Here is a 57,671-nt window from a genome sequence, read left to right on the forward strand (position 1 = left end):
CTCATCTAATCCAACGACCGTGATTATTCATGATGGCCAATCCAAAGCGGGATCTCATACAAATAGCTCACGTCAACAGGCGATTGAAGTAGCACAACAACTCTACGGAACACCTAGTGAATCGACTTTCACCGAGGCAAGCATCCATGAGAGAAATAAAAGCCGTACTCTAAGTCTCGACGACAATAACCAGATCCCAACCAAACGTGTTCCTGGGCCTTCTGTCGTCCTAACATCTGACGCCTTACTTTCTCACAACAGTCAGCATTCTCAAACGACGTCTGATGACAATCAGTCCATGCTTGATCGTTTCCTCGACCAACTTAGTGATGTTTCCGAAAGTGACACTCTGAGTCAGTCTAGTGTGAAAAATGCTGAGCCTATCAAACTCAATCAGAACAAGGTCTCACACAAGCATGCGCTTCAAATCGCTCAACAGCTATTTGATGACAACAGTGATACTACAAGCCAATCAAGCAGCTCTACTAGCTTAGACTCATCTGATGTAACAAATGCTAAACCTATTAAGCCTGTAAATCATCAACACGCGCTTCAAATTGCTCAACAGCTATTTGACGACAGCAGTGATACGAGCAGTGAATCAAGTGATAATACTGAAATCGATGCTTTGATCACTTCAAGCCAAGCGTTAGTCACAGAATCTCAACAACAAAGCCAACGTGATAATGCTCTTCTGAATGAACCAACATCGCAATTCGAACATCAAAGATTAAGCACAATTTTTGAAGAGCAGCATGGTCAAACCTATGAGGACGACAACATGAGCGACAGCAGCATGTCTATGTTGTCGGAAGAAGCTCTACTTGCTCACAATAAAACTGATGACAGTAAATCAATACTTGACCGTTTTTTAGAAAACCTGAAGAGCATTTATAGTAGTGATGATACTTTGAGCGAAACGGATACGCAGTCTGACAATGACATAGACAATGCCGAGCCTATCATGCATATCACTAAGCTTGAGGAAATGTATGATTCAAGTACAGATACAGCTTCTGAGTACAATAATACGCTAATGAACGTAGATGAACTTGTGTCCTATCATGAGCTCTCTCAGGAAAATAGAGGCTCTTATCCATCGGATACAGCTACAGAGTCAGAATTCGATTATGATACGCATAAAGCTACTCGCAACTACCCATATTCGGTTAAGGTTACCGTGGGTGAATTAGGCAATCCAGATGAAGGTTATTTTGAAACTTTTGAAGGAGATGAGTACGAAGTGATCGCTCAAATAAACAAAGATTGGCTCAGCGTCATGAATATTGAAACCGGTCGCGTTGGCTATATTAGTACAAAGAACGTCGAAGATACTGAGAGAACACAACTACTTAAGAAAAAAACGGCATTTATAGAGCAAGCTCAAAATAATGATTTTGATCCAATGTTCGATGCAAAAGAGGAACTCCGTGAGTTCTACTTGAAAGCACGTTTATTTGACGCCTTGAAAACGCAACAAGCGGATCTTGAAGAAGGTGAAGTGGGTGTTTTGTGGGGAATCTACGAAGACATTGATTGGTCTGTTGACAAAGCACTCAGGAGCGACGCAATTACCACTGTTTATCCGATTAGCTTCACACTACCAAATGGGCAAGAGCTAGCTTCAATCGCCGTTAAAGTGATAGCTGGTGCTGATGTTAAAAATGACACTCTTGAACATGAAACCCGTGTTTTAGGACTCTCTCATTCAATTGACTACTATGGCTCATACACATCTCACCAAGGCGATGTCATTATCGGAGAAACGCTGATTCAAAATAATATGTCGTCAGAGCGCTACTCGATTAAAGTATTTCAAGATTTAGTCGACGGATTAGTTGAGCTGGAATCAAACAATATTGTTCATGGTAACATTACACCCAAAAATGTGTTGGTACACAATAAACAATACATATTTGGTGATCTGGTTAACCCAGAAAAAAATGATTTCAATCACTACAGAGTTCAAGAACTAAATAACACCAACACAACAGCCTCGAACATTTTTGCGGCTGGAATGACCTTGATTGAAATGAAGCACCCAGAGCTTACCGAAGCTATTTGGAAGAGGGTCTCACAAAAACAACACTCTAATATGTATTACTCAAGTATGGATTACCAATATGCTGTGATAGATTCTCTACCTCAACTCGATGAAGAAGACAAACTGCTGGCAAAAATGGTTGAATTCGATACCAACTATAGGATTAAAGCAGCAGAGCTTCATAAGGAATTGATAAACCTCAAGCTATAGAGAAAACAATAAGCCTAATCATTTAACCACGCTCAATTGGGACAAATAAAAAAGGCAATTGACTATCTAAAGGTAAAGGGAATGGATGCCCTTTGTTACTCCTTCATACCCCCTCACTTTTTAAGCATAAAAAAGCCCCTTTCCGCTCAAGAAAGAGGCACACCAACATAGCGTTACACAAGGGTCTATAATTGGGCTTCTAACCTAAAAGACTAATAGGCTATTTCCAATTCGAACATCGAAACCAAACCAACTTGCTCAGATATTCATTGTACGTTGCATTTCAAGTCATTAACGGCAGCATGACCCGTCATTGCTTGTATAACATCACACAGCACAACTCTGAATAATCCAATACTAAATCTTGAGATTTTCGACAAAAAGAGCTTAATATATGAATCATAATGTTGTCAAACGTGAAACTTTTTTCAACAAAAAATAATCTCATACTATGTAACAGTTCATAAAACACAATTCGGAGAAGTATATTGAAAGATGTCAGCACTATCGGCGGGCGACTAAAAGAAATTCTTTTTGTTAAAGGTGTTTCTGCAGCTGAGCTATGTAGAAAAGTGGGTATAGAGAGAGGCTATATGAGTAAGCTTCTTAATAACAAAATTAAAAACCCGCATAAGAATATGACCCAAATAGCGAAAGCACTTAATGTATCCTACGAATGGCTGATGACAGGTGTTGAACGTAATGGTACCTATGAGCGAGATTACGATGTAGAAGGTATAGTTAATTCTAAGCTTCAAAAGATTGGTTTTTTTGAAACTGGTATGCCAATATCCAAGTTCCACAAGCTTATATATAATGATGAGTCCATCAATATAATTAGCACTAAGAAACTTGGTGCCGGAAACTATTTATTTCAAAGCGGTGAAGACATTATCGAGTTATTTAGAGTTGATAATTTTATAAATTTAACTTGGTATCCTCACGAACCTGAAAAAGATTACATCCCAATTGGCAAGGTTATCACTAAAATCAGTAAGGAACATATCAATGACAAGAAGCTTAAACTTGTTGAAGGTTGAGAATGGCTTAATATATTATACAAATGAAGATAACGACTACGTATTAAGTTCGCCAGCTAGGGGGCTGATTAACAAAGGACTTGTCGTCTTCTTCAAAAAGGAACATCGAGACTTAATCCACGCCATGGACCCCATGACCAAATTTGATATTAAATGGTACGGATTCCTCACCGCACTTTACCTTGCGTCACTATTAGTTGCAGTTCCTATGTCACCTCACAGCGTCGAAATATTCGGCACTTGGCAACCAGCGGGTATTTTGATTTTTCCGCTAACCTTCTTGGTTCTCGATACTATTAATGCAACATTGAGATATGAGTATGCAAAATCTACCACTTACTTTGGTGCTGGCATGTGCGTATTGGCATCAGGATTAATAGCACTCACTTTTTCTACTTTTGATATTCAATCCCCTTATAAAGAAGTCTTTGAACCGCTTATTTATTTATATCTAATTAATAGTCTATGTATTCTATCAGCCGACCAAGCAAACAACTTTATTTTTAGAAAACTCAGTATAAAACTGCATAAAGCACCTATTTGGGCACGTTCTATTATTTCAAGCACAATTGGTCAGGCCCTGTACACGGTCATTTGGATAGGATTATTCTTTAATTCTGCTACATCGTTAAATTTACTACAGAAAATTGCTGACAATTATCTATTTAAAGTCGGTTACGCTGTCGCTCTTCTCCCTATTCTCTACGCTCTCGTGTTTACCTACAATACCCTAAAAGTAAAGAAACAGCATGACTTTGCTAAGTTAGATGAAGACTCAAAGTATGCATAACTAACACATATCGATATAAAAAAGCTCAGATAACCTATCCGAGCTTTTTGTTATGGTAGGTAGAACTGCTTATCTCTCTTCAGCCTTGCCAAAACTCGCAATCAACCTGAAAATACAAACATCAAAGCTCTCACGACTCTGCGAGAGCTCTTCAATATAACTTTCTAGATCACCAGCGAAGGACGAAGGTATCGGTAGTGTGTAACTTGAAGCTGAGGTATACACTTTGTACGCCCCTGACATGAAGAACTTTTTAAACTCTTCACCTGTGAAAACATACTCGAACTCTCTAGGTATGAATGAAAGGATACTGAACCCTCTCGACTCAAACATTTCTCTGTATTCCTCTGGGCTTTCCAAATGCATACAGGGCATACGAAAATTTTGGCCAAGTTGTGGATAGTAAGCACGGAAAAACTCGCCCATCAGAACCATGATCTGAGGACACCATTCCTGCTTATAGGGTGTTTGAAGAACGAATATACCATTCACATTGAGCGCATCCTTAATGGTAGAAAGCGCAGCATCATAGTCCTGATACCACTGGAACGAAGAATTCGATGTGATGACATCAAATTTGAGTTCCGTAGTGAACTGACGAACATCTGCGTGTTCGAACTGTACCGAACTGTCAGGGTATAACTTATGTGCCTGCTCAAGCATTTCCTTCGAAGCATCTATAGCCACCATTACCTGAGGATTCGAGTGTGCCTGTATAAGGTGAGAGACTTTCCCGGAACCGCAACCAATATCAAGCAAACGCCCTACTTGGGTTGGTACAAGCTGAATTAACTCTTTCGCTGCATCAAACTGAACAATGCCATTGCTGTGGTATTCTTTACTGTAATTCATAAGTGGTCGCTCTTGATTTCAAGCCAGTCATGATAGTCTAAAAGCGCCTACATCGCAGCGATAGGTACTTCAAGAATTACACGTGTTATATACCATTCTCTTAACAAACAACGAGGACAAAAGATAGGATTGATACTGGATTCGAAAGTCATTTTTGAAAACAGGTTACATCCAATAATGATATTGTCTTGTTGAGCAACATAACCTTTAAGCTCGGATGGCTGAGTTTTTGTCATCAGATCATACGCAAAACCTGACACGATTAAACCTTCCGTCTGACCTTCTTTGTCAACAAATGTATTCAAAAATAGACATCTAATTAACCTGATACTTTACTGTTGCGACATCCATGGCACCAAGCTGCTACAGCCTACTGTAGAAACTGACCATTCAAGGACCGTTAGAACAACGATAGCTTAAACATGCCACCTCTTAACTCATGTCAATGTACAATATTCTGTGCAAAGAGCATATCGACATGCAGCAATAGAATACCAGCCTATATCATAGACATATCACTGAGATATCTAGACCCGACCATAGCACTTCTTCAAATCGATTCTATGGCTGCAAATCAAGGCTTCAACAATTGAGGACATTCAACTAAAATAGTTATTAACAAAACTATTCATAAGAAGTTAATGAAGAAAAGTAACTTGACCACTAACACTGGTCATCGCTTTATATCTAAAGCTAAGACTGCGTTTAAAATTCATATTCATACACCTGATGATACGGTACTCCACCGCTCAGTCGGCTATGTGAGAATTGGTGATAAGAAGGGGTTAAAGAAAGCCATTAAACTTCGCAATGAACTGGGCAGTGCTATGTGGGGTAAGTTTTGGCGTAAGTTACTCAAAGACCCTTACTTAATGACCCGCCTTCCCCACTCGGTAGAACCGAAAATCATTTTCAAACCTCGTCCCACCAAAACTGATCCAAACGCCAAAGATGAGTGCTACATCGCCGCTTGGCGCAACTACGACGAAGAAGGCAAATTGATCTACAAAAGCGTGGTATGTTCAATAAAAAAACATGGACGACTTGCGGCTTATACTAAGACCAAAAAAGCACTGCTGGAGGCCAATAAAGACAATTTGGAAATCCTCGAGTTCATGGGTCGCCTCAACAGCATCGACCTGAAATAAAAAACACCCCTGACTCTCATCAGAGGTGTTCCAAAGTGCAATTCAAAAGTCGTTATTGGGCCTGATACTCAAAAGCTGGCACCATAATTTCTACACGTCGGTTTTGCTCACGACCTTCTCTCGTTTCGTTAGAAGCAATCGGATTATTTTCTCCTTCACCACGCGCCGTAATTCTTGAGGAATCAACCCCTTGTTCTTGTAGCACTTCAGCCACCGATTGAGCACGTTTTTCAGAAAGTTTCTGGTTATATGATGCTGAACCGCTAGAGTCAGTATAACCGACAACTTCAACAGTAGACTGAGGGAATTTCGTCATAAAGGTGACCAAATCGGCCAGCATTGTTTTGCTTTGTGGTTTCAACTCTGCACTGTTTAGTGCAAAACTGCTGGAATCCACAACTTTGGTTTCAAACGTCTGGATAATTGGCTCAACGACAACGACTTCCTCAACCATCAATTCTTCTTCCACTGGTTGCTCTACTTCTTCATCACTACCACCAAATTTTGCTATGAAGCCAAGCGTCAATGCGTTGCCTTTAAAGCGATGAGTATCAACGTTAATATCTGTTAAACGTTGGTATTCAAGTTGAAAATCAATGGTTGGCATAAAGGAGTACGTGATACCCAAAGCACCAAGTAACGAGCTGTCATCTTTGTCGCCGTACTCAACATACGCACCACCTAGTTTAGCAAAGGCATCCAATCTTTCCGCTATAGGCATGGTCAATCGAGGGGCAAAAGAATAAGAGCTCAAACCCGCGTCAGTGTACCCAAACCCAGTGGTTTCGCCCAAGGTATCTAGCCCTACTTCAAGGCTGATCATATCATTAAACTCATAACCAGCGAATGAACCCAAAGCCCAAGAGCTGTCATCACACGGGCCTGTAGAACAAGAATCATTGAGCCAAGATGCCCCGGCTTTTGCACCTAAGTAGAACTGAGCGTTCGCCGATGCGGATGCAAGAAGAAGTGTAGTAGAAATGACCGCTGCTAATTTTTTCATTATGTTGTCCTTATTACTCTCAACGCGTAAACGCCGCAACTAACATTCCACACTATAACAATCAATAAGTTACAGTATGGCCACACTAACAGTACACCTTGGTACATAAAATGTACAAATAGGTTTGTAGACTGATTTCACTTTTTGGGGGTTAACGAGTAACATTCTCATAAATATGACAAAGCCCTGTTGATTCAGGGCTTTGAATAACTCTTTTTGTGCGCCGTGCAGTTAAGGCTGAACTTGATACTCAAACTCATTCATTGTGACTTCCGCCCGGCGATTCTTGATACGTCCTTCACGAGTTTGATTGGATGCGACGGGATTCGCTTCACCTGCACCTTCTACATGAATGCGTGAGTGGTTTACACCATAGTTTTCAATGATATCCGCGACAGACTGAGCACGCTGCTCAGACAGTTTTTGATTGTATGCAGCGGGGCCACTGGTGTCCGTGTAACCAACCACATCAACGGTCGCTTGTGGATAATCACTCATGAATGAAGCAACTTCTTGCAATGCGATTTCACTTTCCGGTGTCAGTTCTGAGCTATCGAATTTAAAGCTAACCGAATATACCACTTCGGACTCATAGGTTTGGAGCAATGGCTTAACTATGACCATTTCTTCTACCACTTCTTCTACCAGCATTTCTTCTTGTGCTGGCGTCTCCGCACGCTGACCGCTACTGCCAAATTTTGTAGTGAAACCCAATGTAAACGCATTACCAGCAATACTATGCGTGTCAATATCAATATCCGTTAAGCGCTGATACTCTAACTGAATATCAATGTTGGGCAGCAAACTGTAACTCAGACCGACACTCGCAACAAAAGAACTGTCGCTCTTGTCACCATATGCCACATATGCACCACCAGCTTTGGCAAATGCATCAAGATTCTCAGTTAAAGGTAAGCTGAAACGAGGCGCCAAAGAATACGACACCAAGCCTGCGTCTTGATAGCCTGAACCTGTCGTTTCACCGAGCGTATCTAGGCCTGCTTCAAGTGCTAGGTAGTCGTTAAACTCATAGCCGAAAAATGAACCCAGAGCCCAAGAGTTATCATCACATTCACCTGTTGTGCACAAATCATCTACCCAGCTAACCCCTGCTTTGGCACCCAGATAAAACTGCGCATTAACCGACGCCGATGCGAGAAGAAGTGTGCCAGAAACTACCGCTGCTATTTTTTTCATTTTTGATACCTTATTGATAGATACTAGATTCGCCACGCTATAGGCAATCCGCTGACAAACAAATAGATACACGTATTACCGTACAGATGGTCGGACACTACACCCCAAAAAGATAAATAACAAATAACTTTGTTAATTTTTATTTAAATTCATATATTTAGATAATCACCTCTCGTATCAGAGTATTGTAGACGGGTAAATGGAACGGCAGTCACAACCTAGTTAAGGAGTTATATCGACGTTTAAAGTTTTTAAACAATATGAAGACATAAAAAAACCGTAGCCTTAAGCTACGGTTTATATTCTTGATTGTGTTTTTTATTATGCGTTAGCTTCACGCTCTGCAATAAACGCAATCGCCATCTTGATACGAGTAATAACGCGCTCTTTACCTACAAGCTCCATGACAGCATCAACAGAAGGAGACTGGCCACCACCTGTTACTGCAACACGCAGTGGCATACCAATTTTACCCATACCGATGTCTAGCTCTTCACAAACGGCTGCGATGACGCCATCTTTGATGTTCGCTGTTGTCCACTCTTCTAGCGCTTCAACTTTTGCTAAAGCCAACTCTAGCGGGCCTTTGGCGACACCACGCAGATGCTTCTTAGCGGCGCCAGCTTCAAACTCAGAGAAATCTTCGTAGAAGTAGCGGATTTGCTCTGCAAGCTCTACAAGTGTGTTACAACGCTCACCCACAAGCTTGATCACTTCTGTGATTGCAGGGCCGTTTTCAATGTTTAGATTCTGGTTATCTAGGTGCCATTGTAGGTGATCAGCCACGTACTCAGGAGCCGAAGTCTTGATGTAGTGATTATTCAACCAAAGTAGCTTTTCAGTGTTAAACGCTGACGCTGACTTAGAGATAGCATCTAGAGTGAATAGGTTGATCATCTCTTCTTGAGAGAAGATCTCTTGATCACCATGAGACCAGCCAAGACGCACTAGGTAGTTATTCAGAGCATTTGGTAGATAACCTTCGTCACGATATTGCATCACTGATACGGCACCGTGGCGCTTAGACAGTTTAGCGCCATCATCGCCTAGGATCATTGCACAGTGCGCGAATGTAGGGACAGGCGCACCCAACGCTTCATAAATGTTGATTTGACGAGGCGTATTGTTGATGTGGTCTTCACCGCGAACAACATGAGTGATCCCCATATCCCAGTCATCCACAACCACAACGAAGTTGTATGTTGGAGCGCCATCAGTACGGCGAATGATAAGATCATCTAGCTGGCTGTTTGCGATTTCAATGCGACCACGGATCTGATCATCGAATACCACACTACCTTCTTTCGGGTTACGGAAACGGATAACAAACGCATCGCCTTCTTTCGCTTCTGCATTGGCAGCCAAAACTTTCGGGTGTTCAGCATCGTAACGCGGCATCTCTTTTGCTGCTTCTTGTTCAGCACGGATTTCGTCTAGTAGCTCTTTTGAAGCATAACATTTGTAGGCTTTGTCTTCTTCGAGTAGTTTGTCAACCATCTCGTTGTAACGGTCGAAACGCTTAGATTGGAAGTAAGGGCCTTCATTCCACTCAAGCCCCATCCACTGCATCCCTTCAAGAATCGCATCGACTGCCTCCTGAGAGTTACGTTCTAAGTCAGTATCTTCAATACGCAGAACGAATTCGCCGCCTTGGTTTTTAGCAAAAAGCCAAGAGTAAAGTGCAGTACGCGCACCACCAACGTGAAGGTAGCCAGTAGGGCTAGGAGCAAAACGAGTTTTAACCGTCATGTAAAATACCTTGATTTGTCTAGATGACTACACCAATCATTAGAATCTATGAATAGTGCCAAAATTGCGCGTATTTTAGCACCGATGTACAAATCTACAATCCGTCTTATACAGAATTCACGGTTGATTGGGATGTTTTCTGTCCGTGAAATAAACCTTTGCCTTGATTGCCACTTCATGGATAGAAACACGCGTTGCACAAACTGGACTCTACGTCGTACCTGCGACCAGTAGTCGTCGATAGCAGGAAGGATAACGCCCGTTAAGAGCAATATAATTATAGATAAACAATGGTGATGACTTTATTGAAATACATCGTAAGCTAAACCATAGTGAACACGGCTATCTCGTCAATTTTGACATTTTGGTATTTCTTCAGCAACAGCGCTTGACCTTCCCCTTAAGGTAAGGTTTATTCTCAGCAACAGTTCATCGTTGAGGGTTATGTTATGCGTCAGTTCGATATTCCACTATCTGGTTTAAGCTGTATGGGTTGCGCTCGGAAAGTTGAGCGAGAACTTACCTCTCAGCATCAAGTCAGTATCCATGATTTAACGCCACAACACATAACTCTGGATAGCGACAGCCGCTTTGCGGATCTAGAAAAGTCAATTCAATCTCTAGGGTATCAGGCAGGTCATCAGTATCAGTTCGACCTATCAGGACTAAGCTGCGGTAAATGTGTGGCCAAACTTGAGTCCGCTTTAAAAGAAAGTAACGATATCGGCCAATTTGATGTATCGAAAACCACGCTTTCTCTTTCAACATTGCTGACGCAGCAACAAGTGAAAGATCTTGTCGCTTCTCTCGGTTATCAAGCCAGTGAGACTAAATCAGAAATAGATGAGACAGGCACTCAACCACAAACCAAGCAGTCAAACTCGCATCATCCCTCTTCCAACCACAAAGAAACCCTTCATTTTTTGATATCAGGAATGACTTGCGCCAGTTGTGTGGCGTCTGTTGAGCAGGCACTGACTCAGGTAGAGGGTATAGACAAAGCTCAAGTTAATCTCGCGGAACAAAGTGCCTTAGTTTTCAGTACCTATAAAGACAACAAAACCATTAGCGCTATAACCAATGCAGTAAAAGAAGCAGGCTATCAGGCTGAAATTGTTGACGATCCAGCAACACAACAAGAGAAGCAACAGGCCCAACAAATGGCCGTGCAAGCTCATCATAAGAAAAGTGCGTGGGCTGGTATTGTGATCGGCGTACCACTCATGCTTTGGGGTGTGTTGGGTGGCAATATGATGATCCGTACCAGTCAGGATCAGTTAATTTGGGGCATCGTTGGGATTATTTGTTTCTGGCTTCTTGCTACCGCGGGAAAAAGCTTCTTCTCCAACGCTTGGCAAGCTCTTACTCACAAGCGTGCAACCATGGACACTCTCGTTGCGTTGGGTACGGGTGCCGCTTGGCTGTTCTCAATGTTAGTTGTGACGTTTCCAGATTGGTTTCCATCAGCATCACGTCATGTTTACTTTGAAGCCAGCGCGATGATTGTCGGTCTGATTTCTTTAGGCCATTACATTGAGGCAAAAGCGAAGGCCAAAACCACTCGTTCCTTGCAGGCTTTGATTAAACTTCAGCCCAATGAAGCTGTGTTGATGACCGAATCTGGCGACCAAGTGATTGCCATTGACCAAATAATAGAAGGCATGCAACTTCGCATCAAGCCCGGTGAAAAAGCCCCTATCGATGGTCACGTCGTTTCAGGTGAGTCTTACCTCGATGAATCTATGCTTACTGGCGAACCTGTCCCTGTCTATAAACAATGTGGCGATATGGTTTCTGCAGGCACGTTAAATCAAGATGGCAGCTTGGTCATTGAAGCAACAGGAGTGGGTAGCAATACCATGCTGTCGCGCATTATTACCATGGTGCGGGAAGCGCAAAGCAGCAAACCCGCCATCGCCAAACTGGCGGATCAAATTTCGGCTGTCTTTGTCCCTGTCGTTGCCGCGATTGCTCTGTTCTCTGCCCTAATGTGGTTTATGGTAGGCCCTGATCCGAAAGCAAGCTACATGTTGGTCGTTACCACCACTGTATTGATTATTGCTTGTCCATGTGCGCTAGGCTTGGCGACCCCACTATCGGTAACTGTTGGTATTGGCAAGGCTGCCGAAATGGGGATATTAATCAAAGATGCGGATGTACTTCAGTCTGCAAGCAATATCGATACGGTGGTATTCGATAAGACAGGCACATTAACCCAGGGCAAGCCTGACGTTCAGCATATCTTCGCTCTTAATCAAGACGATAAACGACTGCTAACCGCAGCGGCTAGCGTGGAGCAATATTCAGAGCATCCTCTAGCAAAAGCCATCGTCACGCATGCTCAAGAACATCAGCTTAGTTTGGGCGAAGTTCGCGATTTCAATAACATGCGCGGCATGGGAGTGACTGGTGTTTTAGAAAATGAAAGTATCGCGGTGGTTTCTTTACCTTATGCTCAAAAACAAGAGCTCGAGCTTGAAGGACTTGAACAAGAACTGCAGCGCTGCGCAAATAATGCTTGGACCCCAGTGATTGTCGTTCAGCAAAATCAGGTATCAGGTTTAATCGCCATCGCCGACCCGATTAAACAAGATGCGAAGCAAGCGGTGGCTGCCCTACGCTCTATGCAAATTACTCCGGTCATGTTAACCGGTGACAACCAGCATGTTGCTAATGCGATAGCTCAACAACTTGGGATCGAACAAGTGATATCTCAAGTACTGCCAGATGAAAAAGCAGGCCATGTGGCTAAAATTCAGGCAAACGGCAAGCGGGTTGCAATGATTGGTGATGGAGTCAACGATGCGCCCGCTCTCGCGCTGGCTGATATTGGTATCGCCATGGGTAGCGGTAGCGACGTCGCAATTGAAAGCGCGCAAATGACCTTACTTAACTCATCACCGCTGGCCGTTGTTAAAGCCATCGAACTTTCCAAAGCAACGATTAAAAACATGAAACAGAATTTATTCGGTGCGTTCATTTATAACTCTTTAGGTATTCCAATCGCAGCTGGCGTACTGTACCCAGCATTCGGATTTTTGCTCAGCCCAGTCGTCGCTGGCGCAGCAATGGCACTCTCATCAATCACAGTCGTGAGCAATGCCAACCGATTAAGACTTTTTAAATCTTCGATTCGTTCATAGAGGTGTGTATGAAAACTCAAGTTATTTCCTTTGCGTCCCTTCTTTTACTGTCCGGTCACGCACTGGCGGCAGACGTACTCAACCACAAATCACCCTACTGTGGGTGCTGTACAGAATGGACTAAACACATGCAGGAAGCTGGATTCACGGTTGAAGAAAAATTGCACGATGATATGAATCCAATAAAACAAAAGCTGGGCGTAAAGCCACAATTGGCCTCATGCCACACTGCTGAGATTAACGGCTTTGTCTTTGAGGGGCACGTTCCGGCACAGGATATCAAAGCATTTTTAGAGAACCGGCCTAAAAATGCTAAAGGTTTAGCCGTTCCTGGCATGCCGATGGGCTCACCTGGTATGGAGTACGGCAATGAAAAAGACGCCTATTCTGTTTATGCGTTTAACGAACAAGGTCAGGTATTCGAATACCGCTCTTACCCCGGAAATTAGTAATAACCATTTCTGTTGATGCTTTTATATTTTTAAACGCCTGACTTTTTCAGGCGCCTCCACTTTGCACACCCCAAAACAAAAAATTAATTATCAAACAGTTAGATGAAAAATGTATTTCTATTTAACTATTTGTAAATTTATTTTTCGCCTCTTTCAACATCCTCAGTTAACTTCCCTCCGGCGAAAAAGCGAGCATACGTGACGCATTTCTAATATTGCGGCTAATTGATGGTAACCACTGTTCCTCATCAAATCGGCCCAAGCAATCACAACTCAATACAAACCATTATTTGAGCGTAAAACTATGAAAAAAACTCTACTTTTAGTAGCATCAGCTGCACTAATTTCAATGCCTTCACTTGCTAATGAAAACTATATTGCAGTTGAACTAGGCCTTGGTTCTTACTCCACATCGGGTGAAGACGCAAATGCACCATTTATAAATGAAAATACTGGATTCATTGGCCTAAAAGGTGGTCACTACTTTAGCAATAATCTTCGTGCGTACGGTTACCTCCAAGTAGGCGCCGAATCGAGTGTCGAATATCAGTGGATTGGAGGTCGATACGCAGAATTTATCATCTCCACACATGAGATTGGTGCTGGTGCAGACTATATTCACGACCTAACAGACAGCTTTTATGTCTTAGCAGGTGGTAACCTAGGTGTGTACAAGAGTGAACTAGAAGCAACTTATTTAGGCTACTCAAAAGATAGCTCTAACACTGGTCTATCAGCAGGCGTTAACTTGGGTGTTGGTTACCACTTTACTGACAACTTCAGCATGGAATTAGGTTTCCGCCATAGCCGCTATTTTGGTAACGATCATCAAATCAAGGATAGTGTCTTCGATATCGATGTAGGCTTCGATGCAGCAAACACTGGTTACCTAAACGCTAGCTACTCTTTCTAAGCTAACGCCATCAGGTGTGGTTGGACTCTCCACACCTGAATTTCCTGCCTCTATCACTCAAAATTAAACAATCTCGGTTCAGGTTCTCATTTTTAAGACACCTAATGTCACGTTCAGCACTTATAAGCAACCTTGATATTGCGGTAGAATTCGCGTCTTCTGTTCAATCACGACGTACTTCGATAGCACTGCATGAATCTACTTGAAAAAGCCAAATCAGAACAATGTAATATTGCTATCGCAGATCTTACCTATAATCCAGTGGATAAAACTCTCCATTCGAAACAAGGAGAAATATCACTTGAACCAAGAAACTTGGCGTTACTGGAAATTTTACTCACAAACGTTGGAAACCCAACGTCAATTGAAGAATTTATAGAGTCGGTCTGGGAAAGTCAGTACATTTCCAAAAATGTAGTCACCAACAGAATTAGCCTATTACGTAACCTCTTCCGTGAACACTCTGAAGAAGCCGATCCATCTAAGATCATCATCACTTACCCAAAACGGGGCTATTACATTCCAGAAAGCGGCGTTCAGCTTGTGGCAAAAACATCGGACTCGAACAAAGCACCTCAAAAAGCCAACAAGATCGTTGAAAAAAAACAAACAGCGCTACGCTATTTTTCTTGGAGTTTAAACTTGATATTGAGTGCTATCGCAGTAGTGTTCGCGATCCATACTTGGTCTCACTTTGAAGAAGACAAGAAAAGTAATACTTTGCATATCCCTCAGGTCAGGCTGCTTCTCGATAGTATCAATCATGAAGAGCAGAGCTTGAACCGAATAGTACTCAAATTAAAAGCGCTAATCTTGCATTCTCAAAGTTGCTCTCCGTATATTCACCTATCGAATATGAGTTCGCCAACCTACTACCTGCACAGTCTAAGTGAACATGACAATTTCCCCGGTTCAGAAGCCTTCTATGACTCAGACTACACGCTGAACTTTAACTTATGGGAAGAGGCCAATGGAGTACTGAATTTGGAGAGCCTTCTTCATCACTCTGCGTCAGGCCGTGTCGCATGGCGCAAAATATATCAACTGAATCCTCCCTATTTGGCTGCGACGATTAACCAGCTCAATGTGGATTTGAGTGAGTACTTCAAGCTCCCGCAGCCAATAAAGCCGTTAGCCTCAAAATTATCTAGCCAAATTGAGCCTGTATCAGAACTGCCCCTTGAACAACTGCTCTCACGCCAGCTCTCTGGGGTTGAAGTCCTGTTTTATACTCGAGAATTACTTTTTACTCACCAATCTAGCGATGGATTAAAGCGTTGGATAAAAAAGGTGAGGAAGCAAACTCCCACTCCCCCACCCGATCTGCATATGCTATTAGCACTCCTCACTTATCGTTCAGGTGACGTTGAACGCAGTTTGCGTATGCTTCAAAGAGAGTATGTGACCGAGATACCAGAAAATGCACTGGTTTTGCTATTGCAAGCCAACATCAACAGAAAGATAGGCAACAAACAAATGTATGTCGCCCACTATCTCAAAGCTATTTCTGCACTCACCAGTACCATTGAAGCCGATCATATACTTCAACATTACTCTAATTCCGACAGGCAACAGTCATGCCTTAACCTATGGGGTAAGGCGCTAAAGGGCGTCAAATATATTCAGGAACCACAATCTGTTTTATGGAAGGGGATTGAACGATTCTGCCAACCCTACGATTGATCATTGAAAAAATCCACCTCATAAGGTGGATTTTTTATCAATCTCGTCAGCTTAACGACCTATCAACTCACGCATCATCTGAATGTGAAGGTCATCATCGTTTAAGCAAGGTATAAAATTAAAGTTCTCTCCACCATGCTCAATAAAAATTTCCTGACATTGCTCAGAGATTTCTTCCAGAGTTTCAAGGCAATCGGCTGAAAATGCTGGCGTGAGAATATCCAGATTCTTAATGCCTTTTGCAGGTAGCTGTTCCAGCGTTTTATCAGTATATGGCTTCAGCCACTCTTCACGACCAAAACGGGATTGATAAGTCATGCCCATCTGGTCTTCGCTCAAACCTAATTCCAGTCGTAACAATTCTGTGGTCGCTTCACAGTGCTTGGGATAGATATCCCCGCTATCTGCGTATCGCAGAGGAATGCCATGGTACGAACACAGCAAGTATTCACCACGTCCTTTTTCTGCCCAAGAGCGCCTTACACTCTCTGCCAAGGCCTTAATGTAAGTTGGATGGTCATGATAGTCGCGGAGTAGTTTATACCCAGGCATCACTGGAATATTTTTAAATGCTTTAGTTAAACCATCTGATACGGCTGCAGTGGTTGTGCCCGAGTATTGTGGGTACAGTGGCAGTACAATGACCTCTTCCACGCCTTTTGCCATTAAGGACTCAATCCCTAACTGGAGGCTTGGACTGCCATAAGTCATGCCGAGTTCGACTGGAATATCGATAGATTTGGCCAGTTTCTCCGCTTGGCGTTTAGAGTAAACCATGAGAGGCGAGCCCTCATCCATCCAAACACTTTCGTACAACTTGGCAACTTTTGGTGAGCGAATAGGCAAAATGACGCCATGTAGAATCGGACACCATAACCAACGTGTCATATCTACAACACGTTGGTCATGCAAGAACTGACTGAGAAAACGCTTTACTTCGGAAGCTGTCGGTGCGTTTGGTGTACCTAGGTTAACCAGTAGCACACCTTGTTTTTTATTGTTTTGCATAGGACCCTATCGACACTTTAAAAGAGGCTGTACGTTGAAAACTTCTTGATCGATCAATATGTAGCGATAAAAAAAGCGACCCTTCAGGGTCGCTTCTACTATATCAAACTTTTAATTTCTGCCGTTAGCAAAATTAAGCCAGTGCTTTCTCAATATCAGCGCTTACTTCTGCTACTTGTTTAGTACCATCGAACTTAAGGTACTTGGTGTTACCTGATGCCGCTTCTTTGCCGTAGTAATCGATAAGCGGTGCAGTTTGCTCATGGTAAACACCCAAGCGTGCACGAACAGTTTCTTCTTTGTCATCATCACGAACAACAAGTTCTTCACCTGTCACGTCGTCTTTGCCTTCGGCTTTCGGTGGGTTGTACACTACGTGGTAAGTACGGCCCGAAGGTAGGTGAGCACGACGACCAGCCATGCGTTCAACGATAACGTCATCAGCAACGTCAAATTCAATAACGTAATCGACATCAACGCCCATTTCTTTCAGACCATCAGCCTGAGGAATCGTGCGCGGGAAACCATCTAGTAGGAAACCTTTTTCACAGTCATCTTGAGCAATTCGCTCTTTGATTAGACCTAGGATAATTTCATCAGAAACTAGCTGACCAGCATCGATAACAGCTTTAGCTTGTTTACCAAGCTCTGTACCTGCTTTGATAGCAGCACGTAGCATGTCACCAGTAGAGATTTGCGGAACACCGTATTTTTCCATGATGAAATTTGCTTGTGTGCCTTTACCTGCACCTGGAGCACCTAGAAGAATGATGCGCATGTTGAATCCTCTTAAGATAATGATGATTTATACCGAAGCTCACTATGGTGTTCATAACAAACAACAGCCTTAGTTCACGGTAAGTTTCGGTATAACTGTTCTTTCAATTGACAATAAAACAGGCGTGCACATTACACGCCTGCTCACTTTGTTTCAAGATTGCATTCTACCACACAATCTGTTCGCGTAGCGCAGCTTAAGACTAAAGAATGCTTAAACACTCACATTAAGCTGCAAACTTACGTTGTTTTATTCACGATAAGCGCAAATAAATCAAAAAGCCCGCATGATGCGAGCTTTTTGTTACCGTTTGACTATTAGCCCTTAGTCAAAAGCGAGTTGATGGCGCCTACAAATTGAGACGGGTCTTCCATCGAACCACGCTCAGCTAGCATTGCCTGACCAAGAAGAACTTCGACCCAACGACCAAACGCTTCTTCATCGGCCTCATCTGCCATGCGTTTAACAAGCTGGTGTTCTGGGTTGATTTCGAAGATGTACTTCACTTCGGGTGCAGCCTGACCAGCTGCTTCAAGCAACTTCGCCATTTGGGTGCCCATTTCAAAATCATCGGTCACAACAACCGCTGGTGTTGAAGCTAGCTTGAACGTAGTACGGACTTCTTTTACACGTTCGCCTAAGTAGTCCTTGGTACGTTCAACAACAGATTTAAACTCTTCTTCGGTCTCTTTCTGCTTTTCTTTTTCTTCTTCGTTCTCAAACTTGCTCAGGTCAAGGCCTGCTTTAGTGATAGACTGGAACTGCTTACCATCAAACTCTGTGAGGTAGTTCATCAACCACTCATCGATACGATCAAACATCAAAATGACTTCGATGCCTTTTGCTTTGAACTGCTCTAAGTGGGGGCTGTTCTTCGCAGCAGCGTAGCTATCTGCTGTCAGGTAGTAAATCTTATCCTGACCTTCTTTCATACGCTCAACGTAAGAGGCTAAACCTACCGTTTGCTCCGAGGAATCCACTTCTGTAGAAGCAAAGCGCAGCAAACCCGCAACTTTTTCTTTGTTGCTCATGTCCTCTGCTGGACCTTCTTTTAGCACCAGACCAAACTCTTTCCAGAATGACTGATACTTCTCTTCGTCATTTTTCGCCATGCGCTCAAGCATCGTAAGAACACGCTTAGTACAAGCGTTACGCAAAGATTGAGTCACTTTGTTGTCTTGTAGAATCTCACGTGACACGTTCAATGGCAGATCATTTGAATCAATTAAGCCACGAACGAAACGCAGGTAAGAAGGCATGAATTGCTCAGCGTCATCCATGATAAATACACGCTGAACGTACAGTTTGAGACCCGATTTGTGGTCACGATTCATCATGTCCCAAGGCGCTTTCGCTGGAATATACAGTAGGCTGGTGTAATCGTTCTTACCTTCAACACGGTTGTGGCTCCACACTAGTGGATCAGCGAAGTCGTGCGAAACGTGTTTATAGAACTCTTGATACTCTTCTTCAGAGATATCAGACTTGTTGCGTGTCCAAAGTGCTTGAGCTTTGTTGATTTGCTCCCACTTCTTCTCACCTGTTTCTTTACCTTCTTCGTCGCGTTCAGCAGTCTGAATAGCAACAGGAATACCAATGTGATCCGAGTACTTGCTGATCACTTCACGCAAGCGCCACTCGTTGAGGAACTCTTTACCTTCATCACGCATATGAAGAACGATATCAGTACCACGAGACTCTTTTGAAATGGTCTCGATAGTGTATTCACCCTCACCAGCAGAGTGCCACTGAACCGCTTCATCAGCAGATAGGCCAGCAGCACGCGTGCGCACTGTCACTGCATCGGCAACAATAAATGCGGAGTAGAAACCTACACCAAACTGACCAATCAGTTGAGAATCTTTAGACTGGTCTTCTGACAGCTTTGAGAAAAATTCGGCTGTCCCAGACTTTGCAATCGTACCCAGATGTTCAATGACATCATCACGGCTCATGCCAATACCGTTATCTGAAATAGTCAGCGTATTGGTCGCTTCATCAAATGACAGTTTCACACCTAATTCAGCGTCACCTTGATATAAATCAGGGTTGGATAGCGCCTGAAAACGCAGCTTATCTGAAGCATCAGAGGCGTTCGAAATCAGTTCGCGTAAAAAAATCTCTTTATTGGAATAAAGAGAATGAATCATTAAGTGAAGTAGCTGTTTTACTTCAGATTGAAAGCCACGAGTTTCTTTGTTTTGTGTTGCTGTTTCGCTCATGCTAACTCCATAACATCTATATTTATCAGCTTTCCGCGTTGTCAGCGGAGCCAATACTGAGATAATCTGCAAGTTAACATGAGGGTGACAATTGTAAATTCAAGGTCAAAAATTATAAAAACAATGTTTTTTTGATCTTATATTGACTATTCTTACACCTCAAAAAAATCAAAAAAACTAAACGTTAGCTCCCTGAATCAGGGTTTTTTGCGCATCTGATGAAATCTATACAACTATAATGGTCATATCCAATGAGTAACATAGGCACTAAGTTTAATCTTGCTAACAGATTCTCTTTTGACCCCAATACGAACTCCCTAGTGGACAAGTTAAACGACAGTGAAGTCATTCGTCTGGGAAGTAATGAAAGTCGCATTCTGCTTTTACTGTCAGAAAAGCCCAACGAAATCGTATCTCGCAACGAGTTGCACGATTTTGTTTGGCGTGAGCAAGGCTTCGAAGTTGATGATTCAAGTCTGACTCAAGCTATTTCAACTCTGCGCAAGCAACTTCAGGATTCAACTAAATCTCCTCAATATGTCAAAACCGTGCCAAAACGCGGCTATCAGCTCATCTGCAATGTTGAGCGCACAACGCCATTGATGAGTGGTGAGACACCTTCAAAAAAAGACGTTTCAGAAGAATCTGAAGAACAGCTAACAGAATTGACCACCGAATCACCGTCCGGCGAATTGACGCCAGATGAAAAGCCAGCTCAGAGCGCAACCGCCCCTACCACAGGTAAATCAAAATGGGTGACGCGTATCATGCTGCTTCTCACGATATTGATGCCTTTGTGCGTCATTCTATTTACCAATCCAGCTGAATCAAAATTTCGTCAAGTTGCTGTGTATGACGGGACTCCAGTGATGACACCAGTTAATCATCCTGATCTGAGCAAATGGTACCCATCCATTGAACAGTGTGTGAAGCGTTATAACGCTGCTCATTCAACGGTCGCTCCTGTAGAGGTGATTGCAACAGGAGGTCAAAACAACCAGCTCATTCTTAATTACATTCACTCTCTTGACAGTTCAGGCGAAAATATCACCGTTCGTATTTTTGCTGACCAAGAAGACCTCAGTAAAGTTTGTCAATAGGAATAAAGACATGAACCAAAAAATCGTAGCTGGATTACTTGTTCTGTCAGCGCTGTTCAGCAGTTGGCTTTACTGGGGTAGCGATCTAAAAGTGGAGCAAGTACTGACCGCGAAAGAATGGCAGTCAAAAATGGTAACTGTGATCACCGATAGCCTGCAAGAAGAGTCTGTTGGCCCGCTTCGCAAAGTGGAAGTCACTTCCAATGTAAAATACTTACCTAACGGTAGCTACATTCGAGTTGCTACGGTTCGTTTGTACGCTAACAATGCGAAAAATGAGAACATCATCAGCATATCTGAAATAGGCGAATGGGATATTAGCGACAACTACTTGCTGGTTTCACCTAGCGAGTTCAAAGATGTTTCTTCAGCACAAAGCAAAGACTTCACGGCTGATCAGCTTAAACTGATTACGCAGATCTTTAAGATGGACGCTCAGCAAAGTCGTCGCATTGACATTGTGAATGAAAAAACACTGCTTCTGACGAGTTTAAGCCACGGTTCTACCGTACTTTTCTCTAACTAGTTTTGAATCAAAGGGGGGCATGATGTTCCCCTACTTTACTTTTGCTAATCATGGATTGGATTTCCTCACTAGGGCTGCTGATTGGCTCGTTTTTCTCAAACACGCTTGCTTCTCTGTCGGGTGGTGGCGCCGGACTCTTACAATTCCCCTTGCTTATTTTCTTTGGCCTACCATTTTCCGTTGCCCTAGCAACTCATAAAATCGCTAGCGTTGCTCTCGGTCTAGGTGCAGCCTTTACTCACATCAAGCAAAAAACGATACCTTTCAAAGTCGCTCTCTATCTTATTGCTATCGGTAGTATAGGGGTCATCATTGGCGCCAATATCGTATTGAAGATTCCAGATCAACTCGCCGAAACACTGTTAGGTATGATGATTTTAGCGATAGGTGTCTACTCTCGACTAAAAAAACAATTGGGTCAAAAAGAACTTCCAACAAACCGTCATACGCTAGGTTGGACATTCGGCGGGCTGGGCCTGATTCTAATTGGGATAATTAATGGCTCCCTCACGGCGGGCTCTGGGCTATTAGTGACTATCTTCTTAGTTCGCTGGTTTGGTTATAGCTATAAGCAGGCTGTCGCGTTAACAATGATTTGCGTCGGGCTATTTTGGAACGGCATTGGCGGTGCTGCGGTGGCACAAGCAGGCGCCCCAATTTACTGGCCATGGCTACCTATCTTATTGCTTGGTTCCTTCCTTGGCGGAGGACTAGGCGCTTACCTGAGCACTCGTTATAGTAATCAGGTTATTAAGGTTTGTTTTGAATTACTGACCTTTGCGGTCGGCATCAAGTTATTACTGTGAGTGTATATGGACAAAGCAAAAATCGATATTTATTACTGTCGCCAATGCAATTGGATGTTGCGATCTGCATGGCTATCTCAGGAGCTGCTGCATACTTTCAGTGAAGAGATCGAAATCGTCTCCTTGCATCCCGATACAGGTGGTCGTTTTGAGATTTATTGCAATGGTCTTCTTATTTGGGAAAGAAAGCGTGATGGTGGCTTCCCAGAAGCGAAAGTACTGAAACAGAAAGTCCGAGACATCATAGATCCAGAAAGGGACCTTGGCCATTCTGATACTAAGTAAAAAATGCCCGTATTAGCGGGCATTTTTTATAGTCGAATCGAGGCTAACACCTGATTATCGAAGGTCACCACTTTTAGACCCCCTTCTTCATAGACACCGAAACTAGGTTCAAAACCATTTCGCGGAAACGTTACCGAACCAGGATTAAAGATGATTTGTTCTCCCTGCCACTGCGCTTCTGGAACATGAGTATGACCATGGGCAATAACGTCTCCGTGCTTTAACGGGGGACGCTTATCCTTGTTGTAAAGGTGACCGTGAGTGACAAACAAGCGGTGCCCATTCGCAACTAATACCCAAGCGTAATCCATCATCATAGGAAATGAGAGCAGCATCTGATCCACTTCACTGTCACAATTACCTCTTACCGCAATAATCTTGTCGGCGTATTGATTGAGTCGTTGCGCGACTACTGGCGGGTTGTAACCTTCAGGAACAGAGTTGCGAGGCCCATGGTTCAAAATATCGCCCAGTAACACCAGAGTATCGGTGCCAGAACGGTCAAACTGAGCAAGCATTTTCTCTGTCGCCGGCAAACTGCCGTGCAAGTCTGAGGCAAAAAACAATTTCATGACATTATATCCTCAATAACATTGAGGCTATTTTACGGACTCAGCAACGTTTAGTCATCTCTCGCCATGCCATTGATCACAATATTGTTGTAGCTTACCATTCCAATAATACGTCCACTTTCAATGACGGGCGCTCGACTAATACCAAAACGTTCAAACAAACGCGCACAATATTTCACATTCATATCAGGATCTACCGAGAGAGCAGGTTTGGTCATGATCTCATAAATATTGATCCGATCAGGCGAACGATTCTTCGCCAATACTTTTTTCGCGATGTCATTCATCAACACTAAACCGTACTCATCGTCTTCATTGCGCTTATTCACGACCAAGGCTTTCACTTCATGACTACGTGCTAACTGAATGCCCTCCCTAACGGTCGTGAGCCCATCAATCATGACATAAGAACTGACCATCACATCACGTACTCGGATTTTTCCCTGACCACTCATAATTCATCCTCTACGACCTTTGTTAACTTCTCTACTTGGTGAGCTACACCAACCGCATCTTCGATATCAATCTGCACAGCAATACCTTGTCCAGACTCCTGATCAAATTCCCCTACCTCGCTGATCGTTTCGAGTATATGACGAGACAGGTGCTCTTCGACCACAAACAACACGACATCTTTTTGAGTTTCCAAGGTCAATCCAAAAAAGGTTCGCTTTTTATTTAACCCTTCTCCCCTAGCGTGATTAATTACCGTCGCACCTGTTGCACCAGCATTTCGTGCTGCATCCACTACTTTTTCAGTTTGACTGTCTTCCACAAAAGCCAGTATCAATTTAAAGCGCATTTTAACTATCCTCCTGCGCTGCCTCTCTGTTGAGCCAGCGAGTGATCTGGGCATAACCCATAACAGAAATCATTGGAAACAAACTGGCAAAGGCAATCAGACCAAAGCCGTCGATCATAGGGTTTCTTCCAGGAACAGTAGACGCAAGCCCCAAGCCTAAAGCTGCGACCAAAGGTACGGTGACGGTAGATGTCGTAACACCTCCGGAATCGTAAGCTAGCGGAACAATTAACTTGGGGGCATAAAACGTTTGGATAACAACAATAATATAGCCCGCGATAATATAGTAATGGATAGGGTCACCAACAACGATCCTATAACTCCCCAATGAGATACCAATTGCCACTCCTAATGCGACGGCTATCCGCAAACCGTTGACACTGATTGAGCCACCCGACACTTGGTTGGCCTTAATGGCAACGGCAATCAAAGAGGGTTCAGCGATTGTTGTACTAAAGCCGATACAGAAGGCGAATAAATATACCCAGTAATAGTCCTGCCAACCAATGGCCCCCGATACGCTAGTTCTAAATTCTTCTAAAAAAGCTGGCGCCGTCAACTGAGTTGCCATCGTTTCCCCCAGAGGGAATAGCGCAAGCTCTAGACCAATCAGGAAAAGAGATAGACCAAGAATGACGTACCCAAACCCAAGCAATACTTTGGGTAGATTCGTTACTGGGCGGCGTAATACTGCAAACTGAAAGCCGAAAATAATCGATGCGATAGGGATGACATCGCTAATAGTGCCAAGGAAAGTGTCAACAAAGTGCGACCATTCAATCATGCCACCACCATTCCATAAACCATCACAAACATCATAGGCAACAAAGAAGCAAAGGCGATTAATCCGAAACCATCTATCATCGGGTTACGACCTTTAATGGCCGATGCAAGCCCAACGCCGAGAGCTGTCACCAAAGGGACCGTGATGGTTGATGTGGTCACACCGCCAGAGTCGTATGCCACACCAATAATGGCGTCTGGTGCAAACATCGTCAGCACGACAACCCCAATGTACCCACCGATGATCATGTATTGGATTGACCATCCTTTTAGAATTCGAAGTACGCCAAGCATAATGGCAATACCAACAGAGAGAGCTACCGTATAACGCAAGCCATTAGCGTAGTCATCCATGGCAACCTCCTCTGAGGCAATCATGCCCCCTTCTGCTGCTACTTCTGCGGCCTCATCCGCGACTGCAGTTAAAGCAGGCTCAGCAACCGTCGTTCCAAAACCCAAACAGAAGGCGAAGATCATTAGCCAAAATACGCTCCCCTTGCGAGCAAATGCCTGAGCCATGGACTCACCGATTGGAAAAAGCCCCATCTCTAAACCGAAGATAAAGAAGGTCAGCCCCATCACGACAAGCATCAATCCAAACAATATAGAGAGCATGTTAGGCAAAGGGTCTTGCAGTACCACCAATTGGAAAAAAGCAATTACAGCAACTATCGGCAGCAAATCTCGTAAGCTGCCTAAAAACGCTGTGAGCAGCGCAGCAATTGCCTGCATACACACCTCTTAGTTAGTGAAGTACTTGTTTATGATGGCAAATAGAATGACCATTTGGTGTGACTCATATAGCGGGACGACCGACAAAAGTAACGAAATGTTAATTTTGTGATGGTCACTAGTTTTACATAATCAGTGATCCGAACGGTGGCTAACTCGCTATAATTACTAGAATTAGCCAAATTAGATTCTGAGTGATCTGATATTAATAGAGGAGCAAAGGAGAGCGGAATGAAAGTACTACTCACTGGTGGCACAGGTTTTATTGGCAGAGAATTGCTGAAACACTTCACAACGTATGAAGTGGTTTTACTCACCCGTTCCCCTGAAAAAGCGAAAGCGATCGTCAATCACGCTGATTTAGGCAACATTACATACGTATCTGAGCTAGAGCAGTACCATGATCTCAATGAATTTGATGCCGTAGTCAACCTAGCTGGTGAACCTATCGCGGACAAGCGCTGGAACGAGAAACAGAAAAAAAATATCTGTAAAAGCCGTTGGAATATCACCGAAAAAATCGTTGATTTGATTCACGCTAGCACCTCTCCACCAGCAGTTTTTATCAGTGGGTCCGCTGTCGGCTATTATGGTGACCAACAAGATCACCCCTTCGATGAAGGTCTGCATGTTCACCACCAAGGTTTCCCTCATCATGTTTGTGCAAAATGGGAACAGATCGCGAATCGCGCTCGTTCGGAATCGACGCGAGTCTGTATACTCAGGACTGGGGTGGTTCTCGGTCAAGATGGCGGTGCACTGAATAAAATGTTGCTGCCTTATAAGCTAGGCTTAGGTGGACCAATCGGTAATGGTCAACAATACATGCCATGGATACATATGTTAGATATGGTCAGAGGTATCGTCTACTTGCTCGAAACGGAGCATGCGCACGGGGAATTCAATTTATGCGCGCCTCACCCCGTGACTAACGAGCAATTTAGCCAAACATTGGCGAGGTCACTCAAACGCCCGCATCTTTTGTCGACCCCAAAATGGGCGCTTCGTCTGGCAATGGGCGAAAGCTCGATTCTTTTGTTCGATAGTCTGCGAGCAAAGCCCAAAAAACTCACTGAACTAGGATTTCGTTTTAGTTACTCCCGCTTAGAGCCTGCACTAAAAAATCTGTTACAACATCGCGAGTAATCTTTTATTCTAGTTGATATCTGCCTCGCTAGAAGAAAGGAATTCATGTCTTACTCTATTCTTATCACAGGTTGTTCCACAGGGATCGGCTACGTCTGTGCGCATGCACTTCATCAAAAAGGTTATCAGGTCATCGCATCGTGTCGGCACTTTGCCGACGTAAAACGTTTACGCAGTGAAGGCCTGACATGCATTCAGCTTGATCTTTCCGACAGCGATAGTATTTCTAATGGGGTTAAGCAGGCATTGTCACTGACGAACGAGAAACTTGATGCCCTGTTTAACAATGGGGCTTACGGTCAACCAGGAGCCTTGGAAGATCTCCCTACTCAAGCCTTAAGAGAACAGTTCGAAACCAATTTTTTTGGTTGGCATCAACTCGTTCAAGAGGTTTTGCCTAGTATGCGCCAAAATGGAAAAGGGCGGATTATCCAGAATAGCTCAGTGTTAGGCTTTGCCGCCATGAAGTATCGAGGAGCATACAATGCCTCTAAATTTGCTCTGGAGGGCTGGACGGACACTTTACGTTTGGAGTTGTTTGGGAGTGGTATACAAATCAGCTTGATCGAACCAGGCCCTATTGAGACCCAGTTCAGACAGAATGCATTGCGTGCCTTTCTGAAATGGATTGATATAAACTCAAGCGTGCATCACCAGCATTATAAAGAGCAGTTGGAAAGACTAGAAAAAGAGTCATCAAACAATTCATTTGTTTTACCAGCAGAGTCATGTATTGCTCCTTTGTTGCATGCTCTAGAGTCAGATACCCCCAAAGTTCGCTATCGTGTGACTACGCCAACCAAAGTATTTGCAGTACTAAAGCGATTACTCCCTAGCCGGCTACTAGATCGCATTCTACAAAAGGCTGCTTAAAAATAAATCACCGAGTGTCATTTTTTCGTCATAATAAGACGCTAATTTAGCCATTGAAGTTGTTCACTTCATGACCTCATATAAGCGTTACATTCGGTAAAAACATGACATTGAACCAGCTAAACTGGCTAAGTGTAGGTGTTGCGCTAACGCTGTTTATCGTTTTATAAACACCTTCGCTTGCATTAGGCATCATTAACACCGCTATGGAGGGCGGTGTTTTTGTATCGGCTATTCCCTTGATATTGGCAGCCGCTGCCCATATGTTGGTTGTATCCAACTCTTTGCAAGGAATCACCAAATGCAATCTCCTTTTATTGTGGAATTGAACGAGCAAAACTTCCGTCAAGTACTCGAAGGCTCAATGCAAACACCGGTCCTGATTCACTTTTGGGCACCAATGAGCCAAGAAAGTACACAAGTTATTCCGGATCTGCAAAATCTCGCGCAGCAATACAACGGGGCTTTTACACTCGCGCTCTTAAACTGCGAGCAAGAGCAAATGATTGCAAGCCAATTTGGTGTCCAGGCCCTGCCCACCATTGCGCTGTTTGTTAATGGTCAACCTGTCGATGGCTTAGGGGGTCCTCAGGATCTCACCGCGATTCAGGCGATGCTAGCCAACCACCTTCCAAGCCAAGATGATCTGAATCTGAAACAAGCTCTAGAACTCATTCAATCTGGTCAGCATTCTCAGGCTTTAACACTGCTACAAGCACTACCTGATGAAATCAAGCAGAAAGGTGATGTAAAGCTCGCTTTAGCAGACTGCTTGTTAGAGAATCAAAGCTATGACCAAGCCGAAGCCTTACTCGATACCATTCCTATGGAATATCAGGACAACTACTACAAAGGCTTAGTGGCAAAGATGGAGCTGCACGCCCAAGCAGCAAACAGCCCTGAAATCCAATCTCTTGAACAGGCGCTAAGCGATAGGCCTGAAGACGCTCAAACAGCCGCCGAACTCGCCCTGAGTTACCATCAGGTCAACCGGGATGAAGAGGCATTAGAAATACTATGGACGTTCTTAAGCAGTGATTTGAATGCTCTGGATGGCGAAATGAAAAAGCACTTTATGGATATTCTAGCAGCACTAGGACAAGGAAATCCAATTGCCGGAAAGTACCGTCGACAACTCTACTCTGTACTCTATTAGACTTCCTAAAAACCTTCAAAGCCGGCATGTCCGGCTTTAATTTTATACGAATTTGGTACAAGTTCTCATTTATGTCATTGTACTGGCACATAAATTGAGCAACAATCGACATATTAATTTTTTCAAGGACTCAGATATGGCTATCGACTCTCTCATTACCATCGGCATTTTTCTCATTGTCGCTATTGCATTTATTATTGCCAGTGTCAAAACTGTACCTCAGGGTAACCACTGGACTGTAGAGCGTTTTGGTCGCTACACCCTCACTCTAAAGCCGGGACTGAACATCATCATTCCTTTTATTGACGGTATAGGTCATAAAATCAATATGATGGAGCGCGTGTTAGACATCCCCGCTCAGGAAGTCATTTCTAAAGATAATGCTAACGTCACTATTGATGCCGTCTGTTTTGTTCAAGTAGTGGATGCTGCAAAAGCTGCGTACGAAGTCAATGATCTAGAACACGCCATTCGTAACCTAACTCTTACTAACATTCGTACCGTTTTAGGCTCAATGGAACTTGATGAGATGCTGAGTCAACGTGATATGATCAACAGCAAACTGCTGTCCATTGTTGATGAAGCGACTAACCCTTGGGGCGTAAAAGTCACACGGATTGAAATTAAGGATGTTCAACCACCAGCCGATCTTACTGCCGCAATGAACGCCCAAATGAAGGCAGAGCGAAACAAACGTGCTGAAGTCTTAGAAGCTGAAGGGGTTCGACAAGCTGAAATACTACGTGCCGAAGGCCACAAGCAGTCAGAGATCCTCAAAGCTGAAGGTGATAAACAAGCCGCTATACTTCAGGCAGAAGCGCGTGAACGTGCTGCTGAAGCAGAAGCTCGAGCGACGACTATGGTTTCAGAAGCGATTGCTCAAGGTGACATGCAGGCGGTTAACTATTTTATTGCCCAAGGGTATACCGACGCATTGCGTGCGATTGGCCAAGCCGAAAATGGCAAAATTATCATGCTACCGCTTGAAGCATCGGGCCTGATGGGTTCAGTGGCTGGTATCGCAGAAATGTTCAAGCATCAATCCGACCAAAATAAATAGAGGCCCTCTTGTTCGAATTACTCGATTCTCTCAATTATTGGCACTGGTTAGCGTTCGGGCTGGCTTTGCTGGCTGTGGAGTTGCTTGGTACTGCTGGCTATTTTCTATGGCTAGGTTTGTCGGCGCTAATCATCGGTTTGTTACTCACTATGCTTCCGATGAGTTGGCAACTGCAGTGGATTGCTTTTAGCGTCTTTTCTTTGATGACCACTTGGTTATGGTGGAGGAGACAATTTAAGAAAGACGTCTCTGACGATTTAAATCGAGATTTAAACCAGAAACAGAAGCAACTTATTGGTCAGACTGTACTGATTGAGGAAGATCTGGCGCCTGGAAAACATCGCATAAAAGTGGGAGACACCACTTGGTCAGCGCAAACCGAACATACGATACCCGCTGGTGCACTCGCAGAAATCACTCAAGTGGACGGTATTATTCTCACCATACAAGAAAAAAAATAATCTCTATCTCAAGCTCTTTGTCTCAGCAAAGAGCTTTTTCTTATCTAGCAACACTTTCTTTGCAGTAAAAAGCTATAGTTTTAAATCACTTAATGCATTATCGTCTTGAATTAAGTAACGAGTTAAATCGGAAAATAACTTGAATCGAACTCAATCTACTCATTGCCCATAAAATAACATTTCAAATATATCATTTAGTTATTAATTTGCCTTAAGTAAAAAGTAACAGTTATTTATTAAAGCGAATTTTAAATAACAAAACTTTTTTTGATCTTTCATCGTTAAGCGACATACTGATAAATATCTCTTTAATGATTTTTAGCGAGGTGTTTAATATGAAGTATTTAATTGCGTTAGCATGCAGTCTTACTTTTAGTTTTTCGGTAGTAGCACAATCACCCGTAGGAAGCACTACTTCGGGTCCAATAGTGAAATGTGAATTAAGTCCAGGGGTAGTTGAACGTATGCCAATCGTTATATGCAAAAATAGCGATGGTACGGTAATGAGATGAAAAAAGGAGCCTTTCAGCTCCTTCTTTTTTTATAATTCTAGCAGTTGTTTAATGACTGTTTTTCTTTCTTCTTTTGTTGCTTTTCCATACCAATAACCAAACATTTCTTGTTGTTTGGAGTTTGTTGTGAGGATAACTTTGCTTGAGTTACGATTTTCAACAGCCCAGCTCAATAGCTCATCACGTTGTTCTTTAGGCGTTTGCTCAAACCAATATTGTGTCATCTCTATCGCTTTTGAAGAATTACCATCAGTCTCCATTGTAACGGGAACAGCCACTGAAGCTCTACCAACATTATAATTTGCACTATTCACAACCGCTTCAATGTAGCCAGCAGGAATTGAGAAGGTCATGTTATTCGCATTTGAAGCAGCGACATTAAATACAAGGTCTTGATACGGCTGCTGCTCGAGAAACTGGCTAGACACTGGGAACTTGACGAACTGAGTTTGGGTACACACGTCACTACAGGTTTCTGCCGATGCAGCGTAAGGTTTTAAAGCCTCCTTTCTATTGATGCCTTCAACCGTGACTGATTTAAATTCGCTATAGTTTTTAAAGTACTGCAATTCCATTTTAATAAATGAGTCTGGCACATTTTTTTTCTGTAATGGAACCACATAGTTAAGCTCTAATGATGACTTCACCAACTGACTTCCGTTCACTTCAAGTGAATCTGGCTTGAGTGATTTACCAACAATAATTTGATAGTTCTGTTTTGACTCGACTCGCTTTACTGCATCTGTAAAGTCGCTAGTTGAATCTAATGTAGTACAACCTACCATCAATAAAGGAAGTGACGCTAAAATAATTTTCTTCATATAAACCACCCTGGATATGACTCCGTTATATACTATTCGAATTACCCTTTATCTTCAGGCTCTACCTCTCAATACAATAAAAGCTGGCCAATAATGACCAGCGTATCTTACTAAGAATGAATGTTGATACTCTTAGAAACCGTATTCTAGACCAACACGAACCACGAATGTTTCCGTATTTGTTGCACCATCAGCTGATAATATATCGCGCTGTGCAACACGCACGTAAGGTACAAAACCATTGTGAACATACATTAACTGACCGGAAACAACACTGTCTTCGTTGTTGATTTTTACTCCTGCTGTTTCTGAATCCATATTGGCTGCATAACCTAGCTTAAAGCCCCATGGTCCGGTCCAATACTGGCCGATAACAGAATATGAATCCTGCTCAGATTTTGAACCACCTTGTACATCAGATTCACCGGCTTTATATGCTGCAGATAAACCAAAGCCAGCAGGAAGAGACGCTTCAAAACCAACTAAATAGCCGAAAGTATCAGCTTTAGTACCTGCATTTGCATCAGTCTGACGATCCGTTTCAGTTTCAAGTGCTGCATGGAAAGTTAGGCTATCATTCAGACGATAGTGCGCCGCTGCACCGTAGAAATAATTATTTTTTACGCTTGCCTCACCGCGCCCCGTCGCCAGATTGAAAGTAAAACCGTTGTAATCAACTGAATCGTAGCGTGCCATATCGCCATGACGGTCACGATTGTATGACACATCACCGCCCCAATCCCAAACAGCACCTAGGCCAGGGTTTGCGTAAGGCCAGTCAATAACTTCATACATGGGCGTAAGCATACGACCAAAGCGTACCTTACCCCAGTCACCTTGTAGGCCAAGGAAAGTATCACGGTTACCTAATGATGCACCATCGCCATTTTCCCCAACGTAGCCAGACTCTATCTGCATGAAAACATTTAAATTCTCGTACATATCTTTACTAGCGCGAAAACCAATGCGTGATTCATTCTCGTAGTCATACCCCGTGCCAGTATCAGTAGTCACACCAGCTTTCGTCTCTTCAGAGTCATAATTTACGATTGAGATTGCTGCCACACCGTAAGCTTGTACATTGAAGTCAGAGATAATACCAACCTGAGATGATTCAGCTGCTAAAGCACCTGTAGAGACCATCGCCACTGCTGCACCAAGAAGAGTGCGTTTGAACATTTTTTCCATGGAAGAACTCCTAAAAATGAATATAGCTGTTTTTGTTGTTCTCACCTCAAGTTGGCCGCCGAAGGGAGAATCATTTCCTATGATGAAAGTAAAAGAGTGATCACTCATTCTTCCCTTTCTAATTTGCATACACTCGGTGTATCCATGGACTTAAGACTAACTTCGCGATAAAAAACATCAATCAGAACTTAATTTTCAAATAAAAAAATATGACCAGCTACAAACTTTTATAAACACAGTGATCAAGATCTAACTCCGTTATTATCAAGCACATCAAATAAAATAAAATAAATAAAAATCAACAATTTAAAAACAAATGCCAAGTAGGAATAGTTTGAAGTGACTCGCATAAAAATAGTGAAAAAGAGAAGTTTATCAGTTATAAGATCTTGATCACTGCATTAATATTGGCCTCGGTAATCGTTAAAATCATCAGTATTTTTACCACAAAAAAAAACCACCCGTATGGGTGGTTTTTTCTAATTGAACTGGCTTTAGATTAGATTAACTAGATCCTGTTCAGTTTGGATTTCGATACCTAATTCTTGAGCTTTAGCAAGTTTAGAACCTGCATTTTCACCAGCAAATAAAATGTCTGTTTTCTTGCTCACACTGCCTGTCACTTTAGCGCCTAGCCCCTGCAATGCGGCTTTGGCTTCATTTCTAGACAGTTGTGACAAAGACCCAGTAAGAACCACTATTTTTCCTGCTAGCGGTTGGGGAATGTCTCCGCTCGGCTCTTCAATCTCAGGCCATACTATCCCTTGGTCGAGAAGACTTTGGATAACTTGTTGGTTTTTATCTTGAGCAAAGAAAGCGATGATATGATTGGCAACGATATCGCCAATATCAGAGACTTCAATGAGTTGTTCAAGATTGGCAGTTTGAACTGCATCTAGAGTTTTAAAATGCTGAGCTAAATTGGCCGCTGTAGCTTCACCAACTTCTCGAATGCCAAGGGAATAGAGGAATCGAGGTAATGTCGTCTGCTTAGCTTTGTTTAATGCATCAACAACATTTTGCGCTGATTTCGGCCCCATACGATCAAGGACAGTTATCACGCCAGCGGATAAACTGAATAAATCTGCTGGCGTTTCAACCATCTCTCGATCCACTAGCTGTTCAATGACCTTTTCTCCAAGCCCATCAACATCAAGAGCTTTACGAGATACAAAATGTCTCAATGCCTCTTTACGTTGCGCCTGACAAACTAAGCCACCAGAACATCGCGCAACCGCTTCACCTTCAATACGTTCCACCTCTGAACAGCATACAGGGCACTGTTTTGGAAACACGATATCGCGAGCATTATCTGGTCGACGTTCTTCAATCACAGACACTATTTGTGGAATCACATCTCCTGCACGGCGAATGATTACGCTATCACCTACTTTCACACCAAGGCGCTCAATCTCATCTGCATTGTGCAATGTTGCATTGCTGACCGTCACACCGCCGACAAACACAGGCTCCAGTTTGGCTACAGGTGTAATCGCTCCAGTCCTTCCGACTTGGAACTCAACATCATTAAGCAAGGTGACCTCTTCTTGCGCAGGAAACTTGTAAGCAATCGCCCATCGTGGGGCTCTAGCAACAAAGCCTAACTGTTCTTGTAATCCAATATCGTCGACTTTAATCACAACCCCATCGATTTCATAGGGTAAGGCTTCTCGGCGCTCTAAAATATCTTGATAATAAGCTTTTACTTCGGTCAAATTAGCAACTCGACGAGTTTCAGGGCACATTGGTAGCCCCCAGCCTTTCAGTTGCAGAAAGCGCTCATAATGGCTTTCAGACAATGCAGTTCCTTCAACAACACCAACGCTGTATGCATAGAAACTAAGAGGACGTGTGGCTGTAATACGCGAATCCAATTGACGTAAACTGCCTGCTGCTGCGTTACGTGGATTCACAAAGACTTTCTCGCCCTTTTTCTGGGCTTGCTGATTCAATTTTTCGAAGCCTTCTTTGGGCATAAAGACTTCACCACGTACCTCGATACGTTGCGGCCAACCCTGACCACTCAATTTGAGCGGAATGGATTTGATGGTGCGGACATTCTCAGTAATATTTTCTCCCGTAGCGCCATCACCTCGAGTCGCCGCCTGAACCAAAATACCATTCTCATACAGTAAACTTACAGCCAGACCATCCAGTTTAGGCTCGCAGCAGAAAACGTTGAAATCGGCAGAAGGTATGCGATCAGACATACGCTTGTGGAAGCTTTCTAGCTCGCCATCGTCGAATGCATTGTCCAGTGACAACATCGGGATCTCATGAGTTACAGATTGGAACCCATCAAGCGGCTGTCCACCTACACGCTGACTTGGAGAATCCAAAGTGACCAGCTCAGGGTTGTCGGTTTCGAGCGCTAATAGCTCACGCATTAATCGATCATATTCAGCATCAGGGATCTCAGGGTTGTCTTCAACGTAATACTTAACACCGTGGTAATGGAGGGTCTCACGCAACTGATTGAGCTTTTCTTGAATCTCTTGTGACATAAATAACTCTGTACTTAATCGTTTTAACGACCGATATCGTATTGATGTCGGGATATAATTTGCAGGAGTATGAACAGGCTTTGTCAGGTTAGCAACTATGCCATGTTCCAAAAGAAAGGCTCCGGATTCGGAGCCTTGATTGAATTTAGAGTAGCTTAAGCAGACTCTGCTGTTTTGAAACTCTGAATCTGCGCTCGGTATGCATCCAGACGGTTTGGCGTCATTAAATTGCGAGCATCATCGAGTACATTGGCGCCTAAATCATCGGCTATCTGCTGAGCTGTTTTTAGCATCAACTTAAAATTCTGTTCAGGGTCACCGTAACATGGGAGTGTCATAAAGAATGAGATACCTTTGGTTGTAAACGCCGCAGGATCGGTATGTTCAAGTGTACCAGGTTGCATCATATTAGCGACGCTAAACAGCACCTTACCTGTCCCAGACAAGTCGGAATGACGATGGAAAATATCCATTTCACCGTAAAGTAAACCGTTCTGTTCCATGCTATCAAATAGCTTTGTTCCAACAAATGGCTCAGTCCCCGCGCAATGCACATTGAGCACGATAACTTGCATTTCTGGCTCAGCCGAAGCGACTTCAGGCTCATGCGTATCATTGACGACTGATAAAGAGTCCGTATTTTGTGGCTCTGAGGCCACAACTGACTCCACATTCGCTTCAATATCATCCAACACTTTGGTTGAGATAGATGGCACGTCCAGTTCAGGCTCTTCGTTGACCTTTTTTTCAGCCGATTCAGAAGGCAAATCAAGTTGGCTCACTGTCTTAACGTCGGCGTCAACATAACCATCAATCAACGGATCAGCGGCCAGCTTCTCTTCAGCGAAATCAGGCTCTTTGCGCTCTTTACGAATGATTTCAAAATCATCTTCGGGTGCAAATGCACGCTCTGGCACCGTATCAGGAGCATCCTCTTTGTCAGCATCCAATTTACGAAGAGGCTTACTGCCAAACTTGGCTTTTCCTTCTTTTTTGCTTGTCCATAAACCGTGGAACAGTAGCGCAGCTATCGCTAAAGCCCCGACGATTATGAGTACAAATCGCAATTCCTGCATTTTTCGCTCTCAAATTACTCGATACATGTAGACCTTAAGCCAACTTATCGAATCTGGTTAAACCTTTCTATAACTAACTCTACCAAAACTCTCACCCGTTTTAGAACAACTTAATGTGAGAAGTTCATGCAATGTTGTGATTTTGAACACGCTTTTTTCTTGTTAAGATAAAAAGCGTTCGATTTCACACCACCAAAAGTCAGGGCTTATGAATTCAAAAATACATCAACGTTCCGGTTTCGGTTACTTCTTTTATGGCCTTGAACTTGCGGTCACACCAGGTATCCGTCAATTTGTTCTGCTGCCCTTACTCGCAAATATTTTGCTTGTAGGAGGGGCACTATTTTATCTGTTTTCGCACTTAGACGTATGGATAGAGCAGTTAATGGGACAACTTCCTGGGTTTCTTTCTTGGCTAAGCTATATTTTGTGGCCACTAATAGTATTGACAATTTTAGCGACTTTCTCCTATTTCTTCAGCACATTAGCAAATTTTGTCGCCGCCCCCTTTAACGGTTTATTGGCTGAAAAGGTAGAAGAACACCTAACTGGGAAAAAGGTCAATGAGGATGGAATGTTTGCGGTTGTGAGGGATACTCCCAGAATTCTCGCCCGAGAATGGCGAAAGCTACTTTACGTTTTACCAAAAGCCATTGGCCTGTTTATTTTGTTGCTGATTCCCGCCTTGGGACAGACACTCGGTCCCGTTCTGTGGTTTGGATTTACGGCTTGGATGTTGGCCATCCAATATTGTGACTACCCTTTTGACAACCATAAGGTTCCTTTTAACGAAATGCGTAACAATTTGAAACAAAAACAAGGGAAAGCCTATAGTTTTGGGGCTTTAGTCGCCATATTTACAACGGTTCCGATTTTAAATCTGATTATCATGCCAGTTGCTGTGTGCGGTGCGACAGCAATTTGGGTATCCGAGTTCAAACGCTAGTCAACAATTAGTGCATGTTAGTTAAATAACATGCACTTCATCTCATTCTAATAAGTTATAACTTTTTAATCCTTCTCTAGAATTTTCAGCTAGCCTACTCTTCTAACCACGCACTCTATATTGGGCACAAGAAGTACTGGCTTCTTAACCTGATACACGGTTGATAAGCTTTTAACAGATGAAGGATCACGACATGAGTAAAATCTACGAAGATAACTCTCTTACTATCGGTAATACGCCACTAGTACGTCTAAACAAAGTCAGCAAAGGTAAAGTGCTGGCGAAAATTGAGGCTCGTAACCCCAGCTTCAGCGTGAAATGCCGTATTGGTGCCAATATGATCTGGGAAGCAGAAAAAACAGGCACTCTAAAACCAGGGATTGAGCTTGTAGAACCTACCAGTGGCAATACCGGTATCGCTTTAGCTTTCGTAGCAGCCGCTCGTGGTTACAAACTGACTCTGACCATGCCCGAATCCATGAGCCTTGAGCGCCGTAAACTGCTTAAAGCCCTAGGTGCAAACCTCGAGCTAACCGAAGCGGCAAAAGGTATGAAGGGAGCGATTGCTAAAGCAGAAGAAATTGTAGCAGCCAACCCCGAAAAATACTTGCTGCTACAACAGTTCAACAACCCAGCGAATCCACAGATTCACGAAAAAACCACAGGTCCCGAAATCTGGGAAGCGACTGATGGCGAAGTTGACGTATTCGTTGCTGGTGTAGGCACTGGTGGTACTATCACAGGGACAACTCGATACCTTAAGGGTGAGAAAGGCAAGAACATTGTATCTGTTGCGGTTGAACCAGCAGAATCGCCTGTTATTGCTCAGGCACTTGCAGGCGAAGAAATCCAACCTGCACCGCATAAAATTCAAGGTATCGGCGCTGGTTTCATCCCCGGCAACCTAGATTTAGAGCTTCTCGACCGTGTTGAGTCAGTTACTTCTGAGGACGCTATCGAAATGGCACGCAGGCTTATGGAAGAGGAAGGCATTCTGGCTGGCATCTCTTCTGGCGCAGCGGTTGTTGCCGCGAACAGGTTGGCAGAACTACCTGAATTTGAAGGAAAAACAATCGTAACTGTACTTCCTAGCTCAGGTGAACGTTACTTAAGTACTGCACTGTTTTCAGGCATCTTTACAGAGAAAGAGAACCAACAGTAATCCGTTGTCAAATCAATTTTTCGTCTGAAAAAGCCCCTTTATGGGGCTTTTTTGTTGATCCCTGCCTCACCTTTGGTAATATCGGGGCAGTTTTATTTTTAGCTTCAAAATAAAAGCTAAATGAGAATTTATCCCAGTGATGAGATCCAGCACAGATTGGAATCATGACTGGAAAATTTGCAATCAGTATCAACTATGACACTAAATGAATATTGTGTATTTGGCACAAAGCGACGTTCGGGGTTAAGCTGAATCTGATTTAGAAACGATCAAAATATAAATCAATTGGGGTATATAACATGTACGAGAAGCAAGTAGAAATCACTGCAGAAAATGGTCTTCACACTCGTCCAGCTGCACAGTTTGTTAAAGAGGCAAAAGGCTTTGATGCAGACATCACTGTGACTTCTAACGGTAAAAGCGCTAGCGCGAAAAGCCTGTTCAAACTTCAAACTCTAGGCCTAGTAAAAGGTACGCAAGTTACTATCTCAGCTGAGGGCCCTCAAGCTCAACAAGCTGTTGACCACCTAGTTGCTCTAATGGATCAACTACACTAATCCGGTCTGCTATTTCTAAAGCCATTTTGTGAAAGCAAAATGGCTTTGTTGGAAATAGGCCCAGATATAAGCTACACATTATCGGTAGCGAATTCATATTTTCTCCCGTTTTAAAGTTGACCAATTTAAGGTAAGGCTATGATTTCAGGCATCCTAGCATCTCCAGGTATTGCTATTGGTAAAGCACTACTCCTTCAAGAAGATGAAATTGTCCTAAACACTCACTCAATTACCGATGCTCAAATAGAAGCAGAAGTAGCTCGCTTTTTTGACGCACGTAACAAATCAGCAGCTCAGCTTGAAACTATCAAGCAGAAAGCCCTTGAAACCTTCGGTGAAGAAAAAGAAGCGATCTTTGAAGGTCATATCATGCTTCTTGAAGATGAAGAGCTAGAAGAAGAGATCCTAGCACTGATCAAAAACGACAAGATGCACGCCGATAACGCCATTCATACTGTTATCGAAGAACAAGCGACCGCTCTTGAATCCCTAGACGACGAATACCTAAAAGAACGTGCAACTGATATCCGTGATATCGGCACCCGTTTTGTTAAAAATGCTCTTGGCATCAATATCGTTTCACTTAGCGATATCAACGAAGAAGTCATTCTGGTTGCTTACGACCTAACACCGTCAGAGACAGCGCAAATCAACCTAGACTACGTTCTTGGTTTTGCTTGTGACATTGGTGGTCGTACTTCTCACACCTCAATCATGGCTCGCTCACTTGAGCTTCCTGCCATCGTTGGTACGAACGACATCACTAAACAAGTTAAGAACGGCGACATGCTGATTCTAGATGCGATGAACAACAAGATCGTTATCAACCCTTCTGATGCTGAGCTAGAAGAAGCAAAAGCTGTTAAAGCCGCTTTCATCGCTGAGAAAGAAGAACTTGCTAAACTGAAAGATCTCCACGCAGAGACTCTAGACGGTCACCGCGTAGAAGTTTGCGGTAACATCGGTACTGTTAAAGACTGTGACGGCATCATCCGTAACGGTGGCGAAGGTGTGGGTCTGTACCGTACTGAATTCCTATTCATGGACCGTGATGCGCTTCCTACTGAAGAAGAGCAGTACCAAGCGTACAAAGAAGTTGCTGAAGCAATGAACGGTGAGTCAGTAATCATCCGTACTATGGATATCGGTGGCGATAAAGACCTTCCTTACATGGATCTTCCTCAAGAGATGAACCCGTTCTTAGGCTGGCGCGCAGTACGTATCAGCTTAGATCGTCGTGAAATCCTACGTGACCAGCTACGCGGCATCCTGCGTGCATCTGCACACGGTAAGCTACGCATCATGTTCCCAATGATCATCTCGGTTGAAGAGATCCGTGAACTGAAGAAAGCAATCGAAGAGTACAAAGCAGAACTTCGCGCTGAAGGCCATGCATTCGACGAAAACATCGAAATTGGTGTAATGGTTGAGACTCCTGCAGCAGCTGCTATCGCACACCACCTAGCAAAAGAAGTCGAATTCTTCTCGATCGGTACCAACGATCTTACTCAGTACACGCTAGCAGTAGACCGTGGTAACGAGATGATCTCACACCTATACAACCCACTATCTCCAGCTGTACTTACAGTGATCAAGCAAGTGATAGACGCTTCTCACGCTGAAGGTAAATGGACTGGTATGTGTGGTGAGCTTGCTGGTGATGAGAGAGCAACACTTCTGCTTCTGGGTATGGGGCTAGACGAGTTCTCTATGAGCGGTATCTCTATTCCAAAAGTGAAGAAAGTGATTCGTAACTCGAACTTTGCAGAAGTCAAAGCAATGGCAGAAGAAGCGCTTTCTCTACCAACAGCAGCAGAAATTGAATCCGCTGTAGAAAAATTCATCGCAGAGAAAACTCAATAATTGACTGATACCATTAAGATAGACGGCTAAAAACAGTCGTCTATCGTGTGAGATTGGTATACTATAATTCGACAGAATTGAATAAAACGTTAGGAGCATGACACAATGGGTCTGTTTGACAAACTTAAGAAGCTAGTATCTGACGACAGTGCTGACGCAGGTGCAATTGAAATCATCGCGCCTCTGTCTGGTGAAATCGTAAACATCGAAGATGTGCCAGATGTCGTTTTCGCTGAGAAAATCGTTGGTGACGGTATTGCTATCAAACCTGCTGGCAGCAAGATGGTAGCTCCTGTAAACGGTACAATCGGTAAGATCTTTGAAACTAACCACGCATTCTCAATCGAGTCTGACGACGGCGTAGAGCTATTCGTTCACTTCGGTATCGACACTGTTGAACTAAAAGGCGAAGGCTTCAAGCGTATTGCAGAAGAAGGTCAAACAGTTAAAGCTGGCGACACTATCATCGAGTTCGATCTAGCGCTTCTAGAAGAGAAAGCAAAATCAACTCTAACGCCTGTCGTTATCTCTAACATGGACGAAATTAAAGAGCTGAACAAGCTATCTGGTTCAGTATCTGTGGGTGAAACACCAGTCCTACGCGTAACTAAGTAATTTTTACTTAGCCAACTACAAAAAACGCAGCGACTCAGCTGCGTTTTTTATCTCCTTTCTTTCAGATTATTTTAGCCCCAATGCGTATTTCAACACCTGACTTTTTAACGGCCCAGCATTGTCAGCCACTTTTAGTGCGGCGTTGCGGACAAATTTAAGTGGAGCCAGATCGTTACTAAAACTCTTGTAGAAAAAGTCCATTCCCGATTGCATAAGCAGGTTATCAGGGCGACGTTTACGTTCGTAGAGCTTGAGCACTTCCTGCGAAAAATGTGCCTTTCCTTCCGTCACGTCAAGTAACGCTGCAACATCTTTAAAGCCAATATTTACCCCCTGTCCAGCCAGCGGGTTTATTGTATGCGCGGAATCACCAGCAAGCACACAACCAAGCGCTGAATAGGACTGTGCGTGTCGTCTGGTTAGAGGGAATGAGCCCGCTTGGAGTACTTTAATATCGCCTAGTTCGGCAGGAAAATGACTCAGAACCTCTTGCCTTAGCTGCTCATTGGTCATAGAACACAGCTGTTTGATGCGCTGAGGAGAATCATACCAGACCAATGAGCCCTGATTTCCGCATAACGGAAGAAATGAACGCGGCCCTGATGGCGTAAATTGCTGCCAGGTAATGTCTTGTTGGGGCTGTTCAGTTTCAACATTAATCAGCATACAGTGTTGGCGATAGTCCCATGCTGTCACACCAATCCCAGCGAGATCTCTGACCTTAGAATTAGCTCCGTCAGCCCCAACAACCAAGTCAGCCTGAATAGATTGGCCAGAAATCAAGCTAACCGTGCAAGGTTGACCAAACTCAATGTGATCGAATCGCTCTGGGCAACGAAGCGTGATGTTAGGGTAACGTTCAATTTCCTTCCACAGTCCCAACTGAATCAGGCGGTTTTCAACAATATAGCCAAGTCGCTCCATATTCAGTGCATCAGCATGGAAACGGGTTCTGCATTCTGGGCGTTCCCAAGTTTCCAGTCGACGGTAAGGACACACTCGCATCTGTGATATTGCCTGCCAAGCACCCAGTTCTTCCAATATCGAGACAGAATGCTGTGAGATCGCCGAGACGCGAATATCCATCGGCTGATCTGCTGAAAACGGCTGAGGTGCTTTACCTTCAACGACAACAACGGCTCTGCCTTGCTTGGCGAAACCGATCGCAATCGCCGCACCAACCATACCGCCACCGATAACGGCAACATCATATTTGGTCATATTTTGCACTTTATTTGTTGATTATATCGCTGTTTTTCATTGTACTTTTTCATCGCCGAAATGTAACCAAAAACCTCAACACATATAAGGGCAAAGCCCTTGCATTGCAAAGGTTTTAACTGAAAAGGTGACAACACTAGTCAGTGGGTTTTTAAAGCAGTACAATACGCCGCTTACCGCCACCATAGCGGCTAAAGTATCGCCAATTGCAAAGAATAAAAGCGGCTGGCACTGTTATATACTGGGCGATTTGCTCCCTTAATTTAAACTAACGATCGAGCGAACAACATGAGTAAAAAACTGCTAATTAAAACCTGGGGCTGTCAGATGAACGAATACGATTCATCGAAAATGGCCGATCTACTGAATGCTGCAAACGGCTATGAGCTAACAGAAGAACCAGAGGAAGCAGACGTACTACTATTGAATACCTGTTCTATCCGTGAAAAAGCACAAGAAAAGGTATTCCACCAGCTAGGTCGTTGGAAAACCCTTAAAGATAAAAAAGAAGGCGTTGTTATTGGTGTGGGCGGCTGTGTAGCGACTCAGGAAGGTGACCACATTCGCGAGCGTGCGCCGTTCGTTGACGTCATCTTTGGCCCTCAGACATTGCACCGCCTGCCTGAAATGATCAAACAGTCGCAGAGTAATGACGCGCCAGTGATGGACATCTCTTTCCCAGAGATTGAGAAGTTTGACCGCCTGCCAGAGCCACGTGCAGAAGGCGCTACCGCATTTGTTTCTATTATGGAAGGTTGTTCGAAGTACTGTACCTACTGTGTTGTACCGTACACCCGTGGTGAAGAAGTTAGCCGCCCAATGGATGATGTTCTATTCGAAATTGCTCAGCTAGCGGATCAAGGCGTACGTGAAGTGAACCTGCTAGGGCAAAACGTTAATGCTTACCGAGGTCCAACACACGAAGGTGATATCTGCAGCTTCGCAGAATTGCTTCGTCTTGTCGCTTCAATTGATGGTATCGACCGAATTCGTTTCACCACCAGTCACCCGCTGGAATTCACCGATGACATTATTGCCGTTTACGAAGACACGCCAGAGCTAGTAAGCTTCTTGCACCTACCAGTGCAAAGTGGCAGCGACCGTATTCTAACTATGATGAAGCGCCCGCACACAGGTATCGAATACAAGTCAATTATCCGTAAACTGCGCAAAGCGCGTCCTGATATTCAAATCAGCTCTGACTTTATTGTTGGCTTCCCAGGTGAATCTGATATGGACCACCAAGCCACAATGAAGCTGATCAAAGATGTCGATTTCGACATGAGCTTCAGCTTTATCTTCTCGCCACGTCCGGGGACACCCGCTGCAGATTATCCATGTGACCTGTCAGAGCAGACCAAGAAAGAGCGCCTGTACGAACTTCAGCAAACAGTGAATGCGCAAGCGATGCGCTTCTCTCGCCTAATGCTGGGTACAGAACAACGCGTATTGGTTGAAGGTCCTTCGAAAAAGAATCTGATGGAACTTCGCGCACGGACTGAGAACAACCGCGTTGTTAACTTCGAAGGTAATGCTGAGCTTATCGGTCAATTTGTAGATGTGAAAATTACGGATGTCTTCGCTAACTCATTGCGTGGTGAAATTGTGCGTACAGAGAAAGACATGGATCTGCGCACGGTAATCTCACCAACTCAGATGATGGCGAAAACAAAACGCGAAGATGAGCTAGGTGTAGCAACCTTTACACCTTAAGTTCGAAATTAGCTTGAATTTACCTGACTCTGATACCATCTTAGAGAAAGGTATATAAAGTCACTAAAAGCCCGGTCTAAATCGGGCTTTTTTAGAGTGACAAACAACGAGAGGCAACTTTGAGCAATAAAATTGTGACTCTAGAGATCGATCTAGAACCTTCTGATAACCGCCGCCTTGCAAGTCTGTGCGGTCCTTTCGATGACAACATCAAACACTTAGAACGCCGTTTGGGTGTCGAAATTAGCTACCGAGGCAACTTCTTTACCATCGTAGGTAAGCCACATACCAGTGCTGCAGCGCTTGAAATCATTAAAACACTTTACGTCAACACGGCACCTGTTCGCGGCAACATTCCTGATGTTGAACCAGACGAAATCCACCTTGCGATAAAAGAGACGGGTGTACTTGAGCAAGATCTAGAAGCAAGCTTCGAGCACGGCAAAGAAGTGTTCATTAAGACCAAGAAAGGCGTCATCAAACCGCGTACGCCAAACCAAGGTCAATACTTAATGAACATGGTTACCCATGACATCTCTTTCGGTATTGGTCCTGCCGGTACAGGTAAAACTTACCTCGCCGTTGCAGCCGCTGTTGATGCCCTTGAACGCCAAGAAATTCGCCGTATTCTCCTCACTCGCCCTGCGGTTGAAGCCGGCGAGAAGTTAGGTTTCCTACCAGGTGACCTGAGCCAAAAAGTCGACCCTTATCTTCGTCCACTTTACGACGCTCTTTTCGAAATGTTGGGCTTCGAGAAAGTAGAGAAACTGATTGAACGTAATGTTATTGAAGTGGCTCCACTGGCTTATATGCGGGGCCGTACATTAAACGATGCGTTCATCATCTTGGATGAAAGTCAGAATACAACCGTTGAACAAATGAAAATGTTCCTGACTCGAATCGGCTTCAACTCCCGCGCAGTCATCACTGGTGATGTTACTCAAATTGATTTACCGCGGGGAGCAAAGTCAGGTCTTCGCCATGCCATTGAAGTTCTCAATGAAGTAGATGAAATCAGTTTCAACTTCTTCCAATCTGACGACGTCGTTCGACACCCAGTGGTTGCTCGCATCGTCAATGCCTATGAGAAGTGGGAAGCGCAAGATCAAAAAGAGCGCAAAGAGTACGAAAAACGACGTCGTGAAGAACGCGAAGCAAAATTTCAGGATGCACCAGCGGCTCAACCTGGTGTGACTTCGGAGACGAAACCGTCATGAGCATCGAACTAGATCTTCAAGTAGCAGTCGAAGATGAGAAAGGCTTACCAAGCTTTGAAGATGTCTATCTCTGGTTAAACTCTGCAGTAACAAAATTTCAGCCTCAAGCCGAAATCACCGTTCGTATTGTCGATGAACAGGAAAGCCATCAGCTTAACCATGACTATCGCGGCAAAGACAAACCAACCAATGTGTTGTCTTTTCCTTTTGAAGCACCTCCGGGTATTGAGCTGGATTTGCTCGGTGATCTCATCATCTGCAAACAGGTAGTTGAGCAAGAAGCACAAGAGCAATCTAAACCTTTGATGGCACACTGGGCGCATATGGTTGTACATGGTAGCTTGCATCTGCTAGGTTATGATCATATCGAGGACGACGAAGCCGAAGAGATGGAGTCGTTCGAAACAGAAATTATGCTGAGTATGGGTTTTCAAGATCCATACCTAGCGGAAAAAGAGTCGTCGTAAGGCTGCTCGCTTGTGAAAGCCCAGAAGCTTTATGTACCTCTTCTCGGCTTTCAATGTGAGCTATCACACATCTGATAGCGTTGCTTAATTGAGAAAAAATGAACGAAGATAATTCGCCCTCTTCTCTAGAAGGTAAAAAAGAAAAATCTGAAGGTCCGAGTAGAAAGTCCTTCTTCGGACGCCTAGGTCAACTGTTCCAAGGTGAACCTAAAGATCGCCAAGAGTTAGTGGAAGTGTTCCGTGACTCAGAAGAGAATGACCTGATCGACCACGACACCCGAGATATGCTTGAAGGTGTTATGGAAATCGCAGAAATGCGCGTGCGTGATATTATGATCCCACGCTCTCAAATGGTCACGGTTGATCGTAGCGATGATTTAGACGCTCTGGTTAACCTAATTACTGATGCACAACACTCACGCTACCCTGTTATCAGTGAAGACAAAGACCATGTTGAAGGCATCCTGTTAGCGAAGGACTTACTTAAATATTTAGGCTCAGGCAGTGCGCCATTTGATATTGAACAAGTGATCCGCCCTGCGGTCGTTGTTCCTGAAAGTAAACGGGTAGATCGTCTACTCAAAGAGTTCCGAGAGGAACGATATCACATGTCTATTGTCGTAGATGAGTTCGGTGGTGTTTCTGGTCTTGTGACTATTGAAGATATTCTCGAAGAGATCGTGGGTGACATCGAAGATGAATTCGACGACGAGGAAGAGCTAGATATCCGCAAACTCAGCAAGCACACCTACGCAGTGAAAGCCCTGACCACAATTGAAGAGTTCAACGAAACTTTCAATACCTCATTCAGTGATGAAGAGGTTGACACTGTTGGCGGTATGGTAATGACGGCATTCGGTCATCTCCCTTCACGCGGTGAAGTGGTGGAACTTGAAAACTATAGCTTCAAAGTTACCTCTGCGGACAACCGTCGTGTATTGCAGCTTCAAGTGACAATACCTGACGAAGAGCCTCTTCCGGAACCAGCCGAAGAGTAACGCTAATTTCCCCAAACGGGATACTCAGAAGTATTACGATGATAAAAACGCTTTTTCATCGCCTAAAACGGCCGCTTGCGGCCGTTTTTGTTGGCGCTTTAACAACTTTGGCTTTTGCTCCTTACCAGTTATGGCCAGTGGCCCTACTAAGCCCGATTATTTTGTTGGCTTTGATACACAATCAATCAACTAAAAATGCTCTTGGGATAGGTTACGCTTGGGGAGTCGGCCAATTCGCGACAGGTATCAGTTGGGTTCATATTAGTATCGATAACTTTGGTGGTATGCCCAAAATCGCCAGCGTATTCTTGATGGCACTCCTCGTCGGCTACTTGTCTCTATATTCGGGCTTATTTGCTTGGAGCTTGAATCGATTTTTTCCAACTTCAAACCGAACGCGCTTTCTCCTCGCCGCTCCTGCTATTTGGTTAATCTGTGACTGGCTACGTGGCTGGGTCATGACAGGTTTTCCATGGCTATGGCTTGGTTATAGTCAAATCGACAGCCCTTTAGCAAATTTTGCCCCAATTGGTGGCGTTGAAATACTGACCTTACTTCTGATAGCCAGTGCTGGCAGCATTGTCTATGCGGTCAATCATAAGCAATGGCTACACCTTCTGATCCCCGCGGTTATTTTTGCTACGGGATACGGACTACAATCTGCCAATTGGGTCACTCTCAACCCTAATAGCACCACTAAAATTGCGCTGATACAGGGTAATGTGAATCAAGCGAAGAAATGGTTACCACAAGAACGCTGGCCAACCATCATGAAATACACTGATCTCACGCGCGAGAACTGGGATGCCGACATTATTGTTTGGCCAGAGGCCGCCATACCAGCGTTTGAATTTGAGATTTCAACGTATTTGAGCAATTTGGACTCCGCAGCTAAGATGAATCATAGTGCGGTAATTACAGGTGTAGTCAATCAGGGAGAAGACCGCCAATTCTACAACAGTATTCTTACTGTTGGTCAAACACCTTATGGCGATTACAGCTTTGATATGAGCGAACGTTATCACAAGCATCATCTATTGCCATTCGGTGAGTTTGTACCTTTTGAGAATATCCTCAGGCCGTTAGCGCCGCTATTTAATCTACCTATGTCCTCATTTAGCCGAGGTGATTTCATACAGCCAAATATTGATGCTAACGGCAAACAACTGGCGCCTGCTCTGTGCTACGAGATTATTTTCAATGAGCAAGTACGTGAAAACGTCACTGAAGACACTGATTTTATATTAACCCTGTCAAACGATGCATGGTTTGGTAAATCAATCGGCCCATTGCAGCATATGGAAATCGCTCGTATGAGAGCGCTTGAGTTAGGTAAACCTGTCATTCGCTCAACCAACAATGGCGTTACCGCGGTGACCGATTACAAGGGCAACATCACCGCGCAGATCCCTCAGTTCGAAACAGAGGTCTTGCGCACAGAGGTCACCTCCACCCAAGGGCAAACTCCCTATCGGCAATTCGGAACTTGGCCACTCTACATCTGGGTACTACTGAGTTTGGTTGCTGGTTGGCGATTGAGGAAGTAAGAATAGAATCAGGGATGGGCGGACATGCCAATGCCCCCATCTTTTTTGTCAGTAGCCAGACTATTTGCATTTAGGGCTTCAGCAGTTGGCGGCTAAAGCCTTTTCCACCACATTTCGTGCATGGAATGACCACAGTTGGATGATTGTATTGCGTTTTATGACCACATTCGTCACACACTAAAAAACCTAATCCAATCACTTCACCTGCTTGATATAACCCTTGATGCTCTAAGTCAGCAAACAACTCAATCCATTCGACCTTTGTTCGGTCTGTGATATCCAATAGCCCCTGCCAGATAGAATCGGCCACCATTAGATAAAAAGGCCCGCCTTTGGATTCTTCGTAGCTATCAGCAAACTCTTTCAAATCTGACTTTACATACGCTGACACCAAAGCCAGTTCATCTTTAGTCAAATCATTGGCCGCTTCAACGACCTTTTCTGAGGTTTCAAAAACGCGGTTGACTTCATCTGGGCTATGTTTGAGCGCTTCCACAACATCCTCAAACATTTCTTCATAACCTGCTTTACGTTTTGGCATAGTGACCTCCTTCTCGCGACTCGGGAGAATTGCGCCCGTAGACTATTGTTGTGCTCCTCTCCTTTAGGTATTCTATGACGATCTATTTATGTCTGTTCTAACTGAACTCACAATTTCCAAGATAACCGGATATCATCGATGCAAGAGCAATACAACCCGCAAGACATTGAACAGAAAGTTCAAAAGCACTGGGATGACAACAAAACCTTTGTTGTAAGTGAAGACCCAAATAAAGAAAAATTCTACTGTCTCTCTATGTTCCCTTACCCAAGTGGCCGACTGCACATGGGCCACGTGCGTAACTACACCATCGGTGATGTGGTATCTCGTTTCCAACGTCTGCAAGGTAAAAATGTAATGCAGCCAATTGGTTGGGATGCATTTGGTCTACCAGCGGAGAACGCAGCGGTTAAAAACAATACAGCACCCGCGCCATGGACTTATGAAAACATTGAGTACATGAAAAAACAACTCAAGATGCTTGGTTTGGGTTACGACTGGAACCGTGAGTTCGCAACTTGTACGCCAGAGTACTACCGTTGGGAGCAAGAGTTCTTCACTAAGCTTTACGAAAAAGGCCTAGTTTACAAGAAGATGTCTACAGTTAACTGGGATCCAGTTGACCAAACAGTTCTTGCCAACGAGCAGGTTGTTGACGGCCGCGGCTGGCGTTCAGGCGCAATCGTTGAGCAAAAAGAAATCCCTCAATGGTTCATCAAAATTACTGAATACGCTCAAGAACTGATCGATGACCTAGACAAGCTAGATGGCTGGCCGGAAATGGTTAAAACCATGCAGCGTAACTGGATTGGTCGCTCTGAAGGTGTTGAACTCAAGTTCGAAGTAAAAGGTCAAGCTGACCTAGAAGTTTATACAACACGCCCAGACACACTAATGGGTGTGACTTACGTAGGTATCGCAGCAGGTCACCCTTTAGCAGCAGAAGCAGCTAAGACAAACCCAGAGTTAGCAGCCTTCGTTGAAGAGTGTAAGAACAATAAAGTAGCAGAAGCTGAAATGGCGACAATGGAGAAGAAAGGTATGGCGACTGGCCTTACTGCTATTCACCCATTGAACGGCCGCGAGGTTCCTGTTTACGTGGCTAACTTCGTACTAATGGACTACGGTACAGGCGCTGTAATGGCAGTACCTGCACACGACCAACGTGACTACGAGTTCGCGACTAAGTACGGTCTAGACATCATCCCTGTGATCAAGCCTACTGACGGCAGTGAACTGAACATCTCTGAAGAAGCGTACACAGAGAAAGGTGTACTGTTCGATTCAGGTGAGTTCGACGGTCTTGAATTCCAAGCAGCATTCGATGCAATCGCAGCGAAGCTTGAAGCTGAAGGCAAAGGTACTAAGACAGTTAACTTCCGTCTACGTGACTGGGGTGTGTCTCGTCAACGTTACTGGGGTGCACCAATCCCAATGGTAACGACTGAAGATGGTGAAGTTCACCCAGTACCCGCAGACCAACTACCTGTCATTCTTCCAGAAGACGTGGTAATGGACGGCGTAACTAGCCCTATCAAATCTGATAAAGAGTGGGCGAAGACAACATTTAACGGCGAACCAGCTCTACGTGAGACTGACACGTTCGATACCTTCATGGAATCTTCTTGGTACTACGCACGTTACTGTTCGCCACAAGCTGACGACATCCTAGACCCAGAAAAAGCAAATTACTGGCTACCAGTAGACCAGTACATTGGTGGTATCGAGCACGCTTGTATGCACCTACTGTACTCTCGCTTCTTCCACAAACTGCTACGTGATGCAGGTTACGTTACTTCTGACGAGCCGTTCAAGCGCCTACTATGTCAAGGCATGGTCCTAGCTGATGCGTTCTCTTATGAGAACGAGAAAGGTGGTACGGAATGGGTTGCGCCTACTGACGTGACTGTTGAGCGTGACGGTAAAGGCCGCATCACTTCAGCGAAAGACAACACTGGCCGTGACGTTGAGCACTCGGGCATGATCAAGATGTCTAAGTCGAAGAACAACGGTATAGACCCGCAAGAGATGGTAGACAAGTATGGCGCTGATACTGTACGTCTATTCATGATGTTTGCCTCGCCTGCAGACATGACACTCGAGTGGCAAGAGTCTGGCGTTGAAGGGGCTAACCGCTTCCTGAAACGTGTTTGGAAACTAGTCAACGAGCACGCATCGAAAGGCGCGGCAGAAGCAGTGGATACTTCAGCACTGTCTAGCGACCAGAAAGCACTTCGTCGTGACGTTCACAAGACTATCGCGAAAGTGACTGACGATGTTGCTCGTCGCCAAACGTTCAACACAGCAATCGCAGCGATCATGGAACTAATGAACAAGCTAGCGAAAGCACCTCAAGCGTCTGCACAAGACCGTGCAATCCTTGATGAAGCACTAAAAGCTGTTGTTGCGATGCTTTACCCAATCACTCCACATATCTCTAGCGAAATGTGGGTTGGGCTTGGTGAAACTAACATCGATAACGCAACATGGCCAGTTCATGATGAAAAAGCACTGGTTGAAGACGAGAAACTCATCATCGTTCAGGTTAACGGTAAACTACGTGCGAAACTGACTGTACCTGCCGACATTTCTAAAGAAGATATTGAAGCACTAGGTCTAAACGATGAGAACGTCACTAAGTTCACAGAGGGCAAGACTGTTCGTAAAGTGATTTACGTACCCGGTAAGCTTCTGAATATCGTTGCGAACTAATTCGCCCAGCTAAAGTCTTAAGCAGGGTGTATTGACCCTGCTTTACTTATCTCAGCCTATTCTGACGAGTAGCCTGAGATAAGTATTCCAATAATCGAGAAAAATTCACCAATGCGCCTATTGTCAATCTCTACTTTAAAGCTCGCCAGTGTTGTACTTACAGCGAGTCTGCTGTCTGCCTGTGGTTTCCACCTCCGTGGTGATTATTCTATCCCAGATGAGTTGGATACGATGTCGCTAACCAGTTACGATCAATACAGTACGTTTACTCGCGTGATGAAAGCCCAATTAAGAATGAGTGAAATTGAAGTAGTTCCGCCATCGGATAATATCCCCAATCTTCAGTTGCTCGGTGAAGGGGTTAGTGAACGTACACTCTCACTTTACCAAAATACTCGCGCGGCAGAGATTGAGTTGACATTTTCAGCGAGCTACAGCGTGTCAATCCCGGATGTAGGTATCAAAACATTCTATACCAGCGTGACTCGAAGCTACTTGGATAACCCGCTAACAGCTCTAGCGAAGTCAGTGGAGCGCGATATGATCGAAGATGAAATGCGTAAGCTAGCTGCAACTCAGATCATTCGTCAAATGGCCCGTTTAAAGGCCGATATCGAGGCAAATGAGCTCGAAATGGAGTCAAAAGAAGCTCAATTGAAAACCGAGAAGGAGCAATACCGTATTAAAACCTACGTATCAGATGAACCTCAAACCTCCTCTGATGAACACGCTAGCGTGCAGTAGAGTCTCAAATGCGAATATTTGCGGATCGATTGGTGGAACAGCTAAATAAGCAGCTCCACCCCACTTATCTACTTTTTGGCAATGAACCGTTACTACTACAAGAATCTCGACAGTCGATTCACAAAGCCGCTCAAGCTCAAGGTTTTGAAGAGCGGCACCGTTTTGCAGTAGACAATCACTTTGATTGGAATTCAGTGTATGACTGTTGCCAAGCCTTGAGTCTTTTCTCATCGCGCCAGTTGATTGAGTTAGAGCTCCCTGAATCAGGGGTAAACGCGGCGATGGCAAAAGAACTAGTAGGCATTTCAGAGACGTTGCATGACGACATTATTTTAGTGGTAATTGGCTCTAAACTCACCAAAGCTCAGGAAAATGCCAAATGGTTTAAAGCCTTAGCCTCCCGTGGTTGTTGGGTCAATTGCCTTACCCCCGATCTCAGTCGCCTACCTCAGTTTGTTCAATCTCGCTGCAGGGCTCTAAAACTGAGCCCAGATACAGAGGCGATTCAAATGTTGGCCCAGTGGCATGAAGGCAATTTGTTCGCACTGACACAAAGCCTAGAAAAACTGGCGCTTTTGTATCCTGATGGGCAACTTAACCTAATCAGGCTCGAAGAGTCGCTGAGCCGACATAATCATTTCACCGTATTTCACTGGTCAGACGCACTGCTAGCGGGAAAAGCTAACCGAGCTCAACGAGTATTAAGGCAACTAGAAGCGGAAGGCGTTGAAGTAGTGATTTTGCTTCGAACCATTCAAAAGGAACTGACTCAGCTACTCTCTATGCAACAACAAATGCAATCACAATCCATTGGACAAGTGTTTGAACACCACCGGATATGGCAATCCAAGCGGCCGCTATACTCTGCGGCGTTGAACCGTCTTTCTCACAACAAGATCATTCAGTTAATTCATTTAATTGCCAAAGCTGAAATTGTTTCCAAAACTCAATATAGCCTGTCTAACTGGCCACTATTAAACCAGTTAAGTGCTGAGATGTGCTTGCCGCAAGTGAAGCTATAAAAAGCGTGGTATACTGCGCCGCTTTGATTTGACCCAAAATGAATAAAGAGGACATTACCTTGCAACTTGAAGAACTGAATGATTTTCTAGTAGATAAAGCCGACGACATGAAAGCACAGGACATTAAAACGTTAGATGTTCAGGGCAAATCTAATATCACTGACTACATGATAATCTGCACAGGCACTTCAAAACGTCACGTGGCTTCTATTGCCGAACATGTGGCAAAAGAATCCAAAATGGCTGGACTTGAACCACTAGGCATCGACGGCGAAAGTGAAGGTGAGTGGGTTGTCCTTGATATGGGCACGACCATTGTCCATGTTATGCAGGAAGAACAACGCGAACTGTATCAACTGGAAAAACTCTGGGGCTAATTCATGAAGCTGCAGTTGATCGCCGTTGGTACAAAAATGCCAAAATGGGTTGAAGAAGGCTTTCAAGAATACAAACGCCGATTCCCTCACGACATGCCACTTGAACTTGTTGAAATTTCAGCCGGAAAACGGGGAAAAAATGCCGATATTGCAAGAATTTTGCAAAAAGAAGGCGAAGCTATGCTGGCGGCAGTGCCAAAAGGGAATCGAATTGTTACCCTAGATATACCAGGAAAAAAATGGGATACGGCTCAATTAGCCCAACAGTTGGATAGTTGGAAACTTGATGGTCGTGATGTTTCGATTTTAATCGGTGGTCCCGAGGGGCTTGCTCCAGCTTGTAAAGCAGCTGCAGACCAAAGCTGGTCACTATCTGCATTGACGTTACCACACCCTCTAGTTCGCATAGTGATGGCAGAAAGTCTGTATCGAGCCTGGAGTATCACTGCAAACCACCCATATCACCGGGAATAATCATTAATGTTACGGAAGCGCACCCGGATAAGGGATTATCAAGAAGAAGCACGGTTGTTTAAAAGCCGTGCCATTGTCGCTTTCATCGGGATAGCTGCCATGGTTGGCCTATTGATAACTAACTTGTATAACATCCAGATCAATCAATATCAGGACTATAAAACCCGATCCAATGACAACCGTATCAAAGTTGTCCCAATTGCACCGAACCGTGGACTAATCTACGACAGGAACGGTATTCTACTGGCTGAAAATCGCCCGGTTTTCAACTTGGAGATCACACCTGAAAAGATCACAGACATGGAAGCGACCATTGCTCGACTTCAACAATATGTTGAGATAACGTCTGAACAGATTGAGCGGTTTGAACGTGAACGACGTCAAACCCGCCGATTTAAATCGGTTCCGATCCTCACCCAATTGACTCAAGAACAAGTCGCCAAGTTTTCCGTCAATCAACACAGATTCCCCGGCGTTTCGGTCAACGCCAGCTTAAAACGTCATTACCCTTATGGCGAAGTGCTGACTCACGTAATTGGTTACGTCTCACGTATAAATGACCGAGATATACAGCGATTAATAAGAGAAGAAAAAGAAGCGAACTATCAGGCGACACGGGACATCGGAAAACTTGGTATTGAGCGCTATTACGAAGATCTTCTCCATGGTACTGCTGGCTATCAAGAAGTCGAAGTAAACAGCCGCGGACGTATTATCCGTACACTGAAGTATATTCCTCCGGTGCCAGGAAAAGACATCGTTCTCAACCTCGATATCGACTTACAAATCTATATTCACGAATTATTAGCGGGACGTCGTGGCAGCGCCGTTATTCTCGATCCCAAAGATAATGGTGTATTGGCAATGGTGTCCAGCCCAAGTTATGATCCTAACGCTTTCGTTCACGGTATTTCCGGCAAAGCTTATAGTGCTCTGCTCAATGATAAAAACCGCCCGTTGGTAAACCGCGCAACACTAGGCATTTATCCTCCAGCCTCAACAATTAAACCATTTATGGCGGTTGCGGCCCTGCAAGAAGGCGTCATTACACCTTATACAACACGTAACGATCCCGGATATTGGAAAATACCAAATTCAAAAACGAGGCCGTTCCGAGATTGGCTTCGCTGGGGGCATGGCCGAGTGAACATCGTTAAATCTATCGAAGAATCAGTGGATACCTTCTTTTACCAAATTGCTTACGATATGGGGATTGACCGAATCTCTAATTGGATGATGATGTTTGGATTCGGTGAGAAAACGGGGATCGATATATACGAAGAGAGTAAAGCAAACATGCCAACTCGTGAGTGGAAGATGGCTCGTCACCGTGTACCTTGGTATCAGGGCGATACTATTCCTGTCGGTATCGGCCAAGGTTACTGGACCGCTACGCCAATGCAGATTGCTAAAGCCACTTCCGTATTGGTCAACCGAGGTAAACGCGTAGCACCACACCTCCTCCGGGCAACCATAGTGAATGGGGAAAAGTTTGACAAATACCAGCTTTCAACGCTGGAGTCTTACACCTACCCTCCAATTGAGGGAGTGAACGAGAAGTTTTGGGACTTATCCATAGAAGGTATGCGCTTGGCCAATCATGGAAAGAAAGGGACAGCGAGACGTTCGTTTTACAAAACGCCTTATATGAGTGGCGGGAAATCAGGCACGGCGCAAGTCTTTGGGTTAGCAGAAGACGAGGAGTACAATGCCGATGAGATTGCCGAGCATTTACGCGACCATGCCTTATTTACAGGATTTGCACCTATCGAAGAACCAAAACTTATTGTGACCATAGTATTAGAAAATGCTGGGGGGGGCTCCTCCCAAGGTGCTCCTGTTGTTAGACAGGTCTTCGACCACGTGTTAGTTAAAGATAAAGAGGCACAACAATAATGGATTTTGATCCAGCCACAGGCCAAAACCGAGCGCTGTTTGAACGCTTTCATATCGATTTACCTCTACTACTCGGTATTCTTGTGCTGATGGGCTTTGGCCTTATTATTATGTACAGCGCAAGCGGTCAAAGCCTGGCAATGATGGATCGCCAGGCGATGCGCATGGGCTTATCTCTCGGTGTGATGGTGATTCTAGCCCAGATCCCTCCACGAACTTACGAAACACTAGCGCCACTGATGTTTGTTGTCGGAGTTTTATTATTGTTTGGCGTGTTGTTCTTTGGTGAAGCCTCCAAAGGAGCCCAGCGTTGGCTCAACCTTGGTTTTGTTCGCTTTCAACCCTCAGAATTGCTAAAACTTGCAGTACCTCTTATGGTCGCCCGCTATATTGGTAAGCGCTCACTGCCGCCGACTTTCCAAACCTTAATGATGTCCTTAGTGATGGTTTTTGTACCGACCATACTGATTGCCAAACAACCCGATTTGGGTACTTCAATTTTGATTGCCGCTTCAGGGGTTTTCGTTATTTTCCTAGCTGGCATCAGTTGGAAAATTATCTTCGCTGCGGCCTGTGGACTTGGTGCATTTTTACCCATCTTATGGTTCTTCCTGATGAGGGAATACCAGAAAGTCCGAGTCCGCACTCTATTTAATCCGGAATCGGACCCTCTTGGTGCAGGCTATCACATTATCCAAAGTAAAATCGCGATTGGCTCTGGGGGAATATCTGGCAAAGGCTGGCTGCAAGGCACACAATCTCAGCTCGAATTTCTACCAGAACGTCACACTGACTTTATTTTTGCTGTTATTGCAGAAGAATGGGGCCTAATTGGTATCCTAATTTTACTTAGCTTATATCTGTTTATTATTGGCCGAGGGCTGGTATTGGCGAGCAAAGCACAAACTGCTTTTGGCAGAATGATGGCGGGCAGTATTGTTCTTAGTTTCTTTGTCTATGTATT

General features: G+C 44.1%; 53 protein-coding genes (1 of these 53 running past the window's edge). 34 read left to right on the forward strand and 19 right to left on the reverse strand.

From position 1 onward, the window contains the following. The 3 genes from TW84_RS24535 to TW84_RS05255 all read left to right on the forward strand — a co-directional run. Positions 1-2,254 (forward strand): protein kinase family protein (locus TW84_RS24535; RefSeq protein ID WP_045974624.1); only part of this gene is annotated, 2,254 nt, incomplete at its 5' end. 488 nt (positions 2,255-2,742) lie between these two features. Then, complete coding sequence (locus TW84_RS05250) at positions 2,743-3,294, forward strand: helix-turn-helix domain-containing protein (protein ID WP_045974625.1); 552 nt, start codon at positions 2,743-2,745, stop codon at positions 3,292-3,294. Further along, the gene (locus tag TW84_RS05255; protein ID WP_045974626.1) at positions 3,263-4,084 is read left to right on the forward strand and encodes a VUT family protein; all 822 of its coding nucleotides are present in this window, start codon (positions 3,263-3,265) and stop codon (positions 4,082-4,084) included. The genes TW84_RS05250 and TW84_RS05255 overlap by 32 nt, the downstream gene beginning before the upstream one ends. Before the next feature lie 69 nt (positions 4,085-4,153). Here TW84_RS05255 and TW84_RS05260 read toward each other — a convergent pair whose 3' ends face one another. Next, on the reverse strand, positions 4,154-4,936 hold the full coding sequence (locus TW84_RS05260; protein ID WP_045974627.1) for a class I SAM-dependent methyltransferase: 783 nt from the start codon (positions 4,934-4,936) through the stop codon (positions 4,154-4,156). Between the two features lie 47 nt (positions 4,937-4,983). After that, positions 4,984-5,241 (reverse strand): hypothetical protein, encoded by a 258-nt coding sequence (locus tag TW84_RS05265; protein ID WP_052707889.1) that lies wholly within the window; start codon positions 5,239-5,241, stop codon positions 4,984-4,986. A gap of 336 nt (positions 5,242-5,577) precedes the next feature. Between TW84_RS05265 and TW84_RS05270 the strand changes: the two genes are divergently transcribed. Next, on the forward strand, positions 5,578-6,084 hold the full coding sequence (locus tag TW84_RS05270; RefSeq protein WP_045974628.1) for a hypothetical protein: 507 nt from the start codon (positions 5,578-5,580) through the stop codon (positions 6,082-6,084). Between the two features lie 52 nt (positions 6,085-6,136). Here the strand turns inward: TW84_RS05270 and TW84_RS05275 are convergent, their stop codons facing one another. The 3 genes from TW84_RS05275 to gltX all read right to left on the reverse strand — a co-directional run bounded on the left by TW84_RS05275 (position 6,137) and on the right by gltX (position 10,033). Continuing rightward, positions 6,137-7,087, reverse strand: coding sequence for an OmpA family protein (locus tag TW84_RS05275; RefSeq protein WP_045974629.1), 951 nt, complete (start codon positions 7,085-7,087; stop codon positions 6,137-6,139). A gap of 231 nt (positions 7,088-7,318) precedes the next feature. Then, positions 7,319-8,284: an OmpA family protein gene (locus TW84_RS05280; RefSeq protein WP_045974630.1), complete on the reverse strand. Its 966-nt coding sequence runs from the start codon at positions 8,282-8,284 to the stop codon at positions 7,319-7,321. A gap of 321 nt (positions 8,285-8,605) precedes the next feature. Next, positions 8,606-10,033: a glutamate--tRNA ligase gene (gene gltX, locus TW84_RS05285; RefSeq protein WP_045974631.1), complete on the reverse strand. Its 1,428-nt coding sequence runs from the start codon at positions 10,031-10,033 to the stop codon at positions 8,606-8,608. Between the two features lie 449 nt (positions 10,034-10,482). On the opposite strand from gltX, the gene TW84_RS05290 reads away from it, so the two are divergent. The 4 genes from TW84_RS05290 (at position 10,483) to TW84_RS05305 (ending at position 16,224) form a co-directional block, all read left to right on the forward strand. Continuing rightward, positions 10,483-13,176 carry a heavy metal translocating P-type ATPase gene (locus tag TW84_RS05290; protein ID WP_045974632.1) on the forward strand — a complete coding sequence of 898 codons (2,694 nt, stop codon included), beginning with the start codon at positions 10,483-10,485 and terminating at the stop codon, positions 13,174-13,176. 8 nt (positions 13,177-13,184) lie between these two features. Beyond that, positions 13,185-13,625, forward strand: coding sequence for a DUF411 domain-containing protein (locus TW84_RS05295; protein ID WP_045974633.1), 441 nt, complete (start codon positions 13,185-13,187; stop codon positions 13,623-13,625). Positions 13,626-13,932: 307 nt separating this feature from the next. Then, positions 13,933-14,541, forward strand: coding sequence for an outer membrane beta-barrel protein (locus TW84_RS05300; protein ID WP_045974634.1), 609 nt, complete (start codon positions 13,933-13,935; stop codon positions 14,539-14,541). 192 nt (positions 14,542-14,733) lie between these two features. Continuing rightward, positions 14,734-16,224 carry a winged helix-turn-helix domain-containing protein gene (locus tag TW84_RS05305; protein WP_045974635.1) on the forward strand — a complete coding sequence of 497 codons (1,491 nt, stop codon included), beginning with the start codon at positions 14,734-14,736 and terminating at the stop codon, positions 16,222-16,224. 51 nt (positions 16,225-16,275) lie between these two features. On the opposite strand, the gene hemH is transcribed toward TW84_RS05305, so the two are convergent. The 3 genes from hemH to htpG form a co-directional block, all read right to left on the reverse strand. After that, the gene (hemH, locus tag TW84_RS05310; protein WP_045974636.1) at positions 16,276-17,232 is read right to left on the reverse strand and encodes a ferrochelatase; all 957 of its coding nucleotides are present in this window, start codon (positions 17,230-17,232) and stop codon (positions 16,276-16,278) included. A 133-nt stretch (positions 17,233-17,365) separates the two neighbouring features. Continuing rightward, a complete protein-coding gene (gene adk / locus TW84_RS05315) occupies positions 17,366-18,010 on the reverse strand; it encodes an adenylate kinase (protein ID WP_045974637.1) in 645 nt (214 codons plus the stop codon). Positions 18,011-18,327: 317 nt separating this feature from the next. Next, entirely contained in the window at positions 18,328-20,232 is a 1,905-nt protein-coding gene (htpG, locus tag TW84_RS05320) for a molecular chaperone HtpG (protein ID WP_045974638.1), read from the reverse strand. A 251-nt stretch (positions 20,233-20,483) separates the two neighbouring features. Between htpG and TW84_RS05325 the strand changes: the two genes are divergently transcribed. The 4 genes from TW84_RS05325 to TW84_RS05340 are packed head-to-tail and all read left to right on the forward strand — an operon-like array spanning position 20,484 to position 22,949. Continuing rightward, complete coding sequence (locus tag TW84_RS05325) at positions 20,484-21,332, forward strand: transcriptional regulator (protein WP_045974639.1); 849 nt, start codon at positions 20,484-20,486, stop codon at positions 21,330-21,332. Positions 21,333-21,342: 10 nt separating this feature from the next. After that, positions 21,343-21,858: a regulatory protein ToxS gene (locus TW84_RS05330; protein ID WP_045974640.1), complete on the forward strand. Its 516-nt coding sequence runs from the start codon at positions 21,343-21,345 to the stop codon at positions 21,856-21,858. 50 nt (positions 21,859-21,908) lie between these two features. Then, positions 21,909-22,664 carry a sulfite exporter TauE/SafE family protein gene (locus tag TW84_RS05335; RefSeq protein WP_045974641.1) on the forward strand — a complete coding sequence of 252 codons (756 nt, stop codon included), beginning with the start codon at positions 21,909-21,911 and terminating at the stop codon, positions 22,662-22,664. A 6-nt stretch (positions 22,665-22,670) separates the two neighbouring features. Next, positions 22,671-22,949: an Rdx family protein gene (locus tag TW84_RS05340; protein WP_045974642.1), complete on the forward strand. Its 279-nt coding sequence runs from the start codon at positions 22,671-22,673 to the stop codon at positions 22,947-22,949. Positions 22,950-22,975: 26 nt separating this feature from the next. On the opposite strand, the gene yfcE is transcribed toward TW84_RS05340, so the two are convergent. Genes yfcE through TW84_RS05365 form a run of 5 tightly spaced genes read right to left on the reverse strand, consistent with a single transcriptional unit; the run spans position 22,976 to position 25,838 of the window. Continuing rightward, positions 22,976-23,521 (reverse strand): phosphodiesterase, encoded by a 546-nt coding sequence (yfcE, locus tag TW84_RS05345; protein ID WP_045974643.1) that lies wholly within the window; start codon positions 23,519-23,521, stop codon positions 22,976-22,978. 50 nt (positions 23,522-23,571) lie between these two features. Beyond that, entirely contained in the window at positions 23,572-23,976 is a 405-nt protein-coding gene (locus TW84_RS05350; protein WP_045974644.1) for a CBS domain-containing protein, read from the reverse strand. Beyond that, entirely contained in the window at positions 23,973-24,323 is a 351-nt protein-coding gene (locus TW84_RS05355) for a P-II family nitrogen regulator (RefSeq protein WP_045974645.1), read from the reverse strand. The genes TW84_RS05350 and TW84_RS05355 overlap by 4 nt, the downstream gene beginning before the upstream one ends. A 1-nt stretch (position 24,324) precedes the next feature. Further along, positions 24,325-25,107 carry a DUF1538 domain-containing protein gene (locus TW84_RS05360; protein ID WP_045974646.1) on the reverse strand — a complete coding sequence of 261 codons (783 nt, stop codon included), beginning with the start codon at positions 25,105-25,107 and terminating at the stop codon, positions 24,325-24,327. Then, positions 25,104-25,838, reverse strand: coding sequence for a DUF1538 domain-containing protein (locus tag TW84_RS05365; RefSeq protein ID WP_045974647.1), 735 nt, complete (start codon positions 25,836-25,838; stop codon positions 25,104-25,106). The genes TW84_RS05360 and TW84_RS05365 overlap by 4 nt, the downstream gene beginning before the upstream one ends. A gap of 231 nt (positions 25,839-26,069) precedes the next feature. On the opposite strand from TW84_RS05365, the gene TW84_RS05370 reads away from it, so the two are divergent. The 5 genes from TW84_RS05370 to TW84_RS05395 all read left to right on the forward strand — a co-directional run bounded on the left by TW84_RS05370 (position 26,070) and on the right by TW84_RS05395 (position 30,534). Beyond that, positions 26,070-26,984 carry a TIGR01777 family oxidoreductase gene (locus TW84_RS05370; protein ID WP_045974648.1) on the forward strand — a complete coding sequence of 305 codons (915 nt, stop codon included), beginning with the start codon at positions 26,070-26,072 and terminating at the stop codon, positions 26,982-26,984. Positions 26,985-27,029: 45 nt separating this feature from the next. Further along, positions 27,030-27,857, forward strand: a complete 828-nt coding sequence (locus TW84_RS05375; RefSeq protein WP_045974649.1) for an SDR family oxidoreductase — start codon at positions 27,030-27,032, stop codon at positions 27,855-27,857. 301 nt (positions 27,858-28,158) lie between these two features. Further along, positions 28,159-29,013: a co-chaperone YbbN gene (locus TW84_RS05385; RefSeq protein WP_045974651.1), complete on the forward strand. Its 855-nt coding sequence runs from the start codon at positions 28,159-28,161 to the stop codon at positions 29,011-29,013. A 136-nt stretch (positions 29,014-29,149) separates the two neighbouring features. Then, positions 29,150-30,073, forward strand: a complete 924-nt coding sequence (locus TW84_RS05390) for an SPFH domain-containing protein (protein WP_045974652.1) — start codon at positions 29,150-29,152, stop codon at positions 30,071-30,073. An 8-nt stretch (positions 30,074-30,081) separates the two neighbouring features. After that, the gene (locus TW84_RS05395; protein ID WP_045974653.1) at positions 30,082-30,534 is read left to right on the forward strand and encodes an NfeD family protein; all 453 of its coding nucleotides are present in this window, start codon (positions 30,082-30,084) and stop codon (positions 30,532-30,534) included. Between the two features lie 541 nt (positions 30,535-31,075). Here TW84_RS05395 and TW84_RS05400 read toward each other — a convergent pair. The 4 genes from TW84_RS05400 to zipA form a co-directional block, all read right to left on the reverse strand. Then, entirely contained in the window at positions 31,076-31,867 is a 792-nt protein-coding gene (locus tag TW84_RS05400; protein WP_045974654.1) for a DUF2057 domain-containing protein, read from the reverse strand. A 132-nt stretch (positions 31,868-31,999) separates the two neighbouring features. Next, positions 32,000-33,055, reverse strand: a complete 1,056-nt coding sequence (locus TW84_RS05405) for a porin (protein ID WP_045974655.1) — start codon at positions 33,053-33,055, stop codon at positions 32,000-32,002. 494 nt (positions 33,056-33,549) lie between these two features. Then, entirely contained in the window at positions 33,550-35,559 is a 2,010-nt protein-coding gene (gene ligA, locus TW84_RS05410; RefSeq protein WP_045974656.1) for an NAD-dependent DNA ligase LigA, read from the reverse strand. A 155-nt stretch (positions 35,560-35,714) separates the two neighbouring features. Next, on the reverse strand, positions 35,715-36,635 hold the full coding sequence (gene zipA / locus TW84_RS05415) for a cell division protein ZipA (RefSeq protein ID WP_045974657.1): 921 nt from the start codon (positions 36,633-36,635) through the stop codon (positions 35,715-35,717). 208 nt (positions 36,636-36,843) lie between these two features. Here zipA and cysZ point away from each other — a divergent pair, with 208 nt between their 5' ends. The 5 genes from cysZ (at position 36,844) to crr (ending at position 41,778) form a co-directional block, all read left to right on the forward strand. Next, complete coding sequence (gene cysZ, locus TW84_RS05420) at positions 36,844-37,581, forward strand: sulfate transporter CysZ (protein ID WP_045974658.1); 738 nt, start codon at positions 36,844-36,846, stop codon at positions 37,579-37,581. A 193-nt stretch (positions 37,582-37,774) separates the two neighbouring features. Further along, positions 37,775-38,743: a cysteine synthase A gene (gene cysK / locus TW84_RS05425; RefSeq protein WP_045974659.1), complete on the forward strand. Its 969-nt coding sequence runs from the start codon at positions 37,775-37,777 to the stop codon at positions 38,741-38,743. 299 nt (positions 38,744-39,042) lie between these two features. Further along, entirely contained in the window at positions 39,043-39,300 is a 258-nt protein-coding gene (locus TW84_RS05430; protein WP_006957371.1) for an HPr family phosphocarrier protein, read from the forward strand. A 138-nt stretch (positions 39,301-39,438) separates the two neighbouring features. Next, entirely contained in the window at positions 39,439-41,163 is a 1,725-nt protein-coding gene (gene ptsI, locus TW84_RS05435) for a phosphoenolpyruvate-protein phosphotransferase PtsI (protein ID WP_045974660.1), read from the forward strand. A 105-nt stretch (positions 41,164-41,268) separates the two neighbouring features. Continuing rightward, positions 41,269-41,778: a PTS glucose transporter subunit IIA gene (gene crr / locus TW84_RS05440; RefSeq protein ID WP_006957369.1), complete on the forward strand. Its 510-nt coding sequence runs from the start codon at positions 41,269-41,271 to the stop codon at positions 41,776-41,778. Between the two features lie 66 nt (positions 41,779-41,844). Here crr and TW84_RS05445 read toward each other — a convergent pair whose 3' ends face one another. Further along, positions 41,845-42,999 carry a 2-octaprenyl-3-methyl-6-methoxy-1,4-benzoquinol hydroxylase gene (locus TW84_RS05445; protein WP_045974661.1) on the reverse strand — a complete coding sequence of 385 codons (1,155 nt, stop codon included), beginning with the start codon at positions 42,997-42,999 and terminating at the stop codon, positions 41,845-41,847. Positions 43,000-43,287: 288 nt separating this feature from the next. On the opposite strand from TW84_RS05445, the gene miaB reads away from it, so the two are divergent. The 5 genes from miaB (at position 43,288) to lnt (ending at position 48,941) form a co-directional block, all read left to right on the forward strand. Next, positions 43,288-44,712, forward strand: a complete 1,425-nt coding sequence (gene miaB / locus TW84_RS05450; RefSeq protein WP_045974662.1) for a tRNA (N6-isopentenyl adenosine(37)-C2)-methylthiotransferase MiaB — start codon at positions 43,288-43,290, stop codon at positions 44,710-44,712. A gap of 119 nt (positions 44,713-44,831) precedes the next feature. Next, positions 44,832-45,929 carry a PhoH family protein gene (locus TW84_RS05455; protein ID WP_045974663.1) on the forward strand — a complete coding sequence of 366 codons (1,098 nt, stop codon included), beginning with the start codon at positions 44,832-44,834 and terminating at the stop codon, positions 45,927-45,929. After that, positions 45,926-46,396: an rRNA maturation RNase YbeY gene (ybeY, locus tag TW84_RS05460; RefSeq protein ID WP_045974664.1), complete on the forward strand. Its 471-nt coding sequence runs from the start codon at positions 45,926-45,928 to the stop codon at positions 46,394-46,396. Before TW84_RS05455 ends, ybeY begins: the two co-directional genes overlap by 4 nt. Positions 46,397-46,494: 98 nt before the next feature. Further along, positions 46,495-47,394, forward strand: coding sequence for a CNNM family magnesium/cobalt transport protein CorC (gene corC / locus TW84_RS05465; protein WP_045974665.1), 900 nt, complete (start codon positions 46,495-46,497; stop codon positions 47,392-47,394). A gap of 38 nt (positions 47,395-47,432) precedes the next feature. Next, positions 47,433-48,941 carry an apolipoprotein N-acyltransferase gene (gene lnt, locus TW84_RS05470; RefSeq protein ID WP_045974666.1) on the forward strand — a complete coding sequence of 503 codons (1,509 nt, stop codon included), beginning with the start codon at positions 47,433-47,435 and terminating at the stop codon, positions 48,939-48,941. Positions 48,942-49,011: 70 nt separating this feature from the next. On the opposite strand, the gene TW84_RS05475 is transcribed toward lnt, so the two are convergent. Then, complete coding sequence (locus TW84_RS05475; protein ID WP_045974667.1) at positions 49,012-49,482, reverse strand: zinc ribbon-containing protein; 471 nt, start codon at positions 49,480-49,482, stop codon at positions 49,012-49,014. Positions 49,483-49,620: 138 nt separating this feature from the next. Between TW84_RS05475 and leuS the strand changes: the two genes are divergently transcribed. The 7 genes from leuS to rodA all read left to right on the forward strand — a co-directional run. Next, the gene (leuS, locus tag TW84_RS05480; RefSeq protein ID WP_045974668.1) at positions 49,621-52,194 is read left to right on the forward strand and encodes a leucine--tRNA ligase; all 2,574 of its coding nucleotides are present in this window, start codon (positions 49,621-49,623) and stop codon (positions 52,192-52,194) included. A 111-nt stretch (positions 52,195-52,305) separates the two neighbouring features. After that, the gene (locus TW84_RS05485; protein WP_045974669.1) at positions 52,306-52,938 is read left to right on the forward strand and encodes an LPS-assembly lipoprotein LptE; all 633 of its coding nucleotides are present in this window, start codon (positions 52,306-52,308) and stop codon (positions 52,936-52,938) included. Between the two features lie 8 nt (positions 52,939-52,946). Continuing rightward, positions 52,947-53,960 (forward strand): DNA polymerase III subunit delta, encoded by a 1,014-nt coding sequence (gene holA, locus TW84_RS05490; RefSeq protein WP_045974670.1) that lies wholly within the window; start codon positions 52,947-52,949, stop codon positions 53,958-53,960. Between the two features lie 59 nt (positions 53,961-54,019). Then, on the forward strand, positions 54,020-54,337 hold the full coding sequence (gene rsfS / locus TW84_RS05495; RefSeq protein ID WP_045974683.1) for a ribosome silencing factor: 318 nt from the start codon (positions 54,020-54,022) through the stop codon (positions 54,335-54,337). Positions 54,338-54,340: 3 nt separating this feature from the next. Next, complete coding sequence (gene rlmH, locus TW84_RS05500) at positions 54,341-54,811, forward strand: 23S rRNA (pseudouridine(1915)-N(3))-methyltransferase RlmH (RefSeq protein WP_045974671.1); 471 nt, start codon at positions 54,341-54,343, stop codon at positions 54,809-54,811. 6 nt (positions 54,812-54,817) lie between these two features. After that, positions 54,818-56,707 (forward strand): penicillin-binding protein 2, encoded by a 1,890-nt coding sequence (gene mrdA, locus TW84_RS05505; RefSeq protein ID WP_045974672.1) that lies wholly within the window; start codon positions 54,818-54,820, stop codon positions 56,705-56,707. Continuing rightward, positions 56,707-57,671 carry the 5' portion of a rod shape-determining protein RodA gene (gene rodA / locus TW84_RS05510; RefSeq protein WP_045974673.1) on the forward strand. Its footprint extends 157 nt past the window's final position, so only the first 965 of its 1,122 coding nucleotides appear in the window; its start codon is at positions 56,707-56,709; its stop codon lies beyond the right edge, outside the window. The genes mrdA and rodA overlap by 1 nt, the downstream gene beginning before the upstream one ends.

The sequence above is a fragment of the Vibrio neptunius genome, assembly GCF_000967495.1.
Lineage (GTDB): Bacteria > Pseudomonadota > Gammaproteobacteria > Enterobacterales > Vibrionaceae > Vibrio > Vibrio neptunius.

Bases quoted from the DNA above. Each gene is read 5' to 3' on its own strand.
- lnt (WP_045974666.1), top strand. From the start codon at position 47,433: ATGATAAAAACGCTTTTTCATCGCCTAAAACGGCCGCTTGCGGCCGTT.
- TW84_RS05350 (WP_045974644.1), bottom strand. From the start codon at position 23,976: ATGAGTGGTCAGGGAAAAATCCGAGTACGTGATGTGATGGTCAGTTCT.
- TW84_RS05385 (WP_045974651.1), top strand. From the start codon at position 28,159: ATGCAATCTCCTTTTATTGTGGAATTGAACGAGCAAAACTTCCGTCAA.
- TW84_RS05280 (WP_045974630.1), bottom strand. From the start codon at position 8,284: ATGAAAAAAATAGCAGCGGTAGTTTCTGGCACACTTCTTCTCGCATCG.
- hemH (WP_045974636.1), bottom strand. From the start codon at position 17,232: ATGCAAAACAATAAAAAACAAGGTGTGCTACTGGTTAACCTAGGTACA.
- htpG (WP_045974638.1), bottom strand. From the start codon at position 20,232: ATGAGCGAAACAGCAACACAAAACAAAGAAACTCGTGGCTTTCAATCT.
- TW84_RS05430 (WP_006957371.1), top strand. From the start codon at position 39,043: ATGTACGAGAAGCAAGTAGAAATCACTGCAGAAAATGGTCTTCACACT.
- TW84_RS05340 (WP_045974642.1), top strand. From the start codon at position 22,671: ATGGACAAAGCAAAAATCGATATTTATTACTGTCGCCAATGCAATTGG.
- ybeY (WP_045974664.1), top strand. From the start codon at position 45,926: ATGAGCATCGAACTAGATCTTCAAGTAGCAGTCGAAGATGAGAAAGGC.
- TW84_RS05370 (WP_045974648.1), top strand. From the start codon at position 26,070: ATGAAAGTACTACTCACTGGTGGCACAGGTTTTATTGGCAGAGAATTG.
- TW84_RS05290 (WP_045974632.1), top strand. From the start codon at position 10,483: ATGCGTCAGTTCGATATTCCACTATCTGGTTTAAGCTGTATGGGTTGC.
- crr (WP_006957369.1), top strand. From the start codon at position 41,269: ATGGGTCTGTTTGACAAACTTAAGAAGCTAGTATCTGACGACAGTGCT.
- leuS (WP_045974668.1), top strand. From the start codon at position 49,621: ATGCAAGAGCAATACAACCCGCAAGACATTGAACAGAAAGTTCAAAAG.
- TW84_RS05485 (WP_045974669.1), top strand. From the start codon at position 52,306: ATGCGCCTATTGTCAATCTCTACTTTAAAGCTCGCCAGTGTTGTACTT.
- TW84_RS05475 (WP_045974667.1), bottom strand. From the start codon at position 49,482: ATGCCAAAACGTAAAGCAGGTTATGAAGAAATGTTTGAGGATGTTGTG.
- TW84_RS05295 (WP_045974633.1), top strand. From the start codon at position 13,185: ATGAAAACTCAAGTTATTTCCTTTGCGTCCCTTCTTTTACTGTCCGGT.
- yfcE (WP_045974643.1), bottom strand. From the start codon at position 23,521: ATGAAATTGTTTTTTGCCTCAGACTTGCACGGCAGTTTGCCGGCGACA.
- corC (WP_045974665.1), top strand. From the start codon at position 46,495: ATGAACGAAGATAATTCGCCCTCTTCTCTAGAAGGTAAAAAAGAAAAA.
- TW84_RS05400 (WP_045974654.1), bottom strand. From the start codon at position 31,867: ATGAAGAAAATTATTTTAGCGTCACTTCCTTTATTGATGGTAGGTTGT.
- rlmH (WP_045974671.1), top strand. From the start codon at position 54,341: ATGAAGCTGCAGTTGATCGCCGTTGGTACAAAAATGCCAAAATGGGTT.
- mrdA (WP_045974672.1), top strand. From the start codon at position 54,818: ATGTTACGGAAGCGCACCCGGATAAGGGATTATCAAGAAGAAGCACGG.
- TW84_RS05330 (WP_045974640.1), top strand. From the start codon at position 21,343: ATGAACCAAAAAATCGTAGCTGGATTACTTGTTCTGTCAGCGCTGTTC.
- zipA (WP_045974657.1), bottom strand. From the start codon at position 36,635: ATGCAGGAATTGCGATTTGTACTCATAATCGTCGGGGCTTTAGCGATA.
- TW84_RS05365 (WP_045974647.1), bottom strand. From the start codon at position 25,838: ATGCAGGCAATTGCTGCGCTGCTCACAGCGTTTTTAGGCAGCTTACGA.
- TW84_RS05360 (WP_045974646.1), bottom strand. From the start codon at position 25,107: ATGATTGAATGGTCGCACTTTGTTGACACTTTCCTTGGCACTATTAGC.
- cysZ (WP_045974658.1), top strand. From the start codon at position 36,844: ATGAATTCAAAAATACATCAACGTTCCGGTTTCGGTTACTTCTTTTAT.
- TW84_RS05300 (WP_045974634.1), top strand. From the start codon at position 13,933: ATGAAAAAAACTCTACTTTTAGTAGCATCAGCTGCACTAATTTCAATG.
- TW84_RS05375 (WP_045974649.1), top strand. From the start codon at position 27,030: ATGTCTTACTCTATTCTTATCACAGGTTGTTCCACAGGGATCGGCTAC.
- TW84_RS05260 (WP_045974627.1), bottom strand. From the start codon at position 4,936: ATGAATTACAGTAAAGAATACCACAGCAATGGCATTGTTCAGTTTGAT.
- cysK (WP_045974659.1), top strand. From the start codon at position 37,775: ATGAGTAAAATCTACGAAGATAACTCTCTTACTATCGGTAATACGCCA.
- miaB (WP_045974662.1), top strand. From the start codon at position 43,288: ATGAGTAAAAAACTGCTAATTAAAACCTGGGGCTGTCAGATGAACGAA.
- TW84_RS05335 (WP_045974641.1), top strand. From the start codon at position 21,909: ATGGATTGGATTTCCTCACTAGGGCTGCTGATTGGCTCGTTTTTCTCA.
- ligA (WP_045974656.1), bottom strand. From the start codon at position 35,559: ATGTCACAAGAGATTCAAGAAAAGCTCAATCAGTTGCGTGAGACCCTC.
- TW84_RS05445 (WP_045974661.1), bottom strand. From the start codon at position 42,999: ATGACCAAATATGATGTTGCCGTTATCGGTGGCGGTATGGTTGGTGCG.
- TW84_RS05270 (WP_045974628.1), top strand. From the start codon at position 5,578: ATGAAGAAAAGTAACTTGACCACTAACACTGGTCATCGCTTTATATCT.
- TW84_RS05305 (WP_045974635.1), top strand. From the start codon at position 14,734: ATGAATCTACTTGAAAAAGCCAAATCAGAACAATGTAATATTGCTATC.
- TW84_RS05275 (WP_045974629.1), bottom strand. From the start codon at position 7,087: ATGAAAAAATTAGCAGCGGTCATTTCTACTACACTTCTTCTTGCATCC.
- ptsI (WP_045974660.1), top strand. From the start codon at position 39,439: ATGATTTCAGGCATCCTAGCATCTCCAGGTATTGCTATTGGTAAAGCA.
- TW84_RS05325 (WP_045974639.1), top strand. From the start codon at position 20,484: ATGAGTAACATAGGCACTAAGTTTAATCTTGCTAACAGATTCTCTTTT.
- TW84_RS05390 (WP_045974652.1), top strand. From the start codon at position 29,150: ATGGCTATCGACTCTCTCATTACCATCGGCATTTTTCTCATTGTCGCT.
- gltX (WP_045974631.1), bottom strand. From the start codon at position 10,033: ATGACGGTTAAAACTCGTTTTGCTCCTAGCCCTACTGGCTACCTTCAC.
- TW84_RS05405 (WP_045974655.1), bottom strand. From the start codon at position 33,055: ATGGAAAAAATGTTCAAACGCACTCTTCTTGGTGCAGCAGTGGCGATG.
- TW84_RS05355 (WP_045974645.1), bottom strand. From the start codon at position 24,323: ATGCGCTTTAAATTGATACTGGCTTTTGTGGAAGACAGTCAAACTGAA.
- TW84_RS05255 (WP_045974626.1), top strand. From the start codon at position 3,263: ATGACAAGAAGCTTAAACTTGTTGAAGGTTGAGAATGGCTTAATATAT.
- adk (WP_045974637.1), bottom strand. From the start codon at position 18,010: ATGCGCATCATTCTTCTAGGTGCTCCAGGTGCAGGTAAAGGCACACAA.
- holA (WP_045974670.1), top strand. From the start codon at position 52,947: ATGCGAATATTTGCGGATCGATTGGTGGAACAGCTAAATAAGCAGCTC.